At 57.6% G+C, this 57671-nt stretch carries 52 protein-coding genes, 2 tRNA genes and 3 pseudogenes; 24 read left to right on the forward strand and 33 right to left on the reverse strand.

The window, feature by feature from the left end:
- The first annotated feature begins 3 nt into the window (after positions 1-3).
- The 9 genes and pseudogenes from K5I40_RS19945 to K5I40_RS19985 all read left to right on the forward strand — a co-directional run bounded on the left by K5I40_RS19945 (position 4) and on the right by K5I40_RS19985 (position 6749).
- Positions 4-80, forward strand: a tRNA-Arg gene (locus K5I40_RS19945).
- Positions 81-241: 161 nt separating this feature from the next.
- A tRNA-Arg gene (locus K5I40_RS19950) sits at positions 242-318 on the forward strand.
- Between the two features lie 256 nt (positions 319-574).
- Entirely contained in the window at positions 575-1141 is a 567-nt protein-coding gene (yqaB, locus tag K5I40_RS19955) for a fructose-1-phosphate/6-phosphogluconate phosphatase (protein WP_223074770.1), read from the forward strand.
- A pseudogene (locus tag K5I40_RS19960) lies at positions 1138-1565 on the forward strand (YqaA family protein). The gene yqaB and the pseudogene K5I40_RS19960 overlap by 4 nt, the downstream one beginning before the upstream one ends.
- A 71-nt stretch (positions 1566-1636) precedes the next feature.
- Positions 1637-3181: a glutamate--cysteine ligase gene (gene gshA, locus K5I40_RS19965; RefSeq protein ID WP_039029989.1), complete on the forward strand. Its 1545-nt coding sequence runs from the start codon at positions 1637-1639 to the stop codon at positions 3179-3181.
- 150 nt (positions 3182-3331) lie between these two features.
- Positions 3332-3847 carry an S-ribosylhomocysteine lyase gene (luxS, locus tag K5I40_RS19970; protein WP_223074771.1) on the forward strand — a complete coding sequence of 172 codons (516 nt, stop codon included), beginning with the start codon at positions 3332-3334 and terminating at the stop codon, positions 3845-3847.
- 247 nt (positions 3848-4094) lie between these two features.
- A complete protein-coding gene (locus K5I40_RS19975; protein WP_052246182.1) occupies positions 4095-4469 on the forward strand; it encodes a hypothetical protein in 375 nt (124 codons plus the stop codon).
- Positions 4466-5026, forward strand: a complete 561-nt coding sequence (locus K5I40_RS19980) for a hypothetical protein (protein WP_251931036.1) — start codon at positions 4466-4468, stop codon at positions 5024-5026. Before K5I40_RS19975 ends, K5I40_RS19980 begins: the two co-directional genes overlap by 4 nt.
- A gap of 106 nt (positions 5027-5132) precedes the next feature.
- A complete protein-coding gene (locus K5I40_RS19985) occupies positions 5133-6749 on the forward strand; it encodes an FKBP-type peptidyl-prolyl cis-trans isomerase N-terminal domain-containing protein (RefSeq protein ID WP_223074773.1) in 1617 nt (538 codons plus the stop codon).
- 65 nt (positions 6750-6814) lie between these two features.
- Here K5I40_RS19985 and emrB read toward each other — a convergent pair.
- From emrB to K5I40_RS20045, 12 genes and pseudogenes are all read right to left on the reverse strand, one after another.
- Positions 6815-8361 (reverse strand): annotated as a pseudogene (emrB, locus tag K5I40_RS19990) (multidrug efflux MFS transporter permease subunit EmrB).
- A gap of 16 nt (positions 8362-8377) precedes the next feature.
- Positions 8378-9550: a multidrug efflux MFS transporter periplasmic adaptor subunit EmrA gene (gene emrA / locus K5I40_RS19995; RefSeq protein WP_223074775.1), complete on the reverse strand. Its 1173-nt coding sequence runs from the start codon at positions 9548-9550 to the stop codon at positions 8378-8380.
- A 126-nt stretch (positions 9551-9676) separates the two neighbouring features.
- Positions 9677-10207 carry a transcriptional repressor MprA gene (gene mprA / locus K5I40_RS20000; RefSeq protein WP_039029994.1) on the reverse strand — a complete coding sequence of 177 codons (531 nt, stop codon included), beginning with the start codon at positions 10205-10207 and terminating at the stop codon, positions 9677-9679.
- A gap of 310 nt (positions 10208-10517) precedes the next feature.
- Entirely contained in the window at positions 10518-11702 is a 1185-nt protein-coding gene (locus K5I40_RS20005) for an MFS transporter (protein WP_138370586.1), read from the reverse strand.
- A gap of 233 nt (positions 11703-11935) precedes the next feature.
- On the reverse strand, positions 11936-12931 hold the full coding sequence (gene proX / locus K5I40_RS20010) for a glycine betaine/L-proline ABC transporter substrate-binding protein ProX (protein WP_223074776.1): 996 nt from the start codon (positions 12929-12931) through the stop codon (positions 11936-11938).
- Positions 12932-12940: 9 nt separating this feature from the next.
- Positions 12941-14005 (reverse strand): glycine betaine/L-proline ABC transporter permease ProW, encoded by a 1065-nt coding sequence (gene proW, locus K5I40_RS20015; RefSeq protein WP_223074777.1) that lies wholly within the window; start codon positions 14003-14005, stop codon positions 12941-12943.
- Positions 13998-15199 (reverse strand): annotated as a pseudogene (gene proV, locus K5I40_RS20020) (glycine betaine/L-proline ABC transporter ATP-binding protein ProV). Before proV ends, proW begins: the two are co-directional and overlap by 8 nt.
- Positions 15200-15541: 342 nt before the next feature.
- A complete protein-coding gene (nrdF, locus tag K5I40_RS20025) occupies positions 15542-16501 on the reverse strand; it encodes a class 1b ribonucleoside-diphosphate reductase subunit beta (RefSeq protein WP_223074779.1) in 960 nt (319 codons plus the stop codon).
- Positions 16502-16510: 9 nt separating this feature from the next.
- The gene (nrdE, locus tag K5I40_RS20030; protein WP_223074780.1) at positions 16511-18655 is read right to left on the reverse strand and encodes a class 1b ribonucleoside-diphosphate reductase subunit alpha; all 2145 of its coding nucleotides are present in this window, start codon (positions 18653-18655) and stop codon (positions 16511-16513) included.
- On the reverse strand, positions 18628-19038 hold the full coding sequence (nrdI, locus tag K5I40_RS20035) for a class Ib ribonucleoside-diphosphate reductase assembly flavoprotein NrdI (protein ID WP_039030001.1): 411 nt from the start codon (positions 19036-19038) through the stop codon (positions 18628-18630). Before nrdI ends, nrdE begins: the two co-directional genes overlap by 28 nt.
- Positions 19035-19295: a glutaredoxin-like protein NrdH gene (gene nrdH / locus K5I40_RS20040; RefSeq protein WP_223074781.1), complete on the reverse strand. Its 261-nt coding sequence runs from the start codon at positions 19293-19295 to the stop codon at positions 19035-19037. The genes nrdI and nrdH overlap by 4 nt, the downstream gene beginning before the upstream one ends.
- A 228-nt stretch (positions 19296-19523) precedes the next feature.
- Positions 19524-19850, reverse strand: a complete 327-nt coding sequence (locus tag K5I40_RS20045; RefSeq protein WP_223074782.1) for a DUF883 family protein — start codon at positions 19848-19850, stop codon at positions 19524-19526.
- Positions 19851-20011: 161 nt separating this feature from the next.
- Between K5I40_RS20045 and K5I40_RS20050 the strand changes: the two genes are divergently transcribed.
- Entirely contained in the window at positions 20012-20356 is a 345-nt protein-coding gene (locus tag K5I40_RS20050) for a DUF2002 family protein (protein WP_039030004.1), read from the forward strand.
- A gap of 32 nt (positions 20357-20388) precedes the next feature.
- Here K5I40_RS20050 and alaE read toward each other — a convergent pair whose 3' ends face one another.
- Positions 20389-20838: an L-alanine exporter AlaE gene (gene alaE, locus K5I40_RS20055; RefSeq protein ID WP_039030005.1), complete on the reverse strand. Its 450-nt coding sequence runs from the start codon at positions 20836-20838 to the stop codon at positions 20389-20391.
- Between the two features lie 629 nt (positions 20839-21467).
- On the opposite strand from alaE, the gene stpA reads away from it, so the two are divergent.
- The gene (stpA, locus tag K5I40_RS20060) at positions 21468-21872 is read left to right on the forward strand and encodes a DNA-binding protein StpA (protein ID WP_039030006.1); all 405 of its coding nucleotides are present in this window, start codon (positions 21468-21470) and stop codon (positions 21870-21872) included.
- Between the two features lie 45 nt (positions 21873-21917).
- On the opposite strand, the gene K5I40_RS20065 is transcribed toward stpA, so the two are convergent.
- Positions 21918-22097, reverse strand: a complete 180-nt coding sequence (locus K5I40_RS20065; protein WP_039030007.1) for a hypothetical protein — start codon at positions 22095-22097, stop codon at positions 21918-21920.
- A gap of 221 nt (positions 22098-22318) precedes the next feature.
- Here K5I40_RS20065 and K5I40_RS20070 point away from each other — a divergent pair, with 221 nt between their 5' ends.
- A complete protein-coding gene (locus K5I40_RS20070) occupies positions 22319-22477 on the forward strand; it encodes a YqaE/Pmp3 family membrane protein (protein ID WP_039030008.1) in 159 nt (52 codons plus the stop codon).
- Here the strand turns inward: K5I40_RS20070 and K5I40_RS20075 are convergent.
- Positions 22474-23403, reverse strand: coding sequence for a LysR substrate-binding domain-containing protein (locus tag K5I40_RS20075; protein WP_138370590.1), 930 nt, complete (start codon positions 23401-23403; stop codon positions 22474-22476). The genes K5I40_RS20070 and K5I40_RS20075 overlap by 4 nt on opposite strands.
- Positions 23404-23722: 319 nt before the next feature.
- Here K5I40_RS20075 and K5I40_RS20080 point away from each other — a divergent pair, with 319 nt between their 5' ends.
- From K5I40_RS20080 to K5I40_RS20105, 6 genes are all read left to right on the forward strand, one after another.
- Entirely contained in the window at positions 23723-24328 is a 606-nt protein-coding gene (locus K5I40_RS20080) for an ankyrin repeat domain-containing protein (protein WP_223074783.1), read from the forward strand.
- A 106-nt stretch (positions 24329-24434) separates the two neighbouring features.
- Positions 24435-25976 (forward strand): acyl-CoA synthetase FdrA, encoded by a 1542-nt coding sequence (gene fdrA / locus K5I40_RS20085; RefSeq protein WP_223074784.1) that lies wholly within the window; start codon positions 24435-24437, stop codon positions 25974-25976.
- Positions 25976-27391 carry a DUF1116 domain-containing protein gene (locus tag K5I40_RS20090; protein WP_171029971.1) on the forward strand — a complete coding sequence of 472 codons (1416 nt, stop codon included), beginning with the start codon at positions 25976-25978 and terminating at the stop codon, positions 27389-27391. The genes fdrA and K5I40_RS20090 overlap by 1 nt, the downstream gene beginning before the upstream one ends.
- Positions 27392-27402: 11 nt before the next feature.
- Positions 27403-28947 (forward strand): xanthine permease, encoded by a 1545-nt coding sequence (locus tag K5I40_RS20095; RefSeq protein WP_138370594.1) that lies wholly within the window; start codon positions 27403-27405, stop codon positions 28945-28947.
- 85 nt (positions 28948-29032) lie between these two features.
- On the forward strand, positions 29033-29980 hold the full coding sequence (locus tag K5I40_RS20100) for a carbamate kinase family protein (RefSeq protein WP_223074785.1): 948 nt from the start codon (positions 29033-29035) through the stop codon (positions 29978-29980).
- A gap of 55 nt (positions 29981-30035) precedes the next feature.
- Entirely contained in the window at positions 30036-31424 is a 1389-nt protein-coding gene (locus K5I40_RS20105; RefSeq protein ID WP_223074786.1) for an amidohydrolase family protein, read from the forward strand.
- Positions 31425-31838: 414 nt separating this feature from the next.
- Here K5I40_RS20105 and K5I40_RS20110 read toward each other — a convergent pair whose 3' ends face one another.
- The gene (locus K5I40_RS20110; RefSeq protein ID WP_039030016.1) at positions 31839-32441 is read right to left on the reverse strand and encodes a short chain dehydrogenase; all 603 of its coding nucleotides are present in this window, start codon (positions 32439-32441) and stop codon (positions 31839-31841) included.
- Positions 32442-32539: 98 nt separating this feature from the next.
- Here K5I40_RS20110 and K5I40_RS20115 point away from each other — a divergent pair, with 98 nt between their 5' ends.
- On the forward strand, positions 32540-33451 hold the full coding sequence (locus K5I40_RS20115; RefSeq protein ID WP_223074787.1) for a LysR family transcriptional regulator: 912 nt from the start codon (positions 32540-32542) through the stop codon (positions 33449-33451).
- 8 nt (positions 33452-33459) lie between these two features.
- Here K5I40_RS20115 and K5I40_RS20120 read toward each other — a convergent pair whose 3' ends face one another.
- The 7 genes from K5I40_RS20120 to K5I40_RS20145 all read right to left on the reverse strand — a co-directional run bounded on the left by K5I40_RS20120 (position 33460) and on the right by K5I40_RS20145 (position 46398).
- A complete protein-coding gene (locus K5I40_RS20120) occupies positions 33460-34020 on the reverse strand; it encodes an Ail/Lom family outer membrane beta-barrel protein (RefSeq protein ID WP_138370598.1) in 561 nt (186 codons plus the stop codon).
- A 189-nt stretch (positions 34021-34209) separates the two neighbouring features.
- Positions 34210-34587 (reverse strand): hypothetical protein, encoded by a 378-nt coding sequence (locus K5I40_RS20125; RefSeq protein WP_251929628.1) that lies wholly within the window; start codon positions 34585-34587, stop codon positions 34210-34212.
- A gap of 366 nt (positions 34588-34953) precedes the next feature.
- Positions 34954-39861, reverse strand: coding sequence for a hemagglutinin repeat-containing protein (locus tag K5I40_RS24175; protein WP_405023067.1), 4908 nt, complete (start codon positions 39859-39861; stop codon positions 34954-34956).
- Positions 39862-39893: 32 nt separating this feature from the next.
- Positions 39894-43565: a filamentous hemagglutinin N-terminal domain-containing protein gene (locus tag K5I40_RS24180; protein ID WP_405023085.1), complete on the reverse strand. Its 3672-nt coding sequence runs from the start codon at positions 43563-43565 to the stop codon at positions 39894-39896.
- Entirely contained in the window at positions 43558-44106 is a 549-nt protein-coding gene (locus K5I40_RS20135) for a toxin-activating lysine-acyltransferase (protein ID WP_139563489.1), read from the reverse strand. Before K5I40_RS20135 ends, K5I40_RS24180 begins: the two co-directional genes overlap by 8 nt.
- Complete coding sequence (locus tag K5I40_RS20140) at positions 44106-45785, reverse strand: ShlB/FhaC/HecB family hemolysin secretion/activation protein (RefSeq protein ID WP_223074789.1); 1680 nt, start codon at positions 45783-45785, stop codon at positions 44106-44108. Before K5I40_RS20140 ends, K5I40_RS20135 begins: the two co-directional genes overlap by 1 nt.
- A gap of 220 nt (positions 45786-46005) precedes the next feature.
- On the reverse strand, positions 46006-46398 hold the full coding sequence (locus K5I40_RS20145) for a YdeI family stress tolerance OB fold protein (RefSeq protein ID WP_039030022.1): 393 nt from the start codon (positions 46396-46398) through the stop codon (positions 46006-46008).
- A gap of 142 nt (positions 46399-46540) precedes the next feature.
- Between K5I40_RS20145 and K5I40_RS20150 the strand changes: the two genes are divergently transcribed.
- From K5I40_RS20150 to K5I40_RS20165, 4 genes are read left to right on the forward strand one after another with little or no spacing between them, the layout of a single operon-like run.
- Complete coding sequence (locus K5I40_RS20150; RefSeq protein ID WP_223074790.1) at positions 46541-47047, forward strand: hypothetical protein; 507 nt, start codon at positions 46541-46543, stop codon at positions 47045-47047.
- Between the two features lie 9 nt (positions 47048-47056).
- Entirely contained in the window at positions 47057-47509 is a 453-nt protein-coding gene (locus K5I40_RS20155; protein WP_138370602.1) for a DUF421 domain-containing protein, read from the forward strand.
- A complete protein-coding gene (locus tag K5I40_RS20160) occupies positions 47506-48030 on the forward strand; it encodes a 2-oxo-tetronate isomerase (protein ID WP_039030025.1) in 525 nt (174 codons plus the stop codon). Before K5I40_RS20155 ends, K5I40_RS20160 begins: the two co-directional genes overlap by 4 nt.
- A 10-nt stretch (positions 48031-48040) precedes the next feature.
- Entirely contained in the window at positions 48041-49027 is a 987-nt protein-coding gene (locus tag K5I40_RS20165; protein ID WP_223074791.1) for an SDR family oxidoreductase, read from the forward strand.
- A 317-nt stretch (positions 49028-49344) separates the two neighbouring features.
- Here K5I40_RS20165 and cydB read toward each other — a convergent pair whose 3' ends face one another.
- From cydB to K5I40_RS20195, 6 genes are all read right to left on the reverse strand, one after another.
- Positions 49345-50355, reverse strand: coding sequence for a cytochrome d ubiquinol oxidase subunit II (gene cydB / locus K5I40_RS20170; RefSeq protein WP_039030027.1), 1011 nt, complete (start codon positions 50353-50355; stop codon positions 49345-49347).
- Positions 50355-51758: a cytochrome ubiquinol oxidase subunit I gene (locus K5I40_RS20175; RefSeq protein ID WP_039030028.1), complete on the reverse strand. Its 1404-nt coding sequence runs from the start codon at positions 51756-51758 to the stop codon at positions 50355-50357. Before K5I40_RS20175 ends, cydB begins: the two co-directional genes overlap by 1 nt.
- Before the next feature lie 67 nt (positions 51759-51825).
- Positions 51826-52698 carry a manganese catalase family protein gene (locus tag K5I40_RS20180; protein ID WP_138370603.1) on the reverse strand — a complete coding sequence of 291 codons (873 nt, stop codon included), beginning with the start codon at positions 52696-52698 and terminating at the stop codon, positions 51826-51828.
- Positions 52699-52713: 15 nt separating this feature from the next.
- A complete protein-coding gene (locus K5I40_RS20185; protein WP_223074792.1) occupies positions 52714-53220 on the reverse strand; it encodes a ferritin-like domain-containing protein in 507 nt (168 codons plus the stop codon).
- 31 nt (positions 53221-53251) lie between these two features.
- Positions 53252-53746, reverse strand: coding sequence for a ferritin-like domain-containing protein (locus tag K5I40_RS20190; RefSeq protein WP_039030031.1), 495 nt, complete (start codon positions 53744-53746; stop codon positions 53252-53254).
- Positions 53747-53837: 91 nt separating this feature from the next.
- Positions 53838-54020 (reverse strand): general stress protein, encoded by a 183-nt coding sequence (locus tag K5I40_RS20195; RefSeq protein WP_039030032.1) that lies wholly within the window; start codon positions 54018-54020, stop codon positions 53838-53840.
- 635 nt (positions 54021-54655) lie between these two features.
- Between K5I40_RS20195 and K5I40_RS20200 the strand changes: the two genes are divergently transcribed.
- The gene (locus K5I40_RS20200) at positions 54656-55006 is read left to right on the forward strand and encodes a type II toxin-antitoxin system HicB family antitoxin (RefSeq protein ID WP_223074793.1); all 351 of its coding nucleotides are present in this window, start codon (positions 54656-54658) and stop codon (positions 55004-55006) included.
- A 70-nt stretch (positions 55007-55076) separates the two neighbouring features.
- Here K5I40_RS20200 and K5I40_RS20205 read toward each other — a convergent pair whose 3' ends face one another.
- The 4 genes from K5I40_RS20205 to K5I40_RS20220 form a co-directional block, all read right to left on the reverse strand.
- A complete protein-coding gene (locus tag K5I40_RS20205; protein ID WP_223074794.1) occupies positions 55077-55247 on the reverse strand; it encodes a hypothetical protein in 171 nt (56 codons plus the stop codon).
- A 4-nt stretch (positions 55248-55251) separates the two neighbouring features.
- Positions 55252-56133: a PhzF family phenazine biosynthesis protein gene (locus K5I40_RS20210; protein ID WP_223074795.1), complete on the reverse strand. Its 882-nt coding sequence runs from the start codon at positions 56131-56133 to the stop codon at positions 55252-55254.
- A 9-nt stretch (positions 56134-56142) separates the two neighbouring features.
- Positions 56143-56766, reverse strand: a complete 624-nt coding sequence (locus K5I40_RS20215) for an NUDIX hydrolase (RefSeq protein ID WP_223074796.1) — start codon at positions 56764-56766, stop codon at positions 56143-56145.
- A 71-nt stretch (positions 56767-56837) separates the two neighbouring features.
- Complete coding sequence (locus K5I40_RS20220) at positions 56838-57524, reverse strand: RluA family pseudouridine synthase (RefSeq protein WP_223074797.1); 687 nt, start codon at positions 57522-57524, stop codon at positions 56838-56840.
- Between the last annotated feature and the right edge of the window lie 147 nt (positions 57525-57671).

The raw sequence follows: 57671 nt of genomic DNA on the forward strand, positions 1-57671 counted from the left end.
GATGCATCCGTAGCTCAGCTGGATAGAGTACTCGGCTACGAACCGAGCGGTCGGAGGTTCGAATCCTCCCGGATGCACCATCTTCTCCGAGATAACAGCTATATTGTTGTTTCAAGGTCTGCGAGATAATCGCAAGCACCAGGGAGGATAACGTTGCTTTAGCAACGGCCCGAAGGGCGAGGCGCAGCCGAGTAATCCTCCCGGATGCACCATCTACTGTTTCAAAAAGCATTTCCCCGATGCATCCGTAGCTCAGCTGGATAGAGTACTCGGCTACGAACCGAGCGGTCGGAGGTTCGAATCCTCCCGGATGCACCATCTTCTCCGAGATAACAGCCATACTGTTGTTTCATGGTCTGCGAGCTAATCGCAAGCACCAGGGAGGATAATGTTGCTTTAGCAACGGCCCGCAGGGCAAGGCACAGCCGAGTAATCCTCCCGGATGCACCATCCTTTCGATATTCCCTTTGTAGTTTATTTCTTCAGCACTCCCAATCTAAAGCCCGCCAGAAGCAGCGACAAAACGCCTTGTTTACGTTAAAGTAACGCTTTGTAATCCTTTCGCGAGAGCACGATGTACGCACAGTATGACGGTTTGATTTTCGATATGGATGGCACCATCCTGGACACCGAGCCAACGCATCGCAAAGCCTGGACAGAAGTCCTGGGCCGATACGGTATGCGTTTCGACTTACAGGCGATGATTGCCCTCAACGGATCTCCAACCTGGCGTATTGCGCAGGCCGTGATTGAACTGAATCAGGCCGATCTCGACCCACACCTGCTCGCGCGTGAAAAAACCGATGCGGTTAAAGCCATGCTGCTGGACACCGTACGTCCTTTGCCTTTAATTGAAGTGGTGAAGGAGTGGCACGGACGTCGTCCTATGTCCGTCGGCACGGGCAGCGAAAGCGCTATTGCTGAGGCTCTGCTCAATCACCTTAGTCTGCGCCACTATTTTTCTGCCGTGGTCGCGGCCGATCATGTTAAAAACCACAAGCCTGCCCCAGACACCTTCCTGCTATGCGCAGAGCTCATGGGTGTGCCAGCTGCAAAATGCGTCGTGTTTGAAGACGCCGATTTCGGTATTCAGGCGGCACGGGATGCCGGTATGGCCGCGGTGGATGTTCGCTTACTGTGAGTGACGCGCTGTCACTTGCTTCCTTATTCGCCAGCAGTTTTTTAAGCGCCACGATCCTGCCCGGAAACTCGGAAGTGGTGCTGGTGGCGATGCTCTTGTCCGGCGTCAGTCAGCCCTGGTTGCTCGTGTTAATAGCAACAATGGGTAATAGCCTTGGAGGCCTGACTAACGTTATTCTTGGGCGATTCTTTCCGCTACGCAAAACGTCGCGCTGGCAGGAAAAGGCAGTCGGCTGGCTAAAACGCTATGGCGCTGCCACGCTTTTACTAAGCTGGATGCCGGTAATCGGTGATTTACTGTGCCTGCTGGCGGGATGGATGCGCATCTCCTGGGGGCCCGTGCTCTTTTTTTATGCCTCGGCAAGGCGTTGCGCTACATTCTTGTAGCGGTTGCAACTTTGCAGGGTATGACGTGGTGGCACTAATTGGACTGTTTGTGACCAGAAACCATTACAATTATGCTAAATAAAATGATTTTGACAGGCGGGAGGTCGAATTGATCCCGGACGTATCACAGGCACTGGCCTGGCTGGAAAACCACCCTCAGGCTCTGAAGGGTATTCAGCGCGGTCTTGAGCGCGAAACGCTGCGCGTTAATGCAGATGGCAGTCTTGCAACGACGGGCCATCCGCAGGCGTTAGGTTCGGCGCTGACCCATAAATGGATCACTACTGATTTCGCCGAAGCGCTGCTTGAGTTCATTACGCCGGTAGACGGCGATATTGACCACATGCTGAAAATCATGCGTGACATTCACCGCTACAGCGCCCGCAATTTGGGTGATGAGCGGATGTGGCCGCTGAGCATGCCTTGCTATATCGAGCAGGGGCAGGATATTGAACTGGCGCAGTATGGCACGTCTAATATTGGCCGTCTGAAAACGCTCTATCGCGAAGGCTTAAAAAACCGCTACGGCGCGCTGATGCAGACGATTTCTGGTGTGCACTACAACTTCTCCTTGCCGATGGCATTCTGGCAGGCGAAGTGCGGTGAAACGGATAAAGAAGCAATTTCCGCAGGCTATTTCCGCCTGATTCGTAACTACTATCGCTTCGGCTGGGTCATCCCGTATCTGTTCGGTGCATCCCCGGCGATTTGCTCCTCTTTCCTGCAGGGCAAACCGACTACGCTGCCGTTTGAGAAAACCGAATGCGGTATGTACTACCTGCCGTACGCCACCTCATTGCGCCTCAGCGACCTGGGTTATACCAATAAGTCGCAAAGCAATCTCGGAATTACGTTTAACGATCTGCACGAGTATGTGGCAGGATTGAAGCGGGCGATCAAAACGCCATCGGAAGCCTACGAAGAGATCGGTCTTGAGAAAGACGGTAAGCGTCTGCAAATCAACAGTAACGTTCTACAGATTGAGAACGAACTGTACGCGCCTATCCGTCCGAAACGCGTCACGCGCAGCGGTGAAACGCCGTCGGATGCGTTACAGCGCGGCGGGATTGAGTACATCGAAGTACGCTCCCTGGATATCAACCCGTTCTCGCCGATTGGCGTGGATGAGCAGCAGGTGCGCTTCCTCGATCTGTTTATGGTCTGGTGCGTGCTGGCGGATGCGCCGGAAATGAGTTCTGACGAACTGCTTTGCACCCGCACGAACTGGAACCGGGTGATCCTCGAAGGGCGCAAGCCTGGCCTGACGCTGGGCATGGGTTGCCAGACGGCACAGTTCCCGCTGCAGCAGGTAGGTAAAGATCTGTTCCGCGATCTCAAACGCGTCGCCCACACGCTCGACAGCGTTTACGGTGGCGATGAGTATCAAAAAGTTTGCGAGCAGCTGGTGGAAAGTTTCGATAATCCTGACCTGACATTCTCGGCACGCATTCTGCGTTCTATGATTGATCAGGGCATCGGTGGCACCGGTCGCGCGCTGGCGGCGGAGTATCGCGATATGCTGCGCCAGGAGCCGCTGGAAGTGTTAAGCGAAGCGGATTTTGCTGCGGAACGCGAAGCGTCACTGGTGCGTCAGAGTGAGATTGAGGCGGCGGATACCGAGTCGTTTGCTGAGTACCTGGCTAAACAGGCCTGACAGAAAAGAAAAAGGCCACATCGCTGTGGCCAAAATAACATCTCTGAAGAACAGGGATGATGATAACAAATGCGCGTCTTTCATATACTCAGACTCGCGTTGAACAGAAGAGTTCATTTTTTTATAAAAAATCACTATCGGAGGTGACGTATGCCGTTATTAGATAGCTTTACTGTCGACCATACCCGTATGGAAGCACCTGCTGTACGCGTTGCGAAGACCATGCATACCCCGCACGGCGACACGATCACTGTATTCGACCTGCGTTTCTGCGTACCGAATAAAGAAGTGATGCCGGAAAAAGGCATTCATACCCTGGAGCACCTGTTCGCTGGTTTCATGCGCGATCACCTGAACGGCAACGGCGTTGAGATCATCGATATCTCACCAATGGGCTGTCGTACCGGCTTCTATATGAGCCTGATTGGTGTGCCAGAAGAGTCCCGCGTTGCCGACGCCTGGAAAGCGGCAATGGAAGACGTGCTGAAGGTGAAAGAGCAGAATCAAATCCCTGAGCTGAACGTTTACCAGTGCGGCACTTACCAGATGCACTCCCTGGAAGAAGCGCAGGATATTGCCCGTCACATTCTTGAGCGTGACGTTCGCGTTAACAGTAACGACGAACTGGCGCTGCCTAAAGAAAAGCTGCAGGAACTGCACATCTAGTCATTTACCCGGCCTGTCATCTTGGCGTGCCGGGTGTTTTATAATTACCATTGTAATTAGTTTCTTTATAAATTCCCAAAAAACCAACTCTCGTTGTTAATCCTTTTCTATATGTCTATTATTGCGAGCATAACAGGGTAGTTATTTGTATATATCATGCCTGTGAATAATTGCCTGGCAATTATTAAGTTCTAATAATTTTAGCTATGCTTATATTCATGGAATGGATAATGATTCAGAGGGATTTATGAAATTTTACTTTGCCGGTTCCGCAGTTCTTTTGTCTGTCTTTTTGCTTTGCGGATGCAGTTCCGCCCCTAACTCTAAAACGCCTACCATCGCAAAAGCCCCGGAAGAGCGTAAGCAGGAGGTACAGTGCTATCAGGAGTTCTCCGCGCTGCAAAAACTGGACCCTAATGCCTACGAATCTTACCGCCAGCAGTTCGACAGCATTAACAAAAACTATAAAATTTATGAGGCAAACAAGTCTCTTGTCGATAATAATGCCTCTGAAGTCATGCTGACCGAAATTAACAAAAAACTCTCTCTGGTTTGCGTCAGGATCCGCAATACCGTCTATTCCAATATGATGAAACGCGCAAATGAAATGAATCAGTTATGAATAAATACTTTAGTGCAGCGCTTTGCTGCGGATTATTGTTTGCGGCTGGAAAATCATATTCTTCAGGCACAGAATTACTGGAACAGCTGAGCCGGGAGAAAATTATCGGTACTGATTCCGTTAATCCTTTTAGTGCACCTGAAGCGACACCATCCCGGCCAGACGCCCCTTCGAAAGCGACACCGGCATTGCCAAAAGTAAAGCCTGTGTGCGTTGCTGATACCACACCTCGTCAGCTGGCGGCAAAGGATGCACTAAATGCTGCTGTGGCGCGGGAAAAAATCGCGCGCCTGAACGCCGATTTACAAAAAGCGAATGATCATCTCGCCAGCCTCAATCAGCAGCTGGCTGCTGTTGAACAGCAAAAAGCCGCCCTCGAAAAGGCGGCAACCGCGCAACGCGAAAGACCGGCACCGGCAGCGCCACTGTCAAATGCCAGTGCGCAAACGCTGGCGCTGGAAAGCGTTATCGCAACGCTCAACCTGGCCGCTGAGGGTGAGAAAGCCCGTTCAGCACAGCGTGAAGCGTTGCTAAAAAACGATCGACCATCGCGATGAGCTAAGTAAACAGCTTGCAGAACTGCAGGGGCAGAAAAAGAGCCTCGAGGATCAGCTGGCCGCACTTAAGAAAAGCGCCACCGGCGATCAATCGAAAAGCGTGCAGATGGCTGAGCAACTCAATAAAGCGAACGAACAGACCAGCGCGCTGCTGAAAGAACTTGCCGACCTCAAACTGCAGAAGAAAGAGCAGGAGCAGCAGCTGGCATCTCTGATGGCCAGCAGCAGCGACGGCCAGAAGAAAAGCGCTGAGCTGAACGGGCAACTGAGCAAAGCCACCGCCCGCAGCGATGAGTTGAGCAAACAGCTTGCTGAGCTGCAGGGTCAGAAAAAGAGCCTTGAGGATCGGCTGGCCGCACTCAAGACCAGCGCCACCGGCGATCAATCGAAAAGCACGCAGATGGCTGAGCAGCTGAATAAAGCAAACGCACAGATCACCACGCTGCTGAAAGAACTTACCGACCTCAAACTGCAGAAGAAAGAGCAGGAGCAGCAGCTGGCATCCCTGATGACCAGCAGCAGCGACGGCCAGAAGAAAAGCGCTGAGCTGAACGGGCAACTGAGCAAAGCCACCGCCCGCAGCGATGAGTTGAGCAAACAGCTTGCAGAACTGCAGGGGCAGAAAAAGAGCCTCGAGGATCGGCTGACTGCGCTGAAGAGCAACAGCACGGGCGATAAGCAAAAAAACATTGAGTTGACGGAAAAGCTGAATGAAACCACGGCGCAGTCTACCGCGCTTACCCAACAGTTAGCGGAGATGAAAAAGGCGTCGAGCGCGCTGGATAGCCAGGTAGCAACGCTGACGAAGCAGAAGCTGGACGCGGAAACGGCGCTCAAAAACGAGCGGCAAAAGCACGAAATCTTTACCAGCCAGCTAGAAGATGCGAAAACCGTTATCGCCACGCAGCAGGCGCAGCTGGCAAGTCTGAAAGCAGAATCGGGTGCAGATAAAGAGAGCAGCAGCCAGACGGCAAGTAAGCTTAAGAGCGCTGACGAAGCCCTGGCCAGCCTGAAAAAACAGCTTGAGGCGTCGCAGGCAGAAGTGGCTGCGCTTAAGGCTAAACCCGCCGAAACTCCACCCGTCGCCACGGCTAACGTCATTAAAATAGATGCGAAGACAGCAAAAGATACGCGTACCAGCTACGCCGTCGGGACATGGTATGGCGACAGCGCCACGCGCGAAAAAGAGAAGATGACAAGCCTCGGTAAGACGCTGGATCTTCCCGCCTTTATGCAGGGTTTTAACGACTCGGTTAATAAAAAGCCTCAGATGACGCCGGATAAGCTCTCCAGCGAACTGATCGGGCTTGATAAGCTGCACAAAAAGCAGTTTGCCGCGACGCAAAGTGAAAATGAAAAGCAGAGCAAAGCGCTCATGTTAAAGGCGGCAAAAGAGCCTGGCGCGGTCAAGGTAGCGGATGGTTCCGTTTACAGGATAGTGCAGAAGGGTGAAGCGCCGTTGATCCTCGCCGATAACGAGCTCATCACCGAACTGGATGAAGTGCTCGGTACCGGGAAGGTTATCTCCAGTAAAGAGCTGCGCGCCAGCCGGGTGAAAGATCTTCCTCCTCTGTTCCAGACGGTTGTCAAAAAGATGGGGCTGGGCGGGGTGGCAAAAATCCACATCCCGGCGAAGCAGGCCTACGGTGAAGCCGGTGTGCCTGGGTTTGTGCCGCCTGGCACTATATCCATCATTACCATTAAAATTGTCGGCGTGAAGTAGCATTAACGACAGGCATAAAAAAACGGATCTGCATGCAGATCCGTTTTTATTTTCAGACAGGCCACTCAGTGGGCGCCCCCGCCCCCGCCTCCCGCCCCGAATGGCGTTTGGCGAACCAGATCAGCCCCAGCAGCACAATAAACACCCCAGCCGATAACCAGAAGATCTCGTTGGCCGAGATAATCAAGCCCTGCGCGGTGATCTGCTGTGCTATCCACCCGGACGCCTGCTGCTCGGTCATGCCCATTCCCTGCAGCTGGCTGTAAACCTCCTGCGCCTGGGGATTAAACACATTCACCGACTCGGTCAGCTGCGCATGGTGTAACGACTCCCGGTTGGTCCACATGGTGGTGGTCATCGAGGTCCCAATGGAGCCCGCCAGCGTACGCATAAAGTTTGACAGACTCGACGCCGCCGCCATCCTTTCCGGCGGCAGGCCGGAGAGGGTGATGGTGGTCAGTGGCATAAAGAAGCAGGCCACCGCAAAGCCCTGAATGAACTGCGGCCACGCCGATGCGCCAAAGTCCATACCCGGCTCAAAGGTATAGGCGCGCCAGTAGAAGCACACCGCATACATAATGAAGCTGAAGGTCACCAGCCGACGCATATCGAGTTTATGGGCAAAGCGGCCGATAATCGGCGACAGCAGAACCGGGATCACCCCGACCGGTGCCGACGCCAGCCCCGCCCAGGTGGCGGTATAGCCATACACCTCCTGCAACAGCTGCGGCAGCAGAACAATCGCGCCGAAGTAGAGCATATAGGCAAGGCTGATACACAAACACCCTATGGTGAAGTTGCGCGACTTAAACAGCGACAGATCGACTATCGGGTTATCGTCCGTCAGCTCCCACACAATCAGGAAGCTGAGCGCCACCACCGCCACGACCGTCAGCACGATGATCTCCTGCGAGGCGAACCAGTCCAGCTCTTTCCCGCGATCGAGCATGATCTGCAGGCTGCCGATGCCCAGCACCAGCAGCGCCAGCCCGACGCCGTCAATACGCCGTTGCTCGGTACGAGTTTCGCGACCGCGCAGCGACTGCAGGGTCAACAGCACCACCACCGCACCAATCGGCACGTTGATAAAGAAGATCCAGCCCCAGTGGTAGTTATCGCTGATGTAGCCGCCCAGAATCGGGCCGCAGATCGGGGCGACAATCACCGTCATCGACCACAGCGCCAGCGCGATAGACCGCTTGGCGGGCGGGTAGTTGTTGAGGAGCAGACTCTGCGACAGCGGGATCAGCGGCCCGGCAACAATCCCCTGGATCACGCGGAAGAAAATCAGCATGGTCAGACTGCTGGACATCCCACATGCCCAGGAGGCCAGCACGAAGGCGATGGTTGACCAGAGGAACAGTTTCACTTCCCCGACGCGCTTTGCCAGCCAGCCGGTGATCGGTATGGAGATGGCGTTCGCCACCCCGAACGAGGTGATCACCCAGGTCCCCTGGCTCAGGGATGAGCCAAGGTTCCCGGCGATAGTCGGGATCGCCACGTTCGCGATGGTGGAGTCCAGCACCTGCATGAATGTCGCCAGCGAAAGCGCAATGGTCATGATGACCAGCTGCGCCCCTTCCAACGGTTTTTGCGGTTTTTGCTGTTGCATAACGCTCACCTTCGGATTAACCGGCGTTCGCCTTCACGATCTCATCGATCAGCTTATTCACCGGCTCAAGGCTGATCTCGCGGGCATTACTTTCGTAGGCCGGGTTCGAACGTGCCTGGTTTGCCAGCATCTGGCCGTCGCGGTTCGAGGTGTCGACCGTGACCAGCGTGGAGAGGCCAATACGCAGCGGATGGTCCGCCAGCTGCTTCTCATCCAGGTCGATACGCACCGGCAGACGCTGAACCACTTTGATCCAGTTCCCGGTGGCGTTCTGTGCAGGCAGCAGGGAGAAGGCGCTGCCGGTCCCCATATCCAGCCCGACAACTTTACCGGTGTACTTCACGTCGTCGCCGTAGATATCACTGACAACCGTCGCGGTCTGGCCGATACGCATATGCGCCAGCTGCGTCTCTTTGAAGTTAGCATCCACCCACAGGTTGGTTGCCGGCACCACCGCCATCAGCGGGGTAGAGGAGGTGATCTGTGCACCAGGCTGTACGGAACGACGGGAAACGTAGCCGGTCATCGGGCTGACGATTTTGGTTCGCTCCAGCGCCAGCCAGGCGTTGCGCACTTCGGTCGCCGCCTGTTTCACCGCCGGTTGTTGATCGAGGGTGGTATTCAGCACCATCGCCTGGTTGGCGTTGAATTGCTGAATAGCGACATCCAGCTGGGCCTGGGCGCTGGCAACCGCGTCTCGGGCGTGTTGCAGCTCTTCGCGGCCAATCAGGTTAGCACTGCCCAGGGGAACACGACGATTGAGATCGCTCTGAGCCTGCGCCAGGGCGGTTTTCTGCACGTCGATACTGGCCTGCAGCTGTTTGCTGTTGATCATTTGCTGACGGGTCTGACGCACGCTTGACGCCAGCTCAGTCTGCGCTTTTTCAAACGCCTGCTGGGCATCGGTCGGATCCAGCGTCACCAGCACGTCGCCTTTTTGCACAAAGTCGGTATTGTCAGCCCAGACTTTCGTCACGCTGCCCGACACCTGCGCCATAATCTGAACCTGGTTCCCTGCCACATACGCGTCATCCGTCTCTTCACTATGACGCAGTACTAAAAACCAATAGATCCCATATGCCACGGCAATGATAATAAAGAGCAAAGTCAGCAGCAGAAGGGCGCGCTTGCGTTTGCCTTTCTTGTTGACCGGTTGCTGCGGGGTAGTGTTCTCCGCATTTGCGCTCATGTTTTTCTCCACGATCTTATTATTTCACATCGGCTGAGCCGACCTGTTATCAGAAAGGCCAGCAGTATGACGTGCTGGCCTGTCGGTTTTCTTATTTAATCTGGATTTTTGGAGCGTGTCGTCGCGTTAGCGCAGCGCCTCAAGAACAGCGCCATCTTCATCCATCTGATCCAGACGGGTGAGCAGCTTGCGGGTGATATGCTCGAGCTGATCTTTCTCGGCGTTACTTAAAGACGACCAGAGTTGATGCAGGCAGTTGTGCTGAGGTGGAAGCACCTCACGCAGGAATTCGTGACCTTTCTCGGTCAGTTGCAGATGCAGGCAACGGCGGTCGTTGTCGCTTTCGCGGCGCTCAATCCAGCCACGTTTTTCCAGCTCATCGGCAATACGGGTGGCATTAGTACGGGACGAACCCAGCGCGCAGCTCAATTCGGAAGGCTGAATGCTGTGATTTTCCTGAGACTCCAGCGTAATCAACGCCATAAACAACGTCTCGTTAATCCCTTGAGCTTTCAGCATTTTATTGCGATTTTCCAGCAGCTTACCCTGCATGTGCATGCAGAGACGCGTTAACAGGATCTCCTGATAAGGGAAATCTGCATAGCGACTGGCGCGAAACTTAAGCATTTGTTCAATGGGCGTAAACGAACTATCCATTTGGGCATAACCTCATTAATTACAGCCGATATAGTAACGACAGTGACAAATAATGTAAATGAATTATTTGTGCGGCTAAAATCCACAAGACAAATTTCACTGTCATCAAGAGCCGGGTTGATCCGTGACCCGGTAAGCACAGAAAAGAGGGGATGGCACTGGCAAAACGGGGATGGGTCTTCGGGCGTACGCTATTCATGCGGTATTCTAATATATTACCCACACAAAAATTTCCGATATAAATGATTCCGTACCTTAACAGACTGAGGGGCTCCTTAACACCCTGAGAAGCCCCAAACTTATGTAAACGTTACTGAATGGCTTCCTGACGGTGATAGCCGCGCCACCACACCAGCAGGTTAAGCACCGCCATCACTGCCCCTACCGCACACACGCCCGCCCAGCCGCCATGCTGCCACGCCGAGGCCGAGATGAGCGACCCGGCGGCACCACCGATAAAGTAGCTGGTCATGTACCCGGCCGTCAGGCGGTTACGGGCGTCCGGCTTGACGCGGTAAATCACGGTCTGGTTGGTGATATGCACCCCCTGGACGGTGAGGTCGAGCACCAGAATGCCGACAATCAGCGCCAGCACCGAGACATGCCCGTACCAGATCGCCGCCCAGGAGAGCAGCAGCATCACCAGCCCGACGGTGGTGGTCAGGTGAGATTTGCCTTTATCCGCCAGGCCCCCCGCAGGACGTGCGCCCAGCGCGCCCGCAGCGCCCGCCAGACCAAACAGGCCAATCATCCCTTCGGAATAGTTAAACGGCGGCGAGGCCAGCAGGAAGGCCATTGAGGTCCAGAGAATGCTGAAATTCGCGAAGGTGAAGCAGCCCAGCAGCGCCCGGGTGCGCAGCAGTTTGTCCTTAATGAACAGGCTGAACACGGAGCCCAGCAGCTGCGGATAGTTGAGATGGGTTTCTGACTTCACCTTCGGCAGGCCGCGCCACAGCGCCAGCGCCATCACCACCATCAGCACCGAGGCCACCCAGTAAACGGTGCGCCAGCCGCCGATGCCCGCCAGCAATCCGGCAACCGTACGCGCCAGTAAAATCCCCAGCAGCAGGCCGCTCATGATGGTGCCAACCACTTTGCCGCGCTTTTCCGGCGAGGCGAGTGTGGCGGCGAGCGGGACCAGGATCTGCGCCACCACTGAGAACAGGCCGGTGAGGGCCGTACCGAGGATCATCATGCTCAGCGACTGGCTGGAGGCGGTGATCAGCATCCCGCCTGCGGCCAGCAGGGTCATGGAGACAATCATCGCCCGACGTTCGAACATATCTCCCAGCGGCACAAGGAACAGCAGGCCAACCGCATACCCCAGCTGAGCGGCGGTAACGATAAAGCCGGCCGAGCTTGCGGTGAGCGAGAAGTTGCGGGCGATGGTTTCCAGAAGCGGTTGAGCGTAATAGTTGCTGGCCACAGTCAGACCGGTTGCCACTGACATCAGCAGGATAAGTGCGGGGCTAAGCCCTTGAGTTGTTTTTGTCATTTGGTTTCGAAATCATTAGTTAAGTGATTATTTTTTCGTAAACCATAATAACGGATGAATGAAGGAGGCGGGGAGTTGTTGAGTGATGGATTGTGCGGTTTGAGCCCCTCACCCTAACCCTCTCCCCATAGGGGAGAGGGAACAGTCCGGCGCGGGGTTTTAGATTGTGCTCGATCTGCTTTACACCCTCTCCCCTATGGGGAGAGGGCTGGGGTGAGGGGAAACGCGAGCACTTACTTCTGCGCGGCCAGCGCCTCATTTACCCACGCATCAAACTGCTGCTGGTGGGCTTTGATCCAGCCGTCGACGTGACCCTGAACATCGGCTTCAGAGGATTTGCCTGCATGCATCATCGCGTTCTGCGCGTTGATATCCGCCAGCGGCAATTTCATTACCGAGAACAGCTTCGCCGCCGCCGGGTTTTTCTCAGCCCAGGCTTTGTTGGCCACGATGTGCATGGTGTTCACCGGGAAGCCGTAATTCATGCCGTTAGGCAGTTTGGTATCGATATCCTTCTGCTCGCCCGGCAGGGAGGAGAACGGCACCTGCAGCCAGACCACATCTTTACCCGGCTTCAGCACGTCGCTCACCCAGTACGGCGTCCAGGTGTAATAGATGACCGGTTTGCCCTCTTTGAAGCGGGCGATGGTGTCGGCCATCATCGCGGAGTAGTTGCCGTGGCTCACATCCACCGTTTTCGCCAGGTCGAAGGCTTTGTTCTGGTGATTAATCACCGCTTCGCAGCCCCAGCCCGGGGAGCAGCCCATCATGTCGGCTTTGCCATCGCCGTTGGTATCGAACAGTTTGGCAATCTTCGGATCTTTCAGCTGTTCAATATTGGTGATGTGGTACTGGTCGGCGGTTTTCTTGTCGATCAGGTAGCCCTGGGCCGCACCGGTGACAAAGGTCCCTTCGCGGGAGAACTTTTTGTCGCCGCCCGCAGCGCTGTACATATCGTCATGCAGCGGCTGCCAGTTGACGGCGGTAAAGGTGGCATCACCAGAGGCAATCGAGGTATAGCCCACGTTGTAATCCACTTCGCTTGGCTTATTGACCGTATAGCCCAGCTTCTCCAGCGCCCGGCTGACCAGCCCGGTCTGGAACGACTCTTCGGAGATGGTGCTCTGTACCGGTTGCACGGTAATGCCTTTGCCCGGCAGATCGGCAGCAAACACGCTGGTGGAGGCAAGGGTGGCAAACGCTGTGGCAAAAATTACGCTATGTCGCATCGTTGTTCCTTATTTTATGAATGGGCGGGTGATTAACCCGACTGGGCCGGTGGTGTACCAGCGACGGTTGCCGCGACTGCGTGAATCACGACCGACAGCCTGAGTCAGGCGGTCAAGGATAATGGCGAGGATCACGATCCCGACGCCGCCGACGGTTGCCAGCCCCATATCGAGACGGCCAATGCCGCGCAGCACCATCTGACCGAGACCGCCCACGGCGATCATCGAGGCGATCACCACCATCGACAGGGCCAGCATCAGGGTCTGGTTCACACCCGCCATAATGGTGGGCATCGCCAGCGGCAGCTGAACTTTAAACAGCATCTGGCGCGGGCTGGCGCCAAACGAGCGTGAAGCCTCGATAAGGTCCGCCGGCACCTGGTTGATGCCGAGAATAGTCAGACGCACAATCGGCGGCAGGGCGAAGATGATGGTCACCACCACGCCCGGCACGTTACCGATACCGAACAGCATCACGATAGGCACCAGGTAGACAAACGCCGGGGTGGTCTGCATCGCATCCAGCAGCGGGCGGATGATTTTCGCCGCCCGCGGACTGCGCGCCAGCCAGATCCCCATCGGCAGGCCGATCACCACGCAGAAGAGCAGGGCGGTCAGCACCAGCGCCAGGGTGATCATCGCCTGGGACCACGCCCCGATCGCGCCGATCAGGATCAACGAGATTAATGTCGCCACGCCCATCCCCGCGCTGCCAAACTGCCAGGCAATCAGCGAGAAGAGGACGATAGCCACCGGAGCAGGCATCCCCAGCATCAGCTGCTGGAAGCCGTTGAGGATGTAATCCACCGGGACGCGAATGCCCTGGAACACCGGACGGAAATGGGTCACCACCCAGTCGATCCCCTGCGTCACCCAGCTATCGAGCGGGATCAGGGTTTTATGGAACGGATCCATAATATTGAAATGTTCCGGCGCGGGGGCAGGGGCGCTGGTCAGCCAGTCGGCCCCGCCGCCGTCAGTGGGTGCGGGCGTGGAAGAACCCCACGCGTCCGCGGATTGCGCCGCGCTGTCCGCCGCTTCTGTGGTACCCCACGGGTTAGATTGATCAGCCATTGTTTGCCCCCTCGCGATCTAAAGCCTGCAGCAACATGCGTTTTGAGATGATGCCGACGTACTGTTGTTCCTCTCCGACCACCGGTACCGCGCACGGTGCCTGGCCTACGTGTGAGAGCAACTCGCTGAGCGGCGTTTCGGCGTCCACGGCAAGCGGTGCGTCGATTAACGCCGCATCGATTCCCAGATTTTCGCCGAGGGCGGTTTCAGGGAGTCGATGGAGACAACGCCGACAAATTTATTGCCGCGTTCAACCAGATAGCCGTATTCACGGTCTTCGTCCTGCAGCAGCTTCAGCGCCGAGCGTGGGCCGAAACCTGGCGTTTTACGGATAATGCCGTTTGGCGTTCTGCGGGCAATATCTTTGGCGCTGAACACCTGGCTAATATCCACGCCGCGGAAGAAGGTGCGCACATAATCATTCGCCGGATTATTGAGAATTTCATCCGGGGTGCCCACCTGAACCACTTCGCCGTTTTGCATAATGGCAATACGATCGCCAATTCGCATGGCTTCATCGAGGTCATGGGAAATAAAGACAATGGTACGCTGATGCCGGGACTGCAGTTTTACCAGCTCATCCTGCATCTCGGTACGAATTAATGGATCGAGCGCCGAGAAGGCTTCATCCATTAATAATATATCGGGATTGATCGCTAATGCGCGGGCTAATCCCACACGCTGACGCATGCCGCCGGAGAGTTCATCCGGATAAGCATGAGCGTAATTTTCCAGCCCTACCTGACGCAGCGCATCCAGGGCTTTTTCCTGGCGCTCGCTGGCGGGAATACCCGCTAATTCCATACCGAAGGCGGTGTTATTTAGCACCGTCATATGCGGCATCAGAGCGAATGACTGAAACACCATCGCGATCTTTTTTCTGCGCACCTCGCGAAGCTCGGCGTCCGATATTCTGGCGATATCCACGCCGTCAATCAGCACCTGTCCGCGGGTGGGTTCAATCAGGCGATTGAGAAGGCGAACCATAGTGGATTTACCCGAACCGGATAACCCCATGATGACGAAAATCTCGCCTTCTTCAATGGCCAGACTGGCGTCTTTAACGCCAAGCGACAGCCCGGTTTTTTCCAGAATTTGTTCTTTTGACAGACCTTTTTCAATATATTTGAAAGCCCTCTGCGGGTGCTCGCCAAATACTTTATAGAGATTTTTCACTTCTAATTTAATTGCCATGCAATAGAGAATGTCCCGTTATTTATTTAAGTCGATAGAATTACCAGTGAAATAATAAGCAGGCCATACCCTAACATACTCAGAATCTGAGACAACCCTTGCGCCGCGTGTGGCACGAATTTTGCCGCGGTTTGCATGCGGATAATATCGCTGAATTTCCCATGAGATAAGGGCTGAGCGGGAAATGAATTTTTTTGAGATTTTTATGACGCGGCCGGGGAATTTCGCCTGGATCACAAGGATTCAGGCGAATATGACCGCAGAATTACAGCGTAGAACACAGAGAAATATTTGTCAGGCAATAACGTAATATATCGTAAATTAACGATCGTTATATTTCGCTTAAAAATCCCAGTCTTCGTCTTCAGTTTCTACCGCTTTGCCCATCACATACGACGAGCCCGACCCCGAGAAAAAGTCGTGGTTTTCGTCGGCATTCGGCGAGAGCGCGGCAAGGATCGCCGGGTTCACCTGGGCCATTTCCGGCGGGAACAGCGCCTCGTAACCCAGGTTCATCAGCGCCTTGTTGGCGTTGTAGCAGAGGAACGCCTTCACATCCTCCTCCCAGCCGGTTCCGGCATACAACTCGTCGGTATAGCTCAGCTCGTTATCATACAGAGCCATCAGCAGATCCAGCGCAAAACCCTTTAACCGCTCGCGCTCGGCCTCGCTGACTTTCTCCAGCCCTTTCTGATACTTATAGCCAATGTAGTAGCCATGCACCGCTTCATCCCGGATGATCAGCCGAATCAGATCCGCGGTGTTGGTCAGCTTGCCCCGGCTGGACCAGTACATCGGCAGCCAGAAGCCGGAATAGAAGAGGAACGACTCCAGAAACACGCTGGCAATTTTCTTCTTCAGCGGCTCATCGGCGCGATAATGTTCCAGCACCCGCTGGGCTTTACGTTGCAGAGAGTCGCTCTCTTCGCTCCAGCGGTACGCGGCGTCCACGTCTTTGGTCTGACAGAGGGTCGAGAAAATAGAGCTGTAGGAGCGGGCATGCACCGCCTCCATAAAGCTGATGTTCGACATGACCGCCTCTTCGTGGGGCGTCAGCGCGTCGGCGATAAGCGCAGGCGCGCCCACCGTATTCTGCACCGTGTCGAGCAGCGTCAGGCCGGTAAAAACGCGGATGGTGAGCTGCTGCTCGGCGTGACTTAGCGTCTCCCACGCCGGAACGTCGTTCGACAGCGGCACCTTCTCCGGCAGCCAGAAGTTGCTGGTCAGGCGGTTCCACACCTCCAGATCTTTATCATCTTCAATTTTGTTCCAGTTAACGGCGTGCACCCGTGACAGTTTCATGCTCTCTCCTTACAGCGCGCAGGACACGCAGCCTTCTGTTTCGGTGCCTTCCAGCGCAAGCTGGCGCAGGCGAATGTAATACAAAGTCTTGATCCCTTTCTTCCAGGCGTAGATCTGCGCTTTGTTGATGTCGCGGGTGGTGGCGGTATCCGGGAAGAAGAGCGTCAGCGACAGCCCCTGATCGACATGTTTTGTCGCCTCGGCGTAGGTATCAATAATCTTCTCCGGGCCAATATCATAGGCGTCCTGATACAGGGCCAGGTTCTCGTTGGTCATGAACGGGGCAGGGTAGTAGACGCGCCCGGTTTTGCCCTCTTTGCGGATCTCAATTTTCGACACAATGGGATGAATGCTCGAGGTGGCATGATTGATGTAGGAGATCGACCCGGTCGGCGGCACCGCCTGCAGATTCTGGTTATAGATGCCGTAGCGCATCACGTCGTCGCGCAGTTGCTGCCACATCGCCCGCGTCGGCAGGCTGACCCCGGCGCGGGCAAACAGCGCGCGCACTTTTTCCGTTTTCGGCTGCCAGTCGTCGCGAAGGTACTGGGTAAAGTACTCTCCGCTGGCATAGCGGGACTGCTCAAAGCCCGCAAACCGCTGCCCCTTTTCCCGCGCCAGCATCATCGAGGTATTCAGGGCGTGCCAGGTGATGGTGTAGAAGTAGAGGTTGGTAAAGTCCAGCCCCTCCGGGCTGCCGTAGGCAATGCCCTCCCGGGCCAGATAGCCGTGCAGGTTCATCTGCCCGAGGCCGATGGCGTGCGAGGCGGCATTCCCGGCCTCCACCGACGGCACGCTGCGAATGTGGCTCATGTCCGATACCGCCGACAGGCCGCGTACCGCGGTTTCGACGGTGCGGCCAAAGTCCGGCGAGTCCATGGTGTGGGCGATATTCAGCGAGCCCAGATTGCAGGAGATATCATGCCCGGTGCGGGCGTAGTCCAGGTTCTCGTCATAGGTCGAGGGGCTGTTGACCTGCAAAATCTCCGAGCACAGGTTGCTCATGTTGATGCGCCCGGCAATGGGGTTGGCGCGATTCACCGTGTCCTCATACATGATGTAGGGATAGCCGGACTCAAACTGGATCTCGGCCAGCCGCTGGAAGAAGTCGCGGGCATTCAGGTACTTCTTACGGATCCGCGGATCCGCCACCATCTCGTCGTACAGCTCGCTCACCGCCACATCGCCAAACGGCTTGCCGTAGATGCGCTCCACGTCATAAGGCGAGAACAGCGCCATCTCGGCATTCTCTTTTGCCAGCCGGAAGGTGATATCCGGGATCACTACCCCCAGAGAAAGGGTTTTGATGCGGATTTTTTCGTCGGCGTTTTCGCGTTTGGTATCGAGGAAGCGCAGGATATCCGGGTGATGGGCATGGAGATAAACCGCTCCCGCCCCCTGACGCGCCCCGAGCTGGTTGGCGTAGGAGAAAGCATCTTCCAGCATCTTCATCACCGGGATCACCCCGGAGGACTGGTTCTCGATGCGCTTGATGGGCGCGCCCGCTTCCCGCAGGTTCGAGAGTAAAAAGGCCACCCCGCCGCCGCGCTTGGAGAGTTGCAGGGCGGAGTTCACCGCCCGGCCAATCGACTCCATGTTGTCTTCAATGCGCAGCAGGAAGCAGGAGACCAGCTCCCCGCGCTGCGCCTTGCCGCAGTTGAGGAAGGTGGGCGTGGCGGGCTGAAAACGCCCGGCGAGGATCTCGTCCGTCAGCTGGCGGGCCAGGGTTTCATCCCCCTGTGCCAGAGTCAGGGCGACCATCACCACCCGATCCTCGAAGCTCTCGAGATAGCGCTTCCCGTCGAAGGTTTTCAGCGTATAGCTGGTGTAAAACTTCCACGCGCCGAGGAAGGTCTGGAAACGAAAACCGGTGGCGTGGGCGTGGTCAAAAAGACCCAGCACAAAGCTGCTGTCGAAGCGCGCCAGCACGCGAGGGTCGTAGTAGCCCTCGCTGACCAGGTAGTCGAGACGCGCCTGCGGACTGGCGAAGGTCACGCTGTTGGGGCGTACGTGGGCGTTAAAAAAGGCGTCCACCGCCTCACCGTCTTTGCTGAACTGGATCTTCCCGTCAGCATCATACAGGTTCAGCATGGCGTTCAGGGCATGGAAATCCTGCGAGCCCTGCATCACGCGTTCTGCGGTTGTCGTTGCCAAAATTCGTTCACTCCTTTACGCACGTTGTCGACGTCCTGCTCCGTCCCCATCAGCTCAAAGCGATAGAGGTACGGCACGCCGCACTTTTGTGAAATGACATCCCCGGCGCGGCAGAAGGCATCGCCGAAATTACGGTTGCCGGCGGCGATCACCCCGCGGATAAGCGCCCGGTTATGCGGGTCGTTGAGAAAGCGGATCGCCTGGCGCGGTACCGCCCCGGCCGTTCCGCCGCCGCCATAGCTCGGCACCACCAGAATAAAAGGCTCGTCCACCTGGATCCGCTCCCGCTCGTTCAGCGGAATACGCACGGCGGGCAGCCCGAGGCGCCCGATAAAGCGGTGCGTGTTTTCCGAGCTGCTGGAGAAGTAGACGAGCAGGCTCATGCCCGGACGGCCTGCGCAGGCTGTTGCAGACGATTAATCAGGTCCGGACGAAACCCCGACCAGCTGGTGTCCCCGGCGATCACCACGGGAAGCTGGCGGAACCCCAGGTTACGCAGCGTCTCTGCCGCGTCCGGCTCCAGATCCACATTCACCATTTCGAAGCTCACACCGCGGCTCTCCATGGCGCGTTTGGTGGCATGGCACTGCACACAGTCGTTACGAGTGTAAATAATAATGCGCATGATTCGTATTTCCATCTAGAATAGGTGTCCGACGCGATTCAACGCGTCACCAGGAGTCTGCCTTGCTAAAAGGAATACTAGATGTAGTTATCTAAAGTTTCAACCACACAAGATATGGGAAAATCAGATAGGTTTGCTGCCGGTGATGAGCTCAACGGGGGAGGGATTGCTATGTGCTTAAAAAAAGAAAAACCCCAACACCGCAGGGCATTGGGGTCACAGGGGACAGGTCAGAGACGGGCGTTACTTACGCAGAGCGAGCAGCGCGCCGATGAAGATGCTGATCGCCGCAACGGTACCTACTGCACACATCGGGCGTTCACGGATAAAGGTGTTAGCGCAGCCGATGGCATCGCAGGCGGCCTGCTTGCCGGTAGAGCGGCCCTGGAGGCGCGCACGGGTTTCTCGCAGCAGCGATTTGGCCTTACGTCTGGCGTCGTCCGCTTCGCCCTTCGCATCCGATCCCCAGGATTTCAAAACGCTTTCCAGCGAATCCGCTAATTTCCTCACATCGTCTTGGATATCCTGAACATTGTCATCAACGTCATTTCGGTTTGATCGGCTAAACATAAAGTTCTCCCTTGAATTTGCGGTAATTAACAGTTTAGACCACCTTTTTAATATCTGAAGCCGGTCACGGCTTATCAGGCCGTTTATGGATTTTTCTGAAAGCACTGCTAATGCTGAATACGGTAAGGTTGCCCGGCAGGAAATGATAACGAGGAAAGAATATGTATTTACGACCCGATGAGGTTGCGCGCGAACTGGAAAAAGCGGGATTTACCGTGGATGTGGTAACACAAAAAGCATACGGTTATCGCCGCGGCGATAATTATGTTTATGTGAACCGTGAAGCCCGCATGGGGCGCACTGCGCTGATCATTCATCCGACGTTGAAAGAGAGAAGTCTTTCCTTCGCGGAGCCTGCTTCAGAGATGAAAACCAGCGACCATTACCAGCAGTTCCCGCTCTATTTAGGGGGCAATAATCAGGAACATTATGGTATTCCGCATGGATTCAGTTCCCGCATGGCGCTGGAACGCTTTCTTAAAGGCCTGTTTGGCGACTCGCAATAACGACGCGACTGGCTTTCGCCAGTCGCCGTGCCTTACGCCTTGACCTGATGGTACTGGCTCACTTTAAACAGACGTCGGCAGTAATCGAGGAAATAGCCGTACACCGCGCCCATCATCATCGACACCACAATATTTGAGCTTACCGCAGCGGCGATCTGGTGCCAGTCTGCCCCCACCGTTAATAAAATCGCGACATATACCGGTGACTGAAAAGTGACGTACGCCACCACGTCGGCCAGATTTTTCATCCAGCCGGTGGATGAGTAGCGGCGGGCAAAACGCATCACCGCATCGCGATAGAAACCGTACGGCCATGCAATAAGAATGTTCACCGGGACGGCCACCAGGCGCGAGGAAAGTGATTGCTCGAAGGTCATTCCGGAGAGGAATATTTCAATCAGCATGTTCACCACCGAACAGTAGACTACCATTGCAAATGTGTCCGCTACAGCGTGGCGCAGGCGAGACTGCCGTGAGAACATGTTCTGACTCCTGAAAATGATACGATGAAGAGGCTAAAGCGCTTCTGAATAGTGCTTTAGTTTGCTTTATTTTTCGTGTATAGCGTATCTCTCTACATTAAAACTCTCAATTAGCGATAAATTTTTATTTACTGGCGTTTTGTCCGTAAAATTCTCTAAACGAACCGGTTTTACCAGCATTGCGTTATTTTCTTTTTGTTTGTCATTTTTTATGTTAATAAACAATTAGTTAAGTTTTATTTTTATCGCGCACCGCATGACCTGCCTTCCGGTGAGCAGAATGCGGCGATTTTGTTGCGGGTTATGTTGCCAAATGGATGTTATCCAGCGTAATGCTCTGGATTTGATTGCTGTGTTCTATGCAGTTTATATGAATGGGTATTCATTGTGGGGTGAGAGGGGAACTGCCTCAGGCGGCGGTTATATCACAGTAAAAATAAATAATGCTTAAACGCTTATTCTGAATAAATCATACAAAGTGAAAATAATCGTCATTATATATTGTTAATTCCCCCACCTTTGACCTGTATTATATTTTCGTGCGGTTTCGTCTGGATGTTCATAAACAAATGAATTACCATGGCCGGGAATTGATTATTTAAACGACTTTGAAAAGGTTTTCATATTATATGACTTCGACATTACAGAATCTTAATAATATTCGTACACTCCGTGCGATGGCGCGTGAATTCTCACTGGACGTACTGGAAGATATGCTGGAAAAGCTGCGCATTGTCACAGAAGAAAAACGTAATGAACAGTCTGAACTGGAGCAGGAGCGTGCCGAACAGCAGCAGAAAATTAGCGCCCTGCTGGAAATGATGAAAGCCGACGGTATTTCTGCTGAAGACCTGTTGGGCTCTGAGCTGCTGAACACCAGCGCGCAGCCTAAAAAACGTAAACCGCGTGCCGCAAAATATCGCTATACCGATGCCGACGGCAGCGAAAAAACCTGGACCGGCCAGGGTCGTACGCCGAAGCCAATCGCCACTGCACTGGCAGAGGGAAAATCGCTGGATGATTTCCTGATTTAATCCGTGCAGACCGGGCGGCGTTATTCCGCCCGGTAGCGGCTGCTCTCAGCAGACGCCAAAATCGCCATCTTCTTTATACAGCGTCACATCCGCTGCCTTCAGGGTGTATTTATCCCCGTCTTCGTTGCTTGCCTGCACCGCCACAATCTGATCTTCATGCACTTCGATCACTTTAAGTTTTGGTCCGCCCATACGCGGCTGAACGAGATCGCCAACAGAAAACATAGTTACCTCCTTATGATGGATGAGCTCCGAGCTTAGCCCAGGCGCAGGCCGCGGTACAGGGTTGCAGGGGGAATACCCCTTAATCGTCTGCCTAAACCTGTGTAAAGAGGGTAAAAGAGGGTAAAACTTCGCGCCAGCGCTGGCAGCCGTGCGTAGACTCGCTACGCTTAAAGAGAAAATCTCTTTTTTTACAATGACCTGACTGCTTGTATGGAGAATTTATGGGTTTCTGGCGTATCGTAATTACTATCCTGCTTCCCCCGCTTGGCGTCCTGCTGGGCAAAGGGTTTGGCTGGGCGTTTATCCTCAACGTCATCCTGACGCTGCTGGGCTACATCCCCGGTCTTATCCACGCGTTCTGGGTGCAGAGCCGCGGCTAATCCCGCCACAGCAAATCGCTGTAGATCCCGGTCAGCACCCCCTGGGGCGCAAACTGCTGTTTGATCCAGCGGGTGACCAGGCCGGTTGCCGCATGCTGCGTGGCGAGCAGCATGCGCGAGTCCTGGCGCGGGTTATTGATGCGCCGCGTCACCAGCAACCCCGCCTCTACGGCCTCTCTGGCCATATGCTCCGGTAAAAAACCGATCCCTTCCCCAAGGATCTGGCACTGGCACTTGGTATTAAAATCCGGGACCAGGATCGCCTCCTGGCCGTGCAGCAGCCAGCCCACTTTCTTATTAATGGTGTGCGCCGTGTCTTCGACCATGATGTTGGGATACAGACGCAGCTGGCTCTCGGCCAGCGGCTCCGGGGCCAGCGCCAGGGGATGGTCCGGGGCGATGGCGAACACCCAGCGAATAGCGCCAATCTCGGTGTAATCGATCCCGCCGCCATCCAGCAGGGTATCCGGCGCGCCAATGGCGATATTCGCCTGGTTATTGATGATCGAATCCCAGACCCCGTTATACACCTCGGTGGTCACCGTAATCTGGCAGGTGGGAAACTGTTTCTTCAGCACCTGCAGCAGGCGGGCGGTGTGGCGCGGGGTGTAGAGCAGCTGGTTGATGCAGATCCGCACCCGCGTTTCGATCCCCTGAGAGATGGTATCTATCCCACGTTTAATGGCATGGAAATCGTTCAGCAGATCGATCGCTTTACGGTAGAAGTAGAAGCCCGACTCGGTGAGCTCGATGCTGCGGGTGTTGCGCACAAACAGCACCACGTCGAGGCCGGTCTCCATGCGCTTGATGGTGTAGCTGATGGCTGAAGTAGTCACCCCCAGCTCGGTGGCGGCCTTGCTGAAGCTGCCGAAGCGTGCCGCAGTGGTGAACGCCAGCAGGTTCTCTTCGGTAAAGATGGAATTCATATTATCGCTCCCGGCACCCATCAGTTTTGAACATATTTTAACAAAGTGGTTACAACGCATTTGAAGCCGATCACAGTTCTGCCAAATAGCTGAGAGCCGCGTCGGACAAGGTCTGCGTAAACATAAGCAGAATGCAGCCTGCGAGGCTAAATAGCGGCAAAACATAAGGAAAAGATTGCACAGACGCACATTTTGACCGGACTGTTAAATTTATCTCAACAATGAATTGCCTGTCGATGAATCATTTTTAAGCGGATTCTTTTCTCACCAGGCCGTTGCTATGCTCAGTCCATCAGAAAGGAAAACCAGGAGTGTGGAAATGTCCAACAATGAACTCGTTACCGAATTTCTGTTAGCTGCCGAACAGGGTAATGCCGACGCATTAAAAGCCTGTCTGGAGAAAGGGGTGGATATTAACGCCACCAACCGGCAGAAAAGATCCGCCGTTATTATCGCCAGCCTGAATAAACACTATTCCTGCGTGGAGCTGCTGATTGCCGCAGGCGCCAATATCGACCAGCAGGATGAAACCTGTTTCAACCCGTTCCTGATTAGCTGCCTCACCAACGATCTCACCCTGCTGCGCCTGGTGCTGCCGGCCAAACCGGACCTCGACAGGCTGACCCGTTTTGGCGGCGTAGGGATCACCCCGGCCAGCGAGAAAGGCCATCTGGAGGTGGTGCAGGAGCTGCTGGCCCACACCGACATCAACGTCAACCACACCAACTTTGTTGGCTGGACGCCGCTGCTGGAGGCCATAGTGCTAAACGACGGCGGCCCTCGCCAGCAGGCGATTATTAAGCTGCTGCTCGACCACGGCGCCAACCCGCACATGACCGATAAATACGGCAAATCCCCCCTCGAACTGGCGCGGGAAAAAGGCTTCAGCGACATTGCCGACCTGCTGATCGCCGCCGGCGCGTAAACCCTGTGGCCAGCCGTTTCGCGCTGGCCTGAAATAAAAATAGCCTTTCCCCATCATGCCTTCGGGCGTGATATGGCCCCCTTTTGCCCGCATTCAGGAGGACGTAATGCCCACTAAAATCGTCATAAAAAAGAACACGTATTTTGATTCTGTTTCGCTGATGTCGGTTTCCACCAAAGCCAATAAACTGCCGGGCGTCGAGCAGGCTTTCGTGGCGATGGCCACCGAAATGAATAAAGGCGTCTTAAAAAATCTCGGCCTGCTGACGCCGGAATTAGAGGACGCTAAAAACGGCGACCTGATGATCGTCATTAAAGGCGAGGCCGCCAACGACGAAACCCTGGCCGCCATCGAGGCGCTGTTCACCCGCAAAGAGAGCGCGGGCTCACACGAATCGCGCTACGCCACCCTCGCCAGCGCTAAAACCCATCGCCCGGAGAGTAATCTGGCGGTGATCTCGGTCAACGGCACCTTCGCCGCCCGCGAGGCGCGTCAGGCGCTGGAGAACGATCTCAACGTGATGCTGTTCTCGGATAACGTCTCCCTCGACGACGAACTGGCGCTGAAACAACTGGCTCACGAGAAAGGGCTGCTGATGATGGGGCCGGACTGCGGCACCGCCATTATTAACGGTGCCGGGCTGTGCTTCGCCAACGCGGTGCGCTGCGGCCCGATTGGGATTGTGGGTGCCTCCGGCACCGGTAGCCAGGAGCTGAGCGCACGCATCCACGAGTTCGGCGGCGGCATCTCCCAGCTGATCGGCACCGGCGGTCGCGATCTCAGTGAAAAAATCGGCGGCCTGATGATGCTCGACGCCATCGCGATGCTGGAGGCGGACGACGCCACCCAGGTCATCGCGCTCATCTCAAAACCCCCTGCGCCTGCGGTGGCCGAGAAAGTGCTGGCCCGCGCCCGCGCCTGCCGCAAACCGGTCATTGTTTGTTTCCTCGGCCGCAATCAACCCCCGGCCGATGAAGAGGGGCTGCAGTTTGCCCGCGGCACCAAAGAGGCGGCGCTGAAAGCGGTTCTGCTCACCGGGATCAAAAAAGAGTCGCTGGATCTGCATCCACTCAACTGGCCGCTGATCGAAGAGGTGCGCGCCCGCCTGACCCCGCAGCAGAAGTACATTCGCGGCCTGTTCTGCGGCGGCACCCTGTGCGACGAAGCGATGTTCGCCGCGCTGGAAAAATATGATGACGTCTACAGCAACATCCAGCCGGATCCGGCCAGGCGCCTTGCGGATATCAACGTCAGCCAGGCCCACACCTTCCTCGATTTTGGCGATGACGACTTCACCAACGGCAAGCCGCACCCGATGATCGACCCGACCAACCGCATCAGCCGCCTGCTGCAGGAGGCGCGCGATCCAGAAGTGGGCGTGATCGTGATGGATTTCGTCCTCGGCTTCGGATCCCACGAGGATCCGGTAGGCGTAATGATCGAAGCGATCAAGGAGGCGCAGGCGATCGCCAAAGCCGATAACCGCCCGCTGGAGATCCTCGGCTACGTGCTCGGCACCGACCAGGATACCCCGTCCCTGAGCCAGCAGTGCCAGCTCCTGACCGACGCGGGTGTGATCTGGGCCAGCAGCAGCACCAACACCGGATTACTGGCACGTGAATTTGTCTTCAAAGGAGAGAAAGCCTGATGACCACCTTATTTAACCAGCCGCTGAACGTCATTAACGTGGGTATCGCGATGTTCAGCGACGATCTGAAGAAGCAGCACGTTCCGGTTACCCATCTCGACTGGACCCCGCCGGGGCAGGGCAATATGCAGGTGGTGGAGGCGCTGGATCAGCTGGCGGATAAACCGCTGGCGGAAAAAATTGCCGCCGCCAACAAACTCGCCCTGGAGCGCATTATTCAGTCCCATCCGGTGCTGGTGGGCTTCGATCAGGCGATCAACGTTGTGCCGGGCATGACCCGCACCACCATCCTGCACGCCGGTCCGCCGGTGGCCTGGGAGAACATGTGCGGGGCGATGAAAGGGGCGGTGACCGGGGCGCTGGTGTTTGAAGGGCTGGCAACCGATCTGGAAGACGCGGCGCGGCTGGCGGCCTCCGGGGAAATCACCTTCTCGCCGTGCCACGAGCATGACTGCGTGGGCTCGATGGCGGGGGTCACTTCGGCGTCGATGTTTATGCATATCGTCGAGAACAAAACCTACGGCAACCGCGCCTTCACCAACCTCAGCGAGCAGATGGCGAAGATTCTGCGCATGGGGGCCAACGACCAGAGCGTCATCGACCGTCTGAACTGGATGCGCGACGTGCTCGGCCCGATGCTGCGCGATGCGATGAAAATCATCGGCGAAATCGACCTGCGCCTGATGCTGGCCCAGGCTCTGCACATGGGCGACGAGTGCCACAACCGCAACAACGCGGGCACCACGCTGCTGATTCAGGCCCTGACGCCGGGGCTGATCCAGGCTGGCTACCCGGTGGAGCAGCAGCGCCAGGTGTTTGAGTTTGTCGCCAGCAGCGACTACTTCTCCGGCCCGACGTGGATGGCAATGTGTAAAGCCGCGCTGGATGCCGCCCACGGCATCGAGTACAGCACCGTGGTCACCACCATGGCGCGTAACGGCTACGAGTTTGGCCTGCGCGTCTCCGGCATGCCGGGGCAGTGGTTCACCGGCCCGGCGCAGCAGGTGATTGGCCCGATGTTCGCGGGCTACAAGCCGGAAGACTCCGGCCTGGATATCGGCGACAGCGCCATCACCGAAACCTACGGCATCGGCGGCTTTGCCATGGCGACGGCCCCGGCGATTGTCGCCCTGGTGGGCGGCACGGTGGAAGAAGCCATCGACTTCTCCCGCCAGATGCGCGAAATCACCTTGGGCGAAAACCCGAACGTCACCATTCCGCTGCTCTCGTTTATGGGTATTCCGACCGCCATCGACATCACAAGAGTCGCGGGCAGCGGCATCCTGCCGGTGATCAACACCGCCATCGCCCACAAAGATGCGGGCATCGGCATGATTGGGGCGGGCATCGTTCACCCGCCGTTTAGCTGTTTTGAAAAGGCGCTGTTGACCTTCCGCGATCGCTACTTCTTATAAGGTAAGCATCCATGAAAAGCATGAAACTGGAGTGGAAAAGAGGTGACTGGGCGGCGTACTTCGGGTTGATGACCAACAACCTGACGAACCTGCTGACCATGATGGGGCTGCTCATTTTCGTCGTCGGCATCCCGAAAGAGATTGTTTATGGACGTATTGCGCCGGCCTTCGGGCTGGCGGTACTGGTGGCGAGCATCTGCTACGCGTGGTTTGGCCTGCAGATGGCGCGCCAGACCGGGCGTAGCGACGTCACCGCGCTGCCGTCGGGGCCCAGCGCGCCGTCGATTTTCACCGTCACCTTTCTGGTGCTGATGCCGGTTTATCAGCAGACCGGCGACGCCGACTTTGCCATCCAGATTGGCCTGGTGTGGTGCTTCGTGGAGGCGATGATCCTCGCGGGCGGTTCGTTTTTAGGGGAAACCATCCGCAAGATGATCCCGCGTACCGTGCTGCTGTCGTGCCTGTCCGGTCTGGGCCTGCTGCTGCTGGCGATGAACCCGATGCTGCAGGCGTTCGAAGCGCCGACGGTCTCCTTCATCGTGCTGCTGCTGATCTTCATCAACTGGTTTGGCAAAAAGCCGATCTTCGCCCGCATCCCTACCGGCCTGCTGCTGCTGATCGCCGGTACCGCCCTCGCGTGGATCTCCGGCCTGCAAAGCCCGGAAGCGATCAAGGCCTCGATGTCCTCCTTCGGCTTTAACCCGCCGGAAGTGCATATCGACAGCTTTATGCAGGGTCTGCCGCACGCGCTGCCGTACCTGGCCTCTGCCGTTCCGCTGGGGCTGGCGAACTACATCTTTGACCTCGAGAACATCGAGAGCGCCCACGCGGCGGGGGACGAGTACCCGACCCGCAAGGTGATGCTGGCTAACGGTCTCTCCTCGATGCTCGGCTGCCTGATGGGCAACCCGTTCCCGGTGACGGTCTACGTCGGCCACGCGGGCTGGAAAGCGATGGGCGCGAGCATCGGTTACACGCTGGCGTCCGGCGTCACCATGTTCATCGTGCCGCTGTTCGGGCTGGGCGCCTTTATGCTCGCCATCATCCCGATGACCGCCATCGTGCCGATTCTGGTCTTTATCGGCGTGGTCACCGCCAACCAGGTGGTGAGGGAAACGCCCAAGGTGGAGGTGCCCGTCATCTTTATCTGTCTGTTCCCGTGGATCGCCAACTGGGCGCTGACCATGATGAACAGCGTGATGGGGGCGGCGGGAACCAGCGCGGCGAAGATCGGCACCGACGTCCTGCACAGCAAAGGGATTTACTACGAAGGACTGATGCACCTGGGTAACGGCGCACCGCTCGCCAGCATGCTATGGGGCTGTATCGCCATCTTCGCCATCGTCAACAAACCGCTGCGCGGAGCCGTTGCCGCCGCCGTCGGCGCGCTGCTGGCGCTGTTCGGGGTGATCCACGCCCCGGTAGTGGGCTTCGCGGAAGGCAGCTCGCTGACCTTTGTGCTGGCCTACCTGATGATGAGCGGCATGTTTGTGGTGAAGCATGTCCTGGACAGCCGGGAAGAGGCGCGAGCCGCTACGCCGATCTCTGAAGCCTGATTTGTCCCCTTACCATCTCCCTCTCCCCTATGGGGAGAGGGCCGGGGTGAGGGGCCCAGACCGCACTTTTCCCAAAGGAAAACACATGAAAGAACTCATGGTCGTTGCCATCGGCGGCAACAGCATTATCAAAGATAACGCCAGCCAGTCGATTGAACATCAGGCCCAGGCGGTAAAAGCGGTCGCGGAGTCGGTGCTGGAGATGCTGGCCTCGGACTATGACATCGTCCTCACCCACGGCAACGGCCCCCAGGTGGGGCTGGATCTGCGCCGGGCCGAGATTGCGCACGAGCGGGAAGGGCTGCCGCTCACCCCGCTGGCAAACTGCGTGGCCGATACCCAGGGCGGCATCGGCTACCTGATCCAGCAGGCGCTCAATAACCGTCTTGCCGCCCGCGGCGAGCAAAAGGCGGTGACGGTGGTCACTCAGGTGGAGGTGGATAAAAACGACCCCGGCTTTACCCATCCCACCAAACCCATTGGGGCGTTCTTCAGCGAGGCCCAGCGGAATGAGCTGCAACTGACCCATCCCGACTGGCATTTCGTCGAGGATTCCGGGCGCGGATACCGCCGGGTGGTAGCCTCGCCGCAGCCGGTACGCATCGTCGAAGCCGATGCCATCAAGGCCCTGACGCAAAAAGGCTTTGTGGTGATCGGTGCGGGCGGCGGCGGCATTCCGGTGGTGCGCACTGCCGGGGGCGACTACCAGAGCGTGGACGCGGTGATCGACAAAGATCTCTCCACCGCGCTGCTGGCCCGGGAGATCCGCGCCGACGTGCTGGTGATCACCACCGGGGTGGAGAAAGTGTGCATTAACTTCGGCACGCCGAACCAGCAGGCGCTGGAGACGGTCAACGTGGCGCAGATGACGCGCTACAGGGAAGAGGGCCACTTCCCGGCGGGCAGCATGCTGCCGAAAATTGATGCCAGCCTGGAATTCCTGCGCCACGGCGGCAAGCGGGTGATCATCACCTCGCCGGACTGCCTGCCCGCCGCGCTGCGCGGGGAAACCGGGACACACATCGTGGCCTAACCCCGGCGGGCTTCCAGCCCGTCGGGTACGAATACTTGAGTAAAAGGAAGAGACAATGACAGAGAATAAAAGCCGCCGGGAGTTTCTCAGCCAGAGCGGCAAAATCGCCACCGCTGCCACCGCCTGCGCGTTGTTTGGCGCGACCGGCTCCGTCGCGTATGCTGCGGACACAGCAAAACCGACCTGCGAGACGGGCAAACCGATGAACATCACCGCGACACACTACTATCTGGACAACGTGCTGCTGGAGGCCGGGTTTAACTTCGACGGCAACGTGGCCGTCAGCACCCGTACCGAGCTGAAAACGCTGGAGATCAAGGACGGCAAGATCGCCGCGCTGCTGGATAACAAAAGCCACGCCGACGCCACCCTACCGCACTACGATGCCGGCGGCAAACTGCTGCTTCCGGCGATGCGCGACATGCACATCCATCTGGATAAAACCTTCTACGGCGGCCCGTGGCGTTCGCTCAATCGTCCGGCGGGGACCACCATTCAGGACATGATCCGCCTGGAGCAAAAGCTGCTCCCGGAGTTACAGCCGTATACCCAGGAGCGGGCGGAAAAGCTGATTGACCTCATCCAGTCGAAGGGCTCCACCATCGCCCGCAGCCACTGCAATATCGAACCGGTCTCCGGGCTGAAAAATCTGGAAAATTTACAGGCGGTGCTGGCGCGGCGACGCGCAGGTTTCGACTGCGAGATCGTGGCCTTCCCGCAGCACGGTTTACTGCTCTCTAATTCTGAAAAGCTGATGCGCGAGGCAATGCAGGCCGGGGCGCACTACGTGGGCGGGCTGGATCCGACCAGCGTCGACGGGGCGATGGAAAAATCCCTCGACACCATGTTCCAGATTGCGCTGGATTACGGCAAAGGGGTGGACATTCACCTGCACGAAACCAGCCCGGCAGGCGTGGCGGCGGTGAACTACATGGTGCAGACCGTGGAGAAAACCCCGGCGCTGAAGGGCAAGCTGACCATCAGCCACGCCTTTGCCCTGGCGACGATGAACGAGCAGCAGGTGGACGAGATCGCCATCCGCATGGCGGCGCAGCAGGTGACTATCGCCTCCACGGTGCCGATTGGCACCCTGCATATGCCCCTCAAACAGCTGCGCGATAAGGGCGTATTTGTCATGACCGGCACCGACAGCGTGATCGACCACTGGTCGCCGTACGGCCTCGGCGACATGCTGGAAAAAGCCAACCTTTACGCCCAGCTCTACATCCGCCCGAACGAGCAGACGCTGTCGCGCGCGCTGGGTATCGCCACCGGTGACGTGCTGCCGCTGAACGACAACGGCGAGCGCGTTTGGCCGAAAGCGCAGGATGCCGCCAGCTTTGTGCTGGTGGATGCCTCCTGCTCCGCCGAAGCGGTGGCGCGCATCTCCCCGCGCACCGCAACTTTCCATAACGGGAATCTGGTGTGGGGTACGGTGGGTTGAGGACTCGGACGATCCCCTCTCCCTTGAGGGTTAGGGTGAGGGGGAACATACTGGCACCTGTGGTGGTTCCGTTCACTTTACCTTCCTTGCTACTCTGAAATGACCGAACCGGTGAACGTGCCATGGCGGCTCAATCGCCGCCGCCCTGGCAACCCGGGCTCCCGGCAAGAAAATCGTCGCTACGCGATACCTTCGGCTTATTCCTTCCGGCTTCGGGTCGGGCGCGATCCTGCATCCATGCAGGTCACGCCCTTTCGGCGCATCCATGCGCCTCGTCCCGGCCTTCAGGAAACGCCTCAGCGATTTACAGCCGGACCAGGGCGTGGCTGTAACATATTAATTTCCATCAATTACGTCATCGCGGCAGCCTTTGTAGGCCGGGCAAGCGAAGCGCCCCCGGCAACCACAAGCGACTCAATACCCCACCTTATACACCCGCCCGCTCTGCACCCCTTCGACGCTGCGGCGATAGGCGAGCGCCACGGTAGCAGCGGGCACGCTTTCGAAGCCCGGGAAGAAGCCGTCATAGGCTTCAGCGGATTCGGTCAGTACCGTCGGGCTAATCAGGTTGATGCGGATCCCGCGCGGCAGCTCGCAGGCGGCGGCGCGGACAAACCCTTCCAGCGCGGCGTTCACCGTGGTGGCGTTCACCCCCTGGGCAATGGGCTCGTGGGCAACGATGCCGCTGATTAAGGTGATCGACCCGCCTTCGTTCAGGTAGTGCTGGCCGGTGAGCGCCAGCCGCACCTGGCCCAGCAGCTTGTCCTGTAGCCCCTGGTTAAACTCGCCATCGGTCATGGTGGAGAGTGGGCCAAAATGCAGCCCGCCGCTGGCGGAGACAATCGCATCCACCGGGCCGATCTTTTCAAACAGCGCCTGCACGCTGGCCTGGGAGGTGATATCCACCTGCTCGTCGCCTTTAGTGCGACCCACGCGAATGACTTCATGACGACGACTCAACTCCTCTGTGACTGCGCGACCCACCGTACCGCTGGCACCAATAATGACGATTTTCATAGCCGACTCCTTCATGTTGTGAGTCCTCATTGTTTAACAAACCTGCAGCCGGATAAACTGGGCTAAAGTTAGAACATCACTAACCAGAGGTTTGTAATATGGATAAGTTTCGCGGCATGGAGACCTTTATCGCGGTAGTGGAGAGCGGCAGCTTTACCGGTGCCGCTGCGCGGCTGTCGGTTTCGGCGGTGATGGTGGGCAAGTCCATCGCCCAGCTGGAGAGCCAGCTCGGTACCCGTCTGCTGGAGCGCAACACCCGCCGCCAGAGCCTGACCGATGCCGGGCGCGTCTACTTTGACGAGGCGAAGCGGGCGCTGGAGCAGGTCGCCATCGCCGAAAGCGCGGTGGAGCGATTACGTACGGCGCCTGCGGGCACGCTGCGGGTGACCGCGCCCACCTCGTTCGGCGGCTGCGTGATCGCCCCGCTGACCGCCACCTTTTTGCAGCGCTTCCCGGAGGTGCGCGTCGAGCTGGATCTGACCAACCGGATGGTGGATCTGGTGGAGGAGGGGGTAGACCTGGCGATCCGCATTGGCGACATCCATAACGACGATCTGGTGGCGAAATACCTCTGCCCGTACCGGATGGTGATCTGCGCTGCGCCGGACTATTTAGCCCGCCACGGCACGCCGCAAACGCCGAGTGATCTGGTGGATCACCTCTGTCTGTCCCACACCGTCTGGACCGCGCGCAACGAGTGGCGACTGCCGGGCGTGGAAGGGGAGGTGCGCTGGAAGCGCGACGCGATTTTGCGCTGTAACGACGGATACGGGCTGCGAATGGCGGCGATTGCCGGGGCAGGGTTATTGTTACAACCGGAGGTGCTGGTGGCGGACGAGCTGGCGAGTGGTCGATTGATACGGGTTTTAGAAAATTACACACCACAGCCCCGACCCGTGCATCTTTTGTGGCGTCAGGATTTACGCCCGTTGCCGAAGTTAACCCAATTTACTGCCCACATCATGAAGCATGCACAGACTGTCCCCTCTCCCTTCCAGGGAGAGGGTTAGGGTGAGGGTTAAAAACGGTAACCCACACCCAGGTTCCAGCCGTTGATCCCGTAATCATCGCCCAGGTCGGCCGTGGTGCCTTCGTAACCAACGTGGATTGCCAGCTCAGGCGTCGGGTTAAACTGCACGCCCGCGCCGTAGGCGAAGGAGGTGGATTTCTCATCGATGCCGTCGCGCTGGGTGTAGTTGTCACCGCCGTTCACCCAGGTGGTGTGGCCGTCGGCTTTCACGCGAGCCACACCGCCCAGCGCGTACAGGGAAACGAAATCATTAATGCGATACGCCGGGCCTGCCAGCAGGGAGTAATATTTCACGTCGACGTGGTTTTTAACGGAGTCAGAGAACAGATAATAATGCTCGTCCTGATCCCCGCTCATATAGGTAAATGAACCCATCAGGCTGAGCGGAGAATCCCACTCGTAGCGATATTGAACGTTCACGCCGCGGATATTTTTAAAGTCTTCCACTTTACTCTGCGCATAACCTACCGAGACCGTGTGATTATCTGCCAGCGCAGCGCCACTTGCCAGACTTGCCGCAACCAGTACCGCCAGAGTTATTTTTTTCACTTTCCGTAATCCTTGTCGCCATTTTTTGTGTGTTTTATTGGATATATTCTTCCGTGAGACCGGAGATATTCCACTGCAAATAAAGCGATAAAATTGTTGGATTTTTTAGCGGGGGATGAAATAGGGAATAATCTTAAAGGCCGGAATAGTCCTGGAATTTGCCTCCCCTATATTGGTAGGGCAATACAACTATTCATCATATTTAAGGTTGATGATGATTTTCTCTGCGGGTATTTCAACGATCATTTCGCAACCTGCCCATGGTGCATTGCCATTGGTCATATTATTTTGCATATAATAATTCCGCATCGTAACTAACAAGAGTCTCAGTTGGTAACTGACTAACTTATCCGGAACGAACCAATTTTCATTATCCTGTTGATCAACATAATCATATTCATACTCACATGACTGCCCATCCAGCGCTAATTTTGCGCGTGCAATGATTTTCTTCGCGTCAGCAGGACCGGCATCAACTAATGTTTTCGCTATTTGATTATGCAGGTGGTCTAATTCTTCCATTTGTTTTTCCATTAATTTAGTGCGAAGGTATCCTTTATTTTCCATGCAGGCTTCTGAAACGTTCAGAAGTAGGGAAAAGCGGTGTGATTGGTAGAGTCCATATCGGCAACCACGCAGCCATTCAGTAAAAAGACAAGGCCAGCAATGAGCGGTTTCATTTGTTAATCCGTATCATCAGCTGGCTCTTCATGGTCTTAACGGATCCCAAAAATCCAGAACACTATCCCCGTAGGTATTCCTAAGATACTGATTTTTAATATGGTAATGATTTCTTCTTTTCCGAAAGGAAAAGGCTTGTCAAAGTCCCAGATCAACCAGCCTTTCAGAAGATAAGAAAACGTTCCGATCATCATTAAGGCAATGCACATTAAAAAGCAGATGCCCAAAAGTACCCAGATGGATTTTTTAGAATTATTTAGCCGCATTTTCTTTTCCTGATTCTTTTTTCTTCAACGCATCTCCGGTGACGCCTGAAATATACGAATCCCCCAAATTGCCCATGATTGATGGAACAGAACTTTGCGGCACAGGTTTGGTTATGGTCCATACACCCGTCGGTACCCATTCATATTGCTTCGATACAGGGTTAAGAATTTTATCCATAGGTATCTTAATAAGGTTGCCCGTTGCATAACCCGCACTGGCACCCGCCTTACTTAGTAATGCGGAAATAAACGGATCATCTCCATTGATTTCAGCCTGATAGTAGGCCCCTGCGGCATTCCATGTCACGGTCGGATTATAGCCTTTTCCGGCAGTAATCCCACCTATGAGGCCGCTTGAAATGAGATCGGAGAGTTTCACTTCTCCCGTGGTTCCGTACTGAATACCCGCCCCTAATCCCACACCCACGCCCACAGCGATGAGCTGTTCTTTCGTATTGTTGAGTGCATTCGTGAGGATGGCCTTGCCTCCCATGACTACAACAGGCCATGAGGTGGGATCCATCACAACGGACAGCACGCGATCGCCCTGCGTAATATTATCTTTCAGGAACTTAAGATCTGAACGATTGAGATAATTCACGATTGCCGCCGCATCCGGATCCTTCAGTTTTTCATCCAGTCTGAACTGACCAGGTTGGGGATCGTTGGCAACATTGGTGCTGGCCTGAAGCAACTCTTCCCAGGTGACGCAGGTTACGCCCCCACCGGTACATGCCTCAACGAGCTCCTTGCTATTTTTATTGCTGATATCCAGATACTTTTGCACAACGGATTTACAATCTCCGCCAGAAGCCTTGCATTCTGCGAGTTCCGCATCCAACTGGCGAGCTTCCGCCGTACTCAAATAGTTATTCTCAACCGTCGTTTTACCCGCCTGCGCTCCCGCCACAGCAGAAGCAGAGCTGTCGCCCACCAGCCCGCCGGACAAGCCCGCCGCCAGCGTCGCCAGCGCAGAGACCGTCTGCTTCTCGGTTTCATCCAGCTCGTCGGCAGATTTGCCGTACATCTCGGTGGCGATCATCCCCACCAGCTCGCCCGTGGCGGCTCCGGCGGCTCCCGCCAGCGCGTCCTGGCCCTGGGCGGCGGCCAGCGCGGCGTTGACCACCGCGTGTGCCGCGACTTTGCCCGCGTCGTTCAGACCGCTGTAGTGACCAATCACCTCCGCCACGTACGGCGCGGCACCGCCCGCGAGGGCCGCACTGAGATCGCTCCCGGCCAGCCCCTGAACCGCCGCCGTCGCCGCCTGGATCGCCTGCTGATACTGCCCGCCGGTGCCAAAGCCGGAGGCGCTGAGCGCGTCGTTATAAGTCGTCTGATAGATCTGGCCGTTAATGTCTTCCAGGGTCGCGGTTTTGCCCGGATTGGCTTTTTCCCACGCCGCTTTTGCCTCCAGCAGATCCTGCGCGTTGACGTTTTTCAGCTTCTCTTTCGCCGCGTTGGTGGCGCGGATGCTCCCCTCGGTGCGGGCAATATCCGCCACCTGATTGCCAATCTCGCCGATGAGCTGCGCCTGCTGCAGCCGCTCCTGCTCTTTCTCTTTATCGAAGATAGGGGAGAGCGTCTGGTTGGCGTGCTCCACGTCGCGGCTGAGCTGATTCACATCCTGAACCTGACGATCCTGATTGCGGACAATCAGGGTGCCGTCCGATACCGCCGCGTGGGTGGTGCTGCTGTCGTGCCCGTCGCGGTTAGCGCCCACCAGCAGGCCGTTAGCCATATTCCCGGCAAACTGGCTGCCGATGCTGCCCCCGGTGCTCATGCCCGCGCTCTGGTGTTCCACTTCGAAATCGGCGCGGTTCTCAATATCGCTAAAGCCAATGGTGCCGGTATCGAGACGGTTCTTATCGGCGGTCGCCGTCGAGCCAATCACCGCCCCGTTGAGCTGGGTATGCTCGCCCACGGTCACGTCGTAGCCGCCTTTCCCGGCGAAGATCCCGGTCTGTTCCACGACAGAGTCGTGGTTGCTGTGCATCTTGTCGCGGCTGAGGTTGACGCTGGCCGAGCCGGTCATAGAGCCGATGCTGAAGCTGCCCCCCGCGCTGGCGTTCTGCTGTTTTGAATCGTAGCGATCGCTGTCCTGCTCGGAGGTGAGCGTCAGGTTGCGGCCAATGTCCGCTTTCACCGTCTCGCCGCTCACCTGGGCGCCGGTCAGGGTGGCGTCGCGTCCGGTGAGGATATTCACCTGGCGGCCCGCGTCCACGGTGGTTTCGCTGTGGGTGGTGCCGTTGCCGCTCTCATTGCCTTTGCCACGGTTGACGCTGGCGGAGATGTTCAGGCCAAAGCCGCCGGAGCCCACGCCGATGCCCACGCCCACGCTGCCGCCCTTGCTCTCGTTTTTGCCGTCCAGCAGCTGGGTGTTTTGCGCCGAGCGCAGATAGAGATCGCGGTTGGCGGCGAGAGTCAGGTCGTTGCCCGCTTTCAGCTGGCTGCCTTCCACGGTCAGATCCCCGTCCACGCCGCGCTCGCCGCTGCCGGTGGCGATTACGCTGAGATCGCGCCCGGCGTTCAGGGTGCTGCCCTGCGCGGTGTTCTGCTCGCTTGTCTGGGTCGATTTCGACGACTGGCTGCCGTAAGAGAGGCTGATACCCACGGTGTTGGTGTTGCCAGCGTCCGCGCCCTGGGCCTGATCCATCCGTGCGGCCTGCGCGGCCTGCACGCCGGAGAGCGCCGCCTTCACGCCCTGCAACGCCTGCAGGCGGCCGCTGCCGGAGGATTTCGCCTGCTGGGAGGCCTCGACGGCGCTGTTCAGCGCGCTGCCGACGGTGCCGGAGAGCGCCAGGGTCAGGCCGGAGGTTTTCTGTTCCACCTCGTGGGTTTGCTGGCTGCGGTTGTTCACCGCCGTGATATCGACGTTTTTGCCGCTGAGGGTCATATCCTGACCGGCCACCAGATCCGAGCCGCTCACCGTCAGGCGATCCCCCGCCCGCAGGGTCAGATCGCCGTTGACGCTGCCTACGGTGCTGCCCGCCTGGGTCGCGTCCGCCCCGGTGTCGGTGGTTTTGATGCTCTGGGTGCCGACGCTAAAGCCGATCCCGCCCGAGCTCAGCAGCCCCGATTTTTTCTCCTGCTTCTGGTGCAGCTCGTTATTGCGTTCGGCCTGGGTCTCTACGCTCAGATTGTTGCCTGCCAGCAGGGCGACATCGCCAGTACCGGCCACGTTGCTGCCGCGCACGGTGAGATCGTTTCCGGCGGTGAGGTTTACCCTGTCGCCGTTCAGCTCGCTGCTCTGCACCGTCTGACGGGCGATCTGGTCGCGGGTGGTGGTGGTGGTTTTCGACAGGAAGCCGTTACCGCCCACCACTTTGTGCCGTTCGTCCAGATCCTGGGTGTTTTCACCCGCCGTCAGGGTCAGGTTATTCCCGGCGCTGACGTTCAGCGCCTCGCCGGCGGAGAGGGCAGCGGCGCGGGCGTTGAGGTCGTTGCCCGCTGCAAGGGTCACGTCGCCTTTGCCGGTCACTTCGCTGCCGACGGTTTGGGTCTGCCCCTGCTTCAGGCTGTTGTCGGCATCCCACACCAGGTTATCGCGGCTGGCGGTCTGCACCGTGCTGAGGTTCATATCCCGCCCGGCCACCAGCCGGGCGTTACCGTTCTCGCCGCTGGCGATCACCTGCGCGCCGGTCAGGTTAATATCCCGCCCGGACTGCAGCGCCAGTTTGCCGTCGTCACCCTGGACGTAAATACCCGACACGCTGTCGATGGTGGTGCGGGCGAAGCTGTTCTCACCGTTGACGCTGGACGCGCTGGTGGTGGTGCTGGTGAGGTTGATGTCGCGCCCGGCGCTGGCCAGCAGGCTGCTGTCGCCCACCATCGCGCCGCCGAGGTTGTTGATATCGGTGCGGGCGTTGAGGTTAACGTCCGCCCCCTGAATGGTGCCGGTCTGGTTGGTGATGTTGTCGGCGTCGATCTGCAGCACTTTGCGCCCGGCAATGGTCCCACGGTTAAAGAGGTCGCCGTTGAGCTTGATCGAGACGTTGTTCCCGGCAATCAGCGCCCCGGAGCCGTCAATATCGCCCGCTTTCACTTTGGCGTAGACCTGCGGCACCAGCACGTTCTCCATCGAGCCGTCCGGCATTTTCACCCGGGTGTTCACCAGCCAGACGATATCCCCGGTCAGCAGCGCCATCTGCGCTGGCGTCAGCGCCACGCCGATCTTCAGGTCATACTGCTTGCCGAAGGTGATGCCGCGATCCATCAGGGCTTTGTACTGCTCTTCGTCATTGTTGTAGCCGTCCAGATAGCGCTGGCCGGTAATGCCGATCACCTGCTCGCGGATCAGGCGCTGCTCGTAGTAGCCATCCCCCAGCCGTTTCTGGGTCATGTCGCCATCGGCGGTAAAGGCGTCCTGCATATAGTCGCTGCCGAGCCACTGGCGCTCGTTGGTGAAGCGCGGATCGGTCTCCACCAGATACGGCACCTCCGCCGACGGGTTCACCTTAAACAGGCTGTTGTCCGGCAGGGTGGTATTCGGGCCGATAATGCGGATCGCGCCATCGGCCGGGGTCACTTCAAACTGCTGACCGGCAGGCGGCGTCACCGGCTCGCCCGGCGAGACGGTCTGCTGCGGCGCAGGGGTAACGCCCGCGGCCTGACCAATCGCCACGTCCGTACCCGGCAGTACCAGCGGGGTGATGCTGAGGTTGCTGCCCTCGACGCTGCCGTTGCTGACCAGCTGGCCCGGCTTCAGGGAGATGCTCTGAATGGTGGTCGGCGGAGTATAGGCGGTGCGATCGCGCCCCTGCTCATCGTCGCCTTTGTGACGAATGCGGTAGTAGTGGGTGACGGTGCCGTCATCGGTGGTAAAGCGCTGGCCAGTCACGTCGTCGTTCTGCACGCTGCCCAACTGGTCAATCGCCAGCGTGCCGCCGGCAATCACCTGGCTCTTGTCGTTAAACAGCTTGTCGCCGGTCAGGAGCAGGTTGCCCCCGGCGAGGATCTTCGCCGGGTCGCTCTCTTTGATGCGCGTTTCGTCAATCGTGCGGGTGTAGTCGTACTGGTTGAAATTGTCGTTGCCGTGGCCGAGCGCTCCGGGGTGTTGAGGTTTTTCAGGCCGTCAGACGAGTTGTCATCCACCCAGACGCCGTTCTCCGTCGAGCTCCAGCGGTTGGTTGACCCGGAGTGCTGATAATCCGTCAGCTCCTCCTCGGAGACCCGCACCACCTCGGTGGAGAAGCGATCGTTGATGTTGTTGATCTGCCCGGCGGCAATCGCCATATCCCCGGCAGACTCGATGGTCGAGCTGTGGTTATTGATCGTGCCCGCGCGGCCGGTGACGGCGCCGTTGCCGTCCAGCGCGCCGCCGATGTTCATGCTGCCCGCGCTGTAGATCAGGGCATGGTCGGCGTTGTTCAGGGTCTGCACGCCCAGGCTCACGTGCTCGCGTCCGGCCAGCGTCGCGGCGGTGCCGTTTTCGGCGAGGTTGTTAAAGGTATCCACATTGATCCCCACCGCATCGCCGTAGATCCGCCCGGTGCCGGTGTTGGTCAGGGTGTTGGCGTTGATGCGGGTGGCGATCCCGTCGATCAGGCCCCGGTTAACCAGGGTGCCTGCGGTATTCAGGGTGGTGCTTCCGGCGTTGATTTCACCGCTGGCGAGGTTATTCAGGTTCTCGCTCTGCACGTTAAGGGCGTTGCCCGCCATCAGCTGGCCGCTGTTGGTAAGATCGCCGTCGGTGGTGAAGCTCAGGTTGCCGTTGGCAAGGGTGGTGCCGCTGTTGTTCACGCCGCTGTTGCTGTGAAGGGTCATATCCCCCAGCGACAGCAGCTGGCCGCTGGCGTCCAGCGACGCCGCCTCCACGCTCAGGTTCTCACCCGCCTTGAGGGTACCCCCGGCGTTGATCAGCTTCAGCCCGTCACCGCTCAGGCTCAGGGTTTCGCCTGACGCCAGCGCCCCGGCGCTGTTGTTCAGCACGCCGCGGGTGTCAATGTTCAGCGCGTGATTAGCCAGGATGCTGCCGCTCTGGTTATCCAGCGTGTCGGTGTTGAGGGTCAGGCTCTGCCCCTCCAGCCCCTGATTGCTACCGAGGGTGGTGTGGTTAACAAAGTTCAGGGCATTCAGGGTCACGCTTTTGCCGCTGCGGATAAGCCCCGAGACGTTATCCACGGTTCCCCGGGCGCTGTCGAGGAGCAGATCGCCCACCGACTGGATCTGCCCGCCGCCGTTTTGCAGGTCGGTGGTGTGCAGGGCGGTATCGGCCTCGCCAATGATGCGCCCGCCGTTGCGGTTATCGAGTTCCGTGGCCGCGATGTCCGCCGCGCCGCTCGCCGCCAGGGTGCCCGCCTGGTTATCGAGCCTGTCCGCCGAGAGGTTCAGCGCCCCCAGGCTGTTGAGGGTGCCAGAGGCATTATCCAGCGAGCCGGTGGTGACGTTGATCCCATCGCCCTGCAGCACGCCGCGCGCGTTGATAAGCTGCGAGGTGCCCAGGGAGACGCTGTCTGTCGCCGCCAGCTGCCCGGCGGCGTTGTTCAGCGTGCCGCCGTTGAAACTGAGGCTGTCGCCGGAGAAGGTGGTGCCGTGGCGGTTGTCCAGCAGGCCGCCGGACAGGGTCATGGCCCCGACCGATTTCAGCGCGCCGCCGTCGTTGCTCAGGGCGTCGAAGCTGGCGCTTAAGCTCTGGTTAGCGCCGATCTGACCGTCGGTGTTGTCGACAGCCCCGGCGCGCAGACTAACGTCGCCGTCGCTCGCCAGGAAGCCGCTCTGGTTATTCAGGGCGCCGCTCTCCACGCTCAGCCCGCCCTGAGAGAGCAGGGAGCCGGAACGGTTATCAAACTCGCCGCCGTTGAGGGCCAGGGTTGCGCCGTCGGCGACAATCACCCCCTGCTGGTTGTTCAGGCTCCCGGCGCTGATGCGCTGGGTTTTCGCCGCCTCGATGCGGCCTTTGGCGTTGTTGACGGCCTGCTGGCTGGTAATCTCACCGTCACCCGCAGCGGCGGAGATCAGCCCCTGCTGGTTGTTGAGCGTGTCGGCGTTGAGACGGGTAGTGCCCGCCACCGCCACGATCTGCCCGGCGGTGTTGTCGAGCGTCGCCGCCTTCAGCTGCACGCCGTTTGCCGCGCCAATCCGCCCCTGCTGGTTATCGAGATTGCCCGGCAGATCCACCCGCAGGGCGTCGCTGCCGCGCTGGACGATTTTGCCCTTCTGGTTGTTGAGGTCGTGAGCGCTGACGTTAATCGTCTCCGCGCTCAGGCTGCCGCCGCTGTTGTTAAGCAACTTCCCGCTGCGGACAGTCAGTTCGCTGGCGTTCACCTTCGCGTTGGCGGTGTTCACATCCCCCGCGCCGCCGTCCAGCAGCAGGCGTTTGCCCTGGGTCTGGCCGCCGCTGACGTCCACCCCCTGGCCGCTGGCGCTGAGATTGCCTCCCGCCAGGGTTTGCCCGTGCGCGCTCAGCTGGCCGCTGGTGCTCAGCTCCAGATCGCCCGCATCGGCGAAGGTGCCGTCGCTCTTCACCCCGGCGGCGAGCACGCTCTGCTGGCTGCCGGTGAGGCTGGCCGCGTTCGCCCGGACGTTACTGGCGGCGGTGATTACGCCGCTGTTGTTGAGTTCGCCTGCGGTTTGCAGGCTGGCGCTCTCTGCCGCCCGCACGGTGCCGCTGTTTTCGATGCGTCCGTCGGCGGAGATGGTCACGCTGCCCGCCTGGGCGCCGATGGCCCCGGCGTTACGCACCCCGACGCCGCGCTCGGTGCCCACCATGCGGATCTTGCCCGCATACATGCCACCGAGGCTGGCCACGTCCACCGCCAGCTGCGGGCGGGTGGCCGGATCGTCGCTGCCTTTTTCGATGACCTCGTGGGCGGCATCTACCTTGTTGCGCCCGGTAGTCACCTTCAGGTCGTTGGCCCACAGTCCGGCATTTACCTTCACCGAGCGGGCGATGATGTCGGTGTAGTCCGCGCCGGAGGTATCCATCCCCGCGCCGTCGACCACCACTTCGCCGCGCTCGACGTTAAACCCGGTCAGCGCGCCGTCTTTCATCTGCGGCTGGCCGGTGGTGAGGGTGGCGCGGTTGGTGTTAATAAAGCCGCAGCCGCTACAGGTGATGCCCGACGGGTTGGCGATCACCACCTGGGCTTTTTTACCCGCCACTTCGATCATGCCGTTCAGCTTGCTCGGGTCGCGGGAGCTCACCTCGTTAAGGATCACTTTGGCTTCGCCTTTCGCCAGCCACGGGTTGCCCGCCACCATGCCGCCGAGGTTGGTCTGCACGTTTTTATGCGAGTTGTTGAGGATCGCCCCTTTCTGATCCACGTCGAACTGGGTGTAGTTGTTGCGCGACACCCCGGCGCTGGACGGGGTCTGGATATTGACCTGCGGCGTGCCGTTGGCGCTGTTAATTACCGTCGGCTGCTGGTTTTTGGGCGCACCGGCGTCGGCCACGATGTTGGCCTGCGCCGTCTGCACCGCCCCCATCGCCAGCCACAGGCTGAAGCTCAGGGCGCTCACCTTGCCGATAAGCTGGCTGTGGGTATGACCGATGCCGGAAGAACGGGACGAACCGGCGCGGCCGGAGCGGGCAATATCTGCCACCACCATCAGCATGCCGCGCGCTTTGTTAAAGACAATTCGGTACAGGTTCTTATTCATGGTTCGTTCCTTTAAACGCTTCCGGCAGGCGCACAGCTAGCGGGTGATTCTGTTGCCACTCTCTGGCATGTTGACGGCTGACGTGACTGCCGTGGAACAGCATCACGCGCTTGCCACGCTCCGCGCCCCGGTGATACAGGGCACGACAGACGTGGTCGGGGAAGATGTCGCGGCGCATCAGGTTATACATCGCGGCGGTGTGGCCGAACGGGGCGATCCAGTCGCAGAACCAGATCCGATCCCCGCTGTCCCAGTCCGCTTCCTTCATTTCGATAGCGGGGCGGGTGAGGTAGCGGGCTTCCGCCTCCTCGTTCAGCCAGGCCCAGCTGAGGAAAAAGATCGGCCGCCCGTTTTCGCTCACCAGCACGTACTGGCGGCGCTTGATGATCGGCAGCAGCAGGGTGGGCAGGGCGTGCAGGGGTGCATCCCGGTGCATCGGGGAGTGCATCCACAGCCAGACGGTAGCGCCGAGCACCTCGGCCTCGCTCTCTTCTCCGCCGAGGATCAGCGGCGCTTTGATATCCAGATTGCCGACGCGCATCACCAGCTCCAGTTGAGGTTAAAGCCGAGCGTCAGATCGCTGGTTTCAAAGCCGTCCGGCTTCGAGAACGGCGTGCCGGCGAACAGGTCGTAGCCGGTGTTAAAGGCATTGCCGCGCAGGCCAGCCACGCCGCCCGCCAGGTGTTTGCCCACCTGCAGATCGGAGCTGTAACCGCCCACTTCGCCGTAATCGGCACCCAGGTAGAACTCCTGGTTCGGCAGCGGCGTGCGCCAGGCGATATCGTTACGCACGTACCAGCCGTGGCTGGCGCTCAGGGTGCGCTCGCCGTCAAAGCCGCGCACCGTCCAGCGGTTGCCGATGGCGAACTGATCCTGCGGCGTCAGCGGCGTGTTGCTGATTTGGCGCAGGTACTGCACGTTGTAGCGGAAGTTTTGCGTGCCGATGGCAAACGGTAGGTCGAGCTGGGCGCTCAACAGGGTAATTTTGCTGAGCGCCGTGGCATCGCCCCAGTACTCTTCCGGCGCAGGCTGTGCGCCAAACCAGCGGGTGCCGCGCTGATAGCTGATGCCCGCGTCCAGGGTCGCCTGGCCGATGTAGTGGCGATGATCCAGCCCGATGCGCCAGGCCGCGGTCTGACGGCGCTGGACGCCCACTTCGGTATCGTCGATATAGTTGCGGGTTTCCCGCGCCAGCACGTCGTAGGTAAAGGTGGTCTTTTGCGAGCCGCTGCGGTGCAGCACCCGGCTGAGCTGAACGTCGAGGTTTTTACTTTTACCGCTGTAGCGATAGTCCTCGTTCAGGCCGGCAACGGTCTGGTGGTAGTCGTAGTCGCTGCCGGTGACGCCCAGCAGCCAGTAGCCAAAGGGCACCGAGTAGTGGGCGGTGACGTTTTTGCTACCTTTGCCGCCCTTGTCATTCAGATCGTGGCTGGCGGAGACATAGAGCAGATCGCTCAGGGATAAGGGGTTATCCAGCGACAAGGTCACGCCGCCCTGATAACGCCCGGTGGTTTCGGTTCCGGCGTCGTCCAGCGACAGGCCGATGCGCCACATTTTGCTCTGCTTACGGGTGATTACCACGTCGGTCTCGCCCGGGTTTTCGCCAGGGACCAGCTCCATGTTGGCCTCGACCGTCGGCAGGCGCTGCAGGTTTTCCAGCCCCTGTTCAATATCGCGCAGATCCAGCAGCTCGCCTTCATGCGCCGGGAAGGCGCTGTACAGCTGGATATAGTCGTCGCTATCTGGCGTCAGTTTTACCTGGCGGACGGTGCCCGGCACGATGGCAAGCTTCAGGGTGCCGCTTTTCAGATCCTGAGACGGGGCCAGCACGCGGGTGGTGATCCAGCCGTGGTCGACGATGCGGTTCTGCATCGTGCTCATCAGCAGGTTAATCCCTTTGCCGCCCAGACAGCGCCCCCGGGCCTGATCCGCGATACGCTGCAGCGGCACCCAGTGGGGCAGGGCCTCCTGACCGCTCAGCTCGACGCGGTTGATCGGGAAGCAGGGGGTTTCGGTCGGAAAGGCAATTCTGCCAAAGCCGGAGGCGGGCTCAGAAAGACGCACGTCCGGCACCGGCGGGGTTAATTGCTGCTCCAGGGCTCTCTGGCGCTGTTGCTGAATAATGAATTGATTATCCGGCGGCGCGGCATGGGCAGGGAGAATTAAAGGCAGGCCAGCGGCTGTCGCTATTATTATGGCGATATTGTGTCGGGCGATCATCGGCGAATCCGTGCTGTGTAAGCAAAGTGAATACAATGTGAATTTGTGTAAAATTGTTTAAGTATTAGGGCGGGAATGAAAGGGGGATTAATCCTAAAGCCCGGAATTATCCGAGTTTGAGGCTCCTTAAATCTGGTAGGTTCAGGCGTGGAAAATATATAACGCAGGTTTCTCGTGGATATCGGGAAATATCCACGGGAAACTTAAGTGAAATTTATGGCTATTTCTGAATGCGGTCGACGCGAACCACCGGAGGCGAAGATTTTTTGTCCAGGCTGCCGTTAATGCTGATCATATTATCGGGCTGGACCTTGCGGCCATCAAATACCGCCTGGGGAATAATGGTATCAATGGTGCCGGTTTTATCGCGGAATTTAAATTTGTCGCCGCCGGAGCCGTCAATAAGATTACCGCGCAGGGAAATGGTTGCCCCGTCGTGCATCTCTTTTGCCTGCTCTACGGTCATGGTTCGGGCATCCTCGGTGCCGCGGTAACCGTCATCCAGTGCATGCGGTGGAGGAGGGGCAGTATCTTTCTTCAGTCCACCGTTATCATCGGCATAAGCTGCCGGAATTATTAGACAACACAATAAGGGTGCGACGGATAATTTCATACGGCCTCCTTGGTTTAGCCTGCTTGACAGATTAAGCCTGGTTGCTATTTTTTATTTTGCAAACAGGAACTGTCTTAATCAAATTTATCGATAAAAATCATCTGGCTGCATAATATTAATTAACGAGACGGTGAGGTGATATATGGCAAAAGCAAAAGAAAATCCCCCCGCTTTGCCCGGCGTGAAACAAAGCCATGCCGCCCTGCAGTTTGAATACGATGCCCACCGCTTCGGTTTTGTTCTGTTATTACTTATTATTGCCGCTGCGCTGCTGGGGCTTTTTTCCGGCGGCTATTTTAGCGAGGCGACAAAAAGCAGCGCTGAAAATAGCCTGCAGGTGGAATACCAGCGTTTTGGCCGATTGCAAACCCCCGTCGAGTTAAAAATTACCGTTCCGGGCGCGGATCCTGCTCCGCTGACGCTGCGTATTGGCGGTGACTATATGGCGCGAATTCAGACCGATAATATCTGGCCGCAGCCCGACGCAATGTACAGCGAGGGCGGGGAGATGGTGCTGGTTTATCAGAAGCCGCGCCGGGATTTTACCGTCTGGCTTTACACCACGCCGCATCGCCCCGGTAAAACCAATACCTCTGTGACGGTCAATAATCAACCGGCTCTCTCTTTCTGGCAATTTATCTATCCCTAAGGCAACAGTATGGAAATGATACTCAGGGCGGTGGCGATTTATCTGATTTTGCTGGTGGTATTTAAAATTGCCGGGAGACGGGCGCTGCTGCAAATGACCAGCTTCGATCTTATTCTGTTGTTAATTATCAGCGAAGCCACCCAGCAGGCGCTGCTGGGAGACGATTTTTCCGTCACCGGCGCCATGCTCACCATTATTACGCTGGTGGTGGTGGATATGCTGTTCGGCATGGTGAAAAAATATATTTCCGGTGCGGAATCGGTGCTCGATGGCTCCCCGGTTATTCTGGTGGTTCACGGTGAATTGCAAAACGAAAAATTAAAAAAGGTCGATGTTTCCTGCGACGATATTCTGGTCTCTGCCCGTCAGAATCATGGCATAACGGAACTGAAAAAAATTAAATACGCCATACTTGAACGTAATGGTCATATTTCGATTGTTCCTGAAGAGAGTGCATCATGAAAGACAATATCTGGAACCAGGCTAAAACCACCAAGGAGCTCACAAGCCAGGTTGCCACCGTTCTGATCGACCTGGGCTGGCTGCTTACCACGGCGGAGTCCTGTACCGGCGGCAATCTGGCTTCGGCGCTGTGCGCAGAAGAGGATACCGCCTCGTTCTTTGGTACCGGCGTGGTCACCTTTAACAATGAAGCCAAGCACAAGGTGCTGGGCGTCAGTAACGCCACCCTTGAAAAATACACCGCCGTCAGCAGCCAGACGGTGGGCGAGATGGCCGAAGGGGCGCTGAAGCTTGCCGACGCCGATATCAGCATTGCCATCAGCGGTTACGCCGGGCCGGACGGCGGTGAGGACGGCACTCCGGCAGGCACCGTCTGGTTTGGCTGGTGTTTTCACGGCGAAGTCACCACCGCCGTACAGCACTTCACCGGCGAGTGTGAAGACGTAATTGAGAAAGCGGTTCGCTATGCGCTTTCCGAACTGTTGCGGCAGATCCCGCACTGGAAAAAGCAACTGCATTAAGGAGAGCATGATGAGCGTTGTGGTGATCACCGGAGCGACGGCTGGCGTAGGCAAGGCTACGGCGCTGCGATTTGCAGAGGCGGGTTATGACGTGGGGATTATCGCCCGCGATGACCGCAGCCTGGAAGTGGCGCGGGGCGAAATCGAACATTACGGCGTAAAGTGCCACGCGGTAAATGCTGATGTGGCGGACGCGTCGGCTATCATGGCGGCGGCGAACGAATTCGAGCAGCAGCTCGGGGCAATCGACGTGTGGGTCAACAACGCCATGTGCGGGGTGCTGGCGCCGTTTCGCACCATGAACGACGACGAGTTTCGTCGGGTCACGGACGTTACCTATCTCGGCTACGTCAATGGCACCCGGGCGGCGCTGGCGGTAATGACCCCGCGCGATACCGGGCAGATTATCCAGGTCGGCTCCGCGCTGGCCTACCGCTCGATCCCGCTCCAGTCGGCCTACTGCGGGGCGAAAGCGGCGATTCGCGGCTTTACCGATGCCGTGCGCACCGAACTTATCCACGAGAGGATCAACATTCAGCTGTCGATGGTGCAGATGCCGGGGCTCAACACGCCGCAGTTTAGCTGGGCGCGGAATAAGTTTGCCTTCGCCATGCGCCCGGTCGCGCCGGTCTACGAACCGGAGGTGGCCGCCGAGGCGATTTTCAACGTCACCCGGCGTCCGGTGCGGGAGCTATGGGTTGGGCGCAGCACTGTGCAGGCGATTATCGGCCAGTTCCTGTTCCCCGGTTTTCTCGACCGCATGATGGTGAAAAAGGCGTGGGAAGGGCAGATGACCAGCGAGCTCAATCCCCCCGGGCGGCAGGATGACCTTTCCGCCCCGGTCAGCGGTATGCATCAGGTGCACGGGCGGTTCTCCAGCGAGGCCAGAACCCGCGCCACGGCCATCACCTCCGGCGTGCCGGGGAAGGTGCTGCTGGGTAGCGCCGCGCTGGCGGGGCTGCTGCTGGTCGGCAGGCTTATCACCCGGCGGAAATAAATTTGTTCTCTCCTGGTGGGTAAATATTGGCGCGGTCGGCTCCCTCTCCTCTTCGGGGAGAGGGCTGGGGTGAGGGGAACATGCGGATGAGGTGGTAGTTCCGTTCACCTTAGGTTCCTGCCGGTGTCAAATGCCGGGGGCGCTTCGCTTGCCCGGCCTACAAGGTCTAAAGTTTTGTAGGCCGGGTGCGGCCTGATGCCCTCACCCCGGCCCTCTCCCACTGGGAGAGGGTGCAAACACTAAAAACGGCAACTTGAGTTGCCGTTTTGCATTTACCTCCGCCACCCGGCGTTTTATTGCGCGCAATGCCGCTATGCTTAATGATACCCCTCGGTATCCGTCACCTTGCCGCGAAACACGTAATAGCTCCAGGCGGTGTAGACCAGAATCAGCGGGATAATCAGCAGCGTTCCCACCAGCATAAACAGCTGGCTGGACGGCGGTGCGGCGGCGTCCCAGATGGTGATGCGCGGCGGAATAATATTCGGCCACAGGCTGATGCCCAGCCCGCTAAAGCCGAGGAAGATCAGCCCGAGCGTCAGAATAAACGGCCGGGTGTGGCTGTGCGGGTTGCGGGTGAGTCGCCAGATCCACAGCCCGAAGAGCCCCACCAGCAGCGGCACCGGCAGGAAGTAAAAGAAGTTCGGCAACGTGAACCAGCGGTCGGCCACGAACTGCCAGCCGAGCGGCGTCCAGATGCTCACCACCGCCACCACGCCCAGTAGCGCCAGCAGCACGCGGCGGGTCAGATCGCGCATATGGTTCTGCAGCGCCCCTTCGCTTTTCATGATGAGCCAGGTCGTGCCCAGCAGGGTGTAGGCCACCATCAGCCCCAGGCCGCAAAAGAGATTAAACGGCGTCAGCCAGTCCAGCGCCGAACCGGCAAAGCGGCGGCCTTCGACGTCAAAGCCGTTAATCATCGCCCCGACCACAATCCCCTGGCTGAAGGTCGCCAGCAGCGAGCCGCCAGCGAAGGAGTAATCCCAGAAGGCGCGGTGCGACGGCGTGGCCTTAAAACGAAACTCGAACGCCACCCCGCGGAAGATCAGGCCGATCAGCATGGCGGTCAGGGGGATCGTCAGGGCATCGATGATCACCGCATAGGCCAGCGGGAAGGCGCCAAACAGCCCTGCGCCCCCCAGCACCAGCCAGGTTTCGTTTCCGTCCCATACCGGAGCGACGCTGTTGACCATCACGTCGCGGGCCTCCGGGTCGCGCTCAAAGTAGAAGAGCATGCCGATACCCAAATCGAAACCATCCATAATGATGTACATCAGGGTGGCGAAAACGATGATCGCAAACCAGATGACTGAGATATCGACGCCCATTACAGTTTCTCCTCTTCCGGTACCGGTTCTGCCGCCGAGAGCGGACGTGCCGGTCTGCCGTCGGTCTTCACTGAGAGGTTGTCGACAGGCTGCGGTCCCTTTTTAATCAACCGCACCAGATAGACGAGCCCCACGCCGAACACCGAGCAGTAGACAACGATAAACGCCAGCAGGCTGATGCTCATTTGCAGCGTGCTGTGCAGCGACACCGCGTCAATGGTGCGCAGATAGCCATACACCACCCACGGCTGGCGGCCCACTTCGGTAGTGATCCAGCCCGCCAGGATCGCCAGCACGCCAGCAGGTCCCATGCTGAGGGCAAACCAGTGGAACGGTCGGGAGTGGTACAGTCGGCGACGGCGGCGCAGCCACAGGCTGGTGACCCCCATCAGGATCATCAGCAGCCCCAGGCCCACCATCACGCGGAACGACCAGAAGACGATGAGCGAGTTGGGCCGCTCATCTTTCGGGAAATCCTTCAGGGCCGGAACCTGCTTGTCCAGGCTGTGGGTGAGGATCAGGCTGCCAAGCGCCGGGATCTCCAGCCCGTACTTCGTGCGCTCCTCCTCCATATCCGGCACGCCAAACAGCAGCAGGGGCGTAGCCTCGCCGGGCGGATTTTCCCAGTGGCCTTCGATGGCGGCAATTTTAGCCGGCTGGTGTTCGAGGGTGTTCAGGCCATGCATATCCCCGACAAAGGCCTGGATCGGCGCGACCAGCAGCGCCATCCACAGCGCCATCGAGAACATCTTGCGCACCGCCGGGGTGTCATTGCCGCGCAGCAGATGCCACGCCCCGGAGGCACCGACAAACAGGGCGCTGCTGAGGAAAGCGGCGATGGACATGTGGATCAGGCGATACGGGAAGGAGGGGTTAAAGATGATGGCGAACCAGTCTTCCGGGATCACCTGGCCGTTCTCAATGCTGAAGCCCTGCGGGGTGTGCATCCAGCTGTTGGAGGCGAGGATCCAGAAGGTGGACATCAAGGTGCCCAGCGCCACCATGCAGGTGGCAAAAAAGTGCAGGCCGGGCCCGACCTTATTCCAGCCGAACAGCATCACGCCGAGGAAACCCGCTTCGAGGAAGAAGGCGGTAAGCACTTCATAGGTGAGCAGCGGGCCGGTGATGCTCCCGGCAAACTGGGAGAAGCCGCTCCAGTTGGTACCAAACTGATAGGCCATCACCAGGCCGGAGACCACGCCCATCCCGAAGTTAACGGCAAAGATTTTTAACCAGAAGTGGTACAGCGAGCGCCAGACGTCGTTTTTGGTCCTCAGCCACATCCCCTCCAGCACCACCAGATAACTGGCAAGGCCGATGGTCAACGCCGGAAAGATAATGTGAAATGAGACCGTGAAGGCGAACTGAAGCCTGGCGAGATGAAACGCATCGAGTTCCAGCATCGTTATCCCCTGTCGGCGAAATGCCCCGTAAGAAACGGGGCATCGTGGTACTGCTTATCGGGCAGGGTTACGGTTTTTTCTTTCCGGCACCCAGCTCAGCGCCAGTGAGTGGATCGGCTTTCGGATCCGACTCGGTGCGTTTCGCCATCGCTTTGAGCAGAGCAGTCTGCTCCTTCGAGAGCTTGACCTGAGCACTGCCGTCTCCACCGTCAACGGCGGGTTGCGGATCGGCAACGTACTCAAAGTTTTCATCGCTATTCCAGCTGCCGCGAAGATCGTCACCTGCAGACATATTGTAGTAGGTGGTCGCATATTGTTCGATTGGCGGCAGTTTCCCCGGTGGGAAATTGTTGCGAATCGACTGCAATGCTTTCTCAAACGAGAGCTGGTGCGCGGCTTCACGGGTCATCAGGAACGCGAGGGCATCTTTTACCCCGACATCGTCGGTGACGTTGATCAGGCGTTCGTAGATGATCTTAGCGCGCGCTTCCGCCGCGATATTCGAGCGTAAATCGGCGGTGGCTTCCCCAATGGTGTCGACGTAAGCTGCGGTCCAGGGTACGCCAGCGGAGTTGGTCAGCGATGGCCCGCCCCCGTACAGCAGGGAGGTAATGTGGCTGTCGTTGCCGTTGGCCGTCAGCGAGCGGTACAGTTCCGCTTCGCTTTCTGTTCCTTCGGCCAGCTCGCCTTTGGCGCCTTTATTCAGCATGCCGACCAGCGTGCCGATGATCTCAAGGTGGCTGAGCTCTTCGGTGGCGATATCCATCAGCATCTCTCTGCGGCCCGGATCGTCATCGCCCAGCCCCTGCGTGAAGTAGCGGCAGGCGGCAGCCAGCTCGCCCTGAGGGCCGCCAAACTGCTCAAGCAGCAGGTTTGCCAGGCCTGGATTAGGCTCGGCAACGCGGACGGTGTACTGCAACTGCTTTACGTGTCGAAACATAGGCTCACTCCTGAGTTATTTTTTTGCTTCCACGCCGTCTGCATCTGAACGCAGCAGGAACTGTTCAGTGGTGTCAGAGATATGCTGGATCAGCCAGTCGGCCATGCGCTGCTCTTCCGCGAGGATGGATTCGATGGCAGGGATCGACGCCACGTCCCCGGCTTTTCTCGCCGCGGCCAGCAGGGAGGTGTAGCAGGCAATTTCGAACTGCTCGAAAACGTAGCCGCTAATAGAGCCTTTCACAATTTCATCGGACGTCATCATGCCGCCCATCGACTGACCGAACGCCATCATTTTGCTCATGGAGTCTTTAATAACCGAGCGGGAAATATCGTTACGGTCGAGGATCTCTTCCAGCAGGGTAATCTGATGTTTGGTTTCAGAAATATGCTGCTCAATTCGGGCGCGTACATCAGGGTAATTATCGATGCGGCTCGCCATTGATTCGAGCATAGATTCGGCTTGCTTTTCCATGGCGTGAGCATCGCGTAGCCAGTCATGGTAGTGTTCTACGTGATTCATATTTTCTTCCTCGGGTTCGGTTAATTCAGACTTACTTTTCTGCTTTCTGGTTAATATTACCGACGGCCAGATCGGTGAGTTTAAGATCGGTGGATTTCTCTTCTTCCAGCGTCTCGGCTAATAATTTCACTGCCTGGGTATAGCCTAATTGCTCTGCCAGGGTGGCGAGCGTGCCGTAACTGGCAATTTCGTAGTGTTCGACTTTTTGCGCCGCTGCGATCAAGGCCGCATCGCGCACTTCGTTTTTCTCTGTGCTTTCAATGACTTCATTGGCTTCTTCGATTAAGCCTTCCATCGCCACACACTTCATTCTTTTCAGTTTAAGGTTTGGCGTTTTTTCCACTACCTGATCGATACGTTCAATCTGGCCGTGGGTCTCTTCCAGGTGCGCTTTAAACGCAGCGCTTAATTCAGGGCTGGACGCTTCGCGGGACAATTTAGCCAGCGCGCGGGTAAGCTGTTTTTCTGCACTGTAGGTATCGGATAGTAAATGAATAAAAACATCCTCTATACTTTTCATATTCATAAATTTTCTCCAGTGACGTAAAAATTCTGCGAGCCCGCGGACTCGCAGATTTCCGATTAAAGTGAAGAACAGGCTTTAATAATGAGATGAATTAAGAGTTGTCAGACTTACGTCCGCCGCCATGGCTGTGCTGACCACCCTTTTTACCTGCTTCGGAAGCACGCTGCGGATCGTTTTTGAAATTACCGCCACTCTGCGGTCCGCTTTTCTTACCCGTATCTGAGGCTCTTTCACGATCCTGCGAAGAATTACCTGAACCACGTTGCTCTGCCATATTATGTTTCCTCGTTTACATCATTTATGTCAGTTAAGATACGTTGGTATTCGTATCCGTTGTCGTTCAGGATTAAATTTAGCCCCTATTTTCGAAGAGTCAAACTGGCTTTTTTAAATAATATCCTTTTCATTTTAAGATTTAACTGAAAATAACGCTTCGTTTGTTTTATAAATATTTACCGCCAAGGTGATGTAAACAAACGACCTTCCGACACTTCTGCTTTTTCGCTTTTTTTATGTTTCGCTGAAACGGGCGAGTCCAGGCGTGACGGGGCTCTTTACGCAAGTTTACAAATGGGTCATCGAGCGTATAGTGCATATTAATTAGATGTACTTGGGAATAATCTCAATTGGTTTTTATATATTATTGGCAGCAATGTTAATTGAGTGAAAAATAATCACGCGAAGCGGCTGTGTATATTATGTATGGATTACAGTCACTCATGAAAATGCTACTTCTAAGAGAGTAAACGAAGGGGGAAATAATGGGCTAAGGGGAGAAAGCATTCTGCACGACGATGCGGCTTCCTGTGACGTCAGAGATTGACGTCATTACGGTTTTTTGCCAGGATGACGTCATGACATGACGTCAAAAATTACGTTAGTGGCTAGAGAAGTCATTAGGAGTAGAATATGAATAAGTCCAGCAATATCATGATGATTCAGGGACAACCGGCCATCATTACCTTTGAGGCTGAAATCGGCGCGTTTCGCGGCAAATTTATTAATGTTTCTGGTTACTGTGATTTTGTCGCGGATAGTATCTCTGGTCTGCAACGCGAGGGAGAGATCTCTCTGGCAGAATATCTACAGGATTGTCGTGAAGAAGGTATAGAGCCGTTTCGAGAAGAACAGCAGGAACGCCTGACAGTACGCGTATCCGGACGCCTCGGCGCACGCCTGACTGCGGTGGCAAAGCAACACGCAATGTCCAAAAATCAGCTTATTGTTGAAGTATTAGAGCGTGAACTGGCTTTGGTCTAAGGCGTTTAAGTCATGATTGATTTCTTGCGGGCCACCACCGGCCCGCATTGAAAAAGTTATTCACATAACGCTACGCCACAGACTGACCTTTTTTCTTCGCCAGCATCTCTGCGGCGGTGACGATCTGACGATGCACTGGCGCGGTCTGACTGCCCGGCCCCGCTGCGCTTGCCGTGCCTGGAGGGTCAAAAGCCCTTGTAGGCCGGGTAAGGCGCAGCCGCCACCCGGCAATGGCTGGCACAAGGTTACAACCTGAACGTCCCTTCCATGGTGATAACGCAGCTGCCGCCCACGCGTACAACGGCCTTTCCGGATGAGGCGTCAAACCCTGAACGGAGCACGCTGGCCCGGCCCATATCCACCCCCTGGTTGACCGCAAGAGAGAGCGTGGTTTTATCCTGATGCAGTGCCAGCAGGGCGGTTACCGCTGCGGTGGCGCTGCCGGTCGCCGGATCTTCCGTCATCCGGGGCGTGAACATCCGCGCCTGAATATCGCCCTGTTCACCGGCATCCTTATCCAGGGTATAGGCATAAATCGAGACTGCGCCATCAAGCGGCAGTATCGCGCGAAATCCCTGTAAATTCGGCACGCAGCGGCGAAGCGCATCCCGTGTCGCAAGCTCGGCCACCAGAAACGGCAGGCCAACCGACGCGACAACAGGGTTATGAACTTCGGTGCGGATATCCTCTGCCGTTAACGACAGGCAGGCGGCGACCTGTTCCGGGCGGACTTCAGAGCGACAGGATAAGGCTTCCGGCACAAGTAACTCCGCGCCCGTCACCGTGCCGTTCTCTTTTAACAGCCTGACGGGAACCAGACCCGCAATCTCCTCAAACAGCAGCGTGTCAGGCAGCGACGGATCACAGGTTGCCAGCACATACGCCGTACCGACGTTAGGATGGCCCGCGAAAGGAATTTCACGCGAGGGGGTAAAAATCCGCACTCGCGCCGTGTGGGCAGCATCCTCCGGCGGCAGCACAAAGGTCGTTTCGCTGTAGCCAAACTCCACGGCGATCCGCTGCATTTGCTCTGTGCTCAGATCTTCTGCATCTAAAACAACCGCGACGGGATTGCCCAGGAAGGGTTGATCGGTAAATACATCAGCAACGGCATAGCGTCTTTTCATTACTCAGCCTCAGTCAAACCAGGTCGGGCGATCGCTGGTGGCGATCGCCATACTCACTTCCAGCTCTTCCGCCACAATTCTCGTCAGCGATAAATCGGGCAGTTCATTAATGTCAAAGAACCCGATGCCGGTGGTTTCGTGATTTACCGCCAGGCTGCCGCCGGTCTCTTCACACAGAAAGATGAGCTTGTAGACATGCCATGGCAGGGGCGGATGGCCATGCAGATTGCGGTCCCAGACGCCCAGCAGTTTGGTGGCCTTAACCTTAAGCCCCGTCTCTTCGGCAACCTCCCGGCAGACGGCGGTGGAAGGGGTGTCGCCCACATCCGCCCAGCCGCCGGGCAGGCTCCATAATCCGTCTTCCGCTTCCCGGACCATCAGCAGCTTGCCGTCACGCAGAATAAAGGCGCGGACATCCGTTTTCGGGGTGGCGTAACCGGACTCGGTGACGTGATGCAGCGTCTCGCCGTCGATCTTAAAGCGCGTCCCGACAAGCTCGGTTGCGATCTGGCGCAGCGCCTCATAGCGCTCCTGGTCAAACACATCTCTGGAATAGGTCAATCCGGTCTGGGCAATGGCGTTCAGTTTCTGAAACAGGGTGTTGATATCGTTATCTTTCAGCGCTTCTGGCATTGTTTTTTACCTGGGTTATGCAGAGGACATCTCACCATATCAGCTAACCCTGTGTTTCAAAAACGCAGATATCAGAACGGACTGGCATTATGAACGTGAACAGCCTTCCCGCTCACCGGATGCGCAAACCGAAGCTCGCTGGCGTGCAGCATCAGGCGCGGCGTGTTTTCTGTACCGGGCATCAGCAAACCGCCGTACAGGTCGCAGCCTAAAATCGGGTGGCCCAGCTCCCGGCAGTGAATGCGCAGCTGGTGGGTGCGCCCGGTCTCCGGCGTCAGTTCCACCCGCGTCACCGGCACGCCTCCCTGATAATAAAAACGCTCAGTGACCCGATAGCGGGAGCGGGCGGGCTTGCCGTAAAGGGCGCAAATCGACATCAATGGGAACAGCGCCGGATCTTTGGCAATCGGCGCGTCTATCACCCCTTCGTCGTCAGGCAGATGCCCGCAGAGCAGGGCAGTGTAAATTTTCGTCACGCTGCGCTGGCTGAACTGCTGGCAGAGGGCGGCATTGATCGCCTTGTTGCGGGCAATCACCATCACCCCGGAGGTGCCAAAATCGAGGCGATGCACCAGAGTGCAGCCGGGGAAGATCTGTACCAGCCGGTGATGCACCGAATCGAGGTTTTGCGGATTTTTGCCCGACAGGCTGAGCAGCCCGCTGGGCTTATTGATCAGCACCAGATGCTCGTCCTGCCAGAGCGTCTCTATTTCCTCATGACAGGGCGGGGCAATAAAATTATCGATAATCACAGGCATCAGGCTGACCGCAGGCAAAAAAGAGGGGGATCATAACTAATTCGAAGGGGGCTGGCGAATCGGGCTGGGGAACGGGTGTCCGGCGGCATTCAGGTCCTGCAGGGGGCCTGATTTGCGCTGCACCAGGGAATGCGATATTCTTCTGGC

The sequence above is a fragment of the Leclercia sp. LTM14 genome, from assembly GCF_023736175.1.
Classification (GTDB): Bacteria; Pseudomonadota; Gammaproteobacteria; order Enterobacterales; family Enterobacteriaceae; genus Enterobacter; species Enterobacter barmai.

Coding starts and splice junctions, on each gene's coding strand:
- K5I40_RS20090 (WP_171029971.1), top strand. CDS start 25,976: ATGACCACCTTATTTAACCAGCCGCTGAACGTCATTAACGTGGGTATC.
- proW (WP_223074777.1), bottom strand. CDS start 14,005: ATGGCTGATCAATCTAACCCGTGGGGTACCACAGAAGCGGCGGACAGC.
- K5I40_RS20050 (WP_039030004.1), top strand. CDS start 20,012: ATGTATTTACGACCCGATGAGGTTGCGCGCGAACTGGAAAAAGCGGGA.
- K5I40_RS19975 (WP_052246182.1), top strand. CDS start 4,095: ATGAAATTTTACTTTGCCGGTTCCGCAGTTCTTTTGTCTGTCTTTTTG.
- K5I40_RS20150 (WP_223074790.1), top strand. CDS start 46,541: ATGGCAAAAGCAAAAGAAAATCCCCCCGCTTTGCCCGGCGTGAAACAA.
- K5I40_RS20195 (WP_039030032.1), bottom strand. CDS start 54,020: ATGGCAGAGCAACGTGGTTCAGGTAATTCTTCGCAGGATCGTGAAAGA.
- K5I40_RS20210 (WP_223074795.1), bottom strand. CDS start 56,133: ATGAAAAGACGCTATGCCGTTGCTGATGTATTTACCGATCAACCCTTC.
- cydB (WP_039030027.1), bottom strand. CDS start 50,355: ATGGGCGTCGATATCTCAGTCATCTGGTTTGCGATCATCGTTTTCGCC.
- emrA (WP_223074775.1), bottom strand. CDS start 9,550: ATGAGCGCAAATGCGGAGAACACTACCCCGCAGCAACCGGTCAACAAG.
- K5I40_RS20185 (WP_223074792.1), bottom strand. CDS start 53,220: ATGAATCACGTAGAACACTACCATGACTGGCTACGCGATGCTCACGCC.
- yqaB (WP_223074770.1), top strand. CDS start 575: ATGTACGCACAGTATGACGGTTTGATTTTCGATATGGATGGCACCATC.
- luxS (WP_223074771.1), top strand. CDS start 3,332: ATGCCGTTATTAGATAGCTTTACTGTCGACCATACCCGTATGGAAGCA.
- K5I40_RS20005 (WP_138370586.1), bottom strand. CDS start 11,702: ATGACAAAAACAACTCAAGGGCTTAGCCCCGCACTTATCCTGCTGATG.
- fdrA (WP_223074784.1), top strand. CDS start 24,435: ATGCCCACTAAAATCGTCATAAAAAAGAACACGTATTTTGATTCTGTT.
- K5I40_RS19985 (WP_223074773.1), top strand. CDS start 5,133: ATGGCTGAGCAACTCAATAAAGCGAACGAACAGACCAGCGCGCTGCTG.
- K5I40_RS20080 (WP_223074783.1), top strand. CDS start 23,723: ATGTCCAACAATGAACTCGTTACCGAATTTCTGTTAGCTGCCGAACAG.
- K5I40_RS20125 (WP_251929628.1), bottom strand. CDS start 34,587: ATGGAAAATAAAGGATACCTTCGCACTAAATTAATGGAAAAACAAATG.
- K5I40_RS20135 (WP_139563489.1), bottom strand. CDS start 44,106: ATGCGCGTCGGCAATCTGGATATCAAAGCGCCGCTGATCCTCGGCGGA.
- K5I40_RS20180 (WP_138370603.1), bottom strand. CDS start 52,698: ATGTTTCGACACGTAAAGCAGTTGCAGTACACCGTCCGCGTTGCCGAG.
- mprA (WP_039029994.1), bottom strand. CDS start 10,207: ATGGATAGTTCGTTTACGCCCATTGAACAAATGCTTAAGTTTCGCGCC.
- K5I40_RS20215 (WP_223074796.1), bottom strand. CDS start 56,766: ATGCCAGAAGCGCTGAAAGATAACGATATCAACACCCTGTTTCAGAAA.
- stpA (WP_039030006.1), top strand. CDS start 21,468: ATGACTTCGACATTACAGAATCTTAATAATATTCGTACACTCCGTGCG.
- K5I40_RS20045 (WP_223074782.1), bottom strand. CDS start 19,850: ATGTTTAGCCGATCAAACCGAAATGACGTTGATGACAATGTTCAGGAT.
- K5I40_RS20145 (WP_039030022.1), bottom strand. CDS start 46,398: ATGAAATTATCCGTCGCACCCTTATTGTGTTGTCTAATAATTCCGGCA.
- K5I40_RS20065 (WP_039030007.1), bottom strand. CDS start 22,097: ATGTTTTCTGTTGGCGATCTCGTTCAGCCGCGTATGGGCGGACCAAAA.
- K5I40_RS24180 (WP_405023085.1), bottom strand. CDS start 43,565: ATGAATAAGAACCTGTACCGAATTGTCTTTAACAAAGCGCGCGGCATG.
- K5I40_RS20220 (WP_223074797.1), bottom strand. CDS start 57,524: ATGCCTGTGATTATCGATAATTTTATTGCCCCGCCCTGTCATGAGGAA.
- nrdH (WP_223074781.1), bottom strand. CDS start 19,295: ATGGAAATACGAATCATGCGCATTATTATTTACACTCGTAACGACTGT.
- K5I40_RS20115 (WP_223074787.1), top strand. CDS start 32,540: ATGGATAAGTTTCGCGGCATGGAGACCTTTATCGCGGTAGTGGAGAGC.
- nrdI (WP_039030001.1), bottom strand. CDS start 19,038: ATGAGCCTGCTCGTCTACTTCTCCAGCAGCTCGGAAAACACGCACCGC.
- K5I40_RS20165 (WP_223074791.1), top strand. CDS start 48,041: ATGAGCGTTGTGGTGATCACCGGAGCGACGGCTGGCGTAGGCAAGGCT.
- K5I40_RS20100 (WP_223074785.1), top strand. CDS start 29,033: ATGAAAGAACTCATGGTCGTTGCCATCGGCGGCAACAGCATTATCAAA.
- K5I40_RS20075 (WP_138370590.1), bottom strand. CDS start 23,403: ATGAATTCCATCTTTACCGAAGAGAACCTGCTGGCGTTCACCACTGCG.
- K5I40_RS20175 (WP_039030028.1), bottom strand. CDS start 51,758: ATGCTGGAACTCGATGCGTTTCATCTCGCCAGGCTTCAGTTCGCCTTC.
- K5I40_RS20160 (WP_039030025.1), top strand. CDS start 47,506: ATGAAAGACAATATCTGGAACCAGGCTAAAACCACCAAGGAGCTCACA.
- K5I40_RS20200 (WP_223074793.1), top strand. CDS start 54,656: ATGAATAAGTCCAGCAATATCATGATGATTCAGGGACAACCGGCCATC.
- K5I40_RS19980 (WP_251931036.1), top strand. CDS start 4,466: ATGAATAAATACTTTAGTGCAGCGCTTTGCTGCGGATTATTGTTTGCG.
- K5I40_RS20190 (WP_039030031.1), bottom strand. CDS start 53,746: ATGAATATGAAAAGTATAGAGGATGTTTTTATTCATTTACTATCCGAT.
- K5I40_RS20110 (WP_039030016.1), bottom strand. CDS start 32,441: ATGAAAATCGTCATTATTGGTGCCAGCGGTACGGTGGGTCGCGCAGTC.
- K5I40_RS20140 (WP_223074789.1), bottom strand. CDS start 45,785: ATGATCGCCCGACACAATATCGCCATAATAATAGCGACAGCCGCTGGC.
- alaE (WP_039030005.1), bottom strand. CDS start 20,838: ATGTTCTCACGGCAGTCTCGCCTGCGCCACGCTGTAGCGGACACATTT.
- nrdF (WP_223074779.1), bottom strand. CDS start 16,501: ATGAAACTGTCACGGGTGCACGCCGTTAACTGGAACAAAATTGAAGAT.
- K5I40_RS20095 (WP_138370594.1), top strand. CDS start 27,403: ATGAAAAGCATGAAACTGGAGTGGAAAAGAGGTGACTGGGCGGCGTAC.
- proX (WP_223074776.1), bottom strand. CDS start 12,931: ATGCGACATAGCGTAATTTTTGCCACAGCGTTTGCCACCCTTGCCTCC.
- K5I40_RS20155 (WP_138370602.1), top strand. CDS start 47,057: ATGGAAATGATACTCAGGGCGGTGGCGATTTATCTGATTTTGCTGGTG.
- K5I40_RS20070 (WP_039030008.1), top strand. CDS start 22,319: ATGGGTTTCTGGCGTATCGTAATTACTATCCTGCTTCCCCCGCTTGGC.
- K5I40_RS20105 (WP_223074786.1), top strand. CDS start 30,036: ATGACAGAGAATAAAAGCCGCCGGGAGTTTCTCAGCCAGAGCGGCAAA.